Source organism: Acinetobacter calcoaceticus (assembly GCF_016508255.1).
Lineage (GTDB): Bacteria > Pseudomonadota > Gammaproteobacteria > Pseudomonadales > Moraxellaceae > Acinetobacter > Acinetobacter calcoaceticus_E.
In genome coordinates this window covers 692,057-749,727 of sequence record NZ_JADVKT010000001.1, presented here as the reverse complement: position 1 = coordinate 749,727, position 57,671 = coordinate 692,057, and the positions used below count along the sequence as shown (strand labels likewise).

Genomic DNA, 57,671 nt, shown 5'->3' with positions numbered 1-57,671 from the left:
GCTTTCACAAAACGCTTTTCGGCGCCGTCTGGAATGAAAACATAACCCCAGATTTTAGTTTCATTCAGTAATCTGTCTGCCTCAGTGGCACTTGTCGTAATGGTTTTAATATCTACGGTATGGTTTAAAGCAATATACTTTTCAATATTACGGCTCAGTTCGCTTTGGTCCTGATCAATAATTGCAATTGGCAAATGCTCAGCTTTACCTGCATAAAACATACTGCTAAACAGAATAATGATAAAAGCAGGGATGAGTGTCACCATACACAAATCCCATTTATTGCTTTTTAGATAGCTCAGCTCACGTAAAATACTGGCAAACATGCGTTATTTTTCTTCTTTAATTTTAAATAAAACGCTCATACCCACTTTCAAATCTTTGACAGGGCGCTCAGGCTCTAGATGAAGTTTAAAACTGCGAATGTCATAACCGCCGGTCTGACGAGTGGTTTTAATTGTGGCAAATTCACCTTCAGCATCAATATTTTTCACTTTAAACAGCACAGTTTGATTCAGTGCAGGAATAAAACCTTCAAGGGCTTTATTTTTATAAACTGAGGCATATTGATTTTCACCTACATTCAAACTAACCCATAAATCATCATCTTCTAAAATACTGACAACTGGAACACCCATAGCCACTAACTCAGAAGGCTTACCATAAGTTTTTGAAACTGTGCCTGAAATAGGGGAAAGCAAACGGGTTTCTTGCTCAAGTGCTTTTGCTTCACTTACAGCAGCTTTTGCAATTTCAACCTGTGCATCTGCCGTAGATTTCTGTTGACTGGTACTACCACGTTTTGCACGAGCATATTGCTGGTAAGAGGCCTCACTTAATTCTTGGGCAGAGGTTTGTGCTGCTAACATTTCATCTCGTCTTTGACGCGAAATGACACCTTGTTTATATAAATTTTCACCACGTTGATAAGTGGTTTTTGCAAGGTTTGCTTGAGCTTTCGTACTCTGCCAGTTGGCATAAAGAGTATCGATATTTTCTTGTTGAGAACCTCGGTCCACTGTAGATTGGAATGCTAAAGCCGATTGTAATGTTGCTAAAGCTTGTTGCTTTTTAGCTTCTATTTCAGGGCTCACTAAACGAACAAGGGGCTGTCCTTTGGAAACTTTCTGGCCTTCTCGCACATAAATCTCTTCAATACGACTCGGAACTTTAGTGCTGACATGAATGGTTTCCGCTTCAACTCGACCTTGTAGTTCAATAGGCTTGGGTTGATAACTTTTCCATAAACCGAAAATAATTACACCTAACAGAGCAATAATAACCACACCAATAATCAGCTTAATTTTTGAATTTTTAGGTGATTGAGTTTCGCTGTTATTCGATTTTACTTCTTGAGTTTCTTCAGTTTGAGCATTTTTTTGACTTTGATTGGTTTCTTCTGTATCCGTAACAAGTGAATCTTGCTGAGAATGAGATGATTCTTGATTCATGTTATGCCCCCATTAGCGGATATAGTCAGTGTGTGGTTGAGTAACATAAGCTTTAAACTGGTCCATAGAACCATGGCTTTGTAATAATGTTGCAAGTGACATGACATATTTATATGCATTTAAAGCCATTTCTGTTTTTAAAGCACTTAATGCATTTTGTGCATCGATCACTTGCGTCGCTGTTCCCATGCCTTCACGAAAAGAAAGCTCTTGAATACGTAAATTTTCTTGTGCTGCGTTGATATTTCTTTGCAATAAGGTATGACTTTGCTGTGCTGAATTAAGTTCGTTATAAGACTTGTTTAATAAAGATTCGATTTCTTGTTTTGTACGCTCGGTCATGAGTTCAGAAGCATAACGTTTGAGTTCGGCTGCGTGAATGTTTTTATTTTTATCAACTCCAGAAAATAAATTGTACTTTGCCATTACGCCTACAATCCAATTTTCATTTTCATCGAGTGAATATTCTCCAAAAGCAAAAAGACTTGGTTTTTTTGCGGCTTGTTGAGCTTGAATATTTGCATTTGCCAGTTGAGTATCTAAACGCATCTTTTGTACAAGGCTGGATTTTTCAGAATAGCTCGTTAGAAGTGATTCTAAAGATTGGCTACGAACTGTATTTACAAAGAGCGGGGTACTTAAATCAGTATAATTTTGCTGGTGAAGAAGATTGTTTAAACTAAATTGACTAGCATTCAGATTTGCCTGTGCATTTTGTAAAGTTCGTTCGGCATTATTACGAGCAACTTCAAATTGCATACGCTGCCCTTTACTAATGAAGCCTTGTTGCTCTAGCTTTAGTGCATTGCTGTAATGTTTTTGCATTGCATTAAAATTAAATAAGCTGCTTGCGACCAATTGCTGTTGTAATTGCACATTAAAATAGCTTTGTACCACTTCAAACCGCTGTATATCTTGTTGTTGTTGGCTTGAAAGCTGAGAACGTTGAGCTTGAATATTAGCTATTTTTTTTGCAGTACTGGTTAGACCACCTGTATATAGTGGCATAACCACTGAAATAGAAGGGCGGACGACCTGATCTTCTACAGTCAGGTTTGCATAATCGGGAAATCGGTTAATACCGTCATGTATAGTTTGGTTTGCACCTTCTTGGACTTGCCCAAGTACATCCGATGGAATGACATTATTCCACTGCGAAAGTTTATCGTTGAATCCCTGACTTAAATCATTTTCAAGCTTTTGTTTAAAAGAAGCGAGAGGAACGTCTGTCTCACTATGAAAAGCATAGGCTCTAACATTTAAATCGACTCGAGGTAATCCTAGTCCTTTCACTGCTTCAGCTTCTAATTGAGATGCTTGCTGTAAGGCTTGATTGGCTTGAGTACTATATGAACTCTTTAAAGCTTGTTGCTCTGCTTCAGCATAACTTAAGCTTTGAGCATATAAATGATTAGTGAAAAAAAGTCCTAAGGCCAAAGCAAGATGCTTTGGTTTAAAGAAAAAGGGGCAAATAGACTGTCTATACTGATGTTTTGGCATTTTAGATAACAATTTTTGGCATCCCTTATAGTTTAAATTTCTTGTTATTAAATTCAATTATCATCTTGTTTCTTATACATTTGTATAAAAACAATATTTTTAACTCCTTTTAAATTTTTAAATATTATAAAGCCCATATTTTTTGTAATCTCTATCAAAGTATGTGAAATCATAATCGTAAGTCAAGTTGATCTTTAATGAATAAAAAATGTTTTAAAGCGATAAAATCGTAAGTTAAAGCAAAGAAATAAATTCGACAATAATTGAAAAAATAAACCTAAATGTAGTCCAGCATTGAAATATTTACTTGATAAGCTGCTGCAAGCTTAAGCAATCTGTGGTTAAATGCCATTTTTATTGTGTTTGACTTTATACAAGGGAAAAATCATGCGCGCGTACAATTTCTGTGCTGGTCCTGCTGCATTACCTACTGCCGTTTTAGAAAAAGCTCAACAAGAAATGTTGGATTGGCAAGGTAAAGGTCTATCCATCATGGAAATGAGTCATCGTAGTGCTGACTATGTTGCTATGGCTGAAAAAGCTGAAGCAGATTTGCGCAAATTAATGAATATTCCAGAAAACTATAAAGTATTGTTTTTACAAGGTGGGGCGTCATTACAATTTTCAGCGATTCCTTTAAACCTTTTAGGTAAGAACAGCAAAGCTGATTATATTGATACTGGCATTTGGTCTGAAAAAGCGTTAAAAGAAGCCCAACGTTATGGCGACATTAATGTTGTAAAAGCTGGTATTAAAGTAGATGGCAAGTTCGCAATTTCTGAGCAAAGCGAATGGAATTTATCTGACGATGCAGCATATGTACATTATGCAGATAATGAAACGATTGGTGGTTTACAATTCGCAGAAATTCCTGATGTAAAAGCTCCGCTCGTTTGTGACTATTCATCAAGCATTTTATCTGCTCCATTAGATGTGACCAAGTTTGGTTTGATCTACGCTGGCGCACAGAAAAATATTGGTCCTGCTGGTTTAACCATCGTCATTGTTCGTGATGACTTACTCGATCAAGCCAAACCTGAAATTCCAAGCATTTTAAAATATGGTGACCAAGCGAAAAATGGTTCTATGGTTAATACACCATCGACTTATGCATGGTACTTGTCTGGTTTGGTATTTGAGTGGTTGCTAGAGCAGGGTGGGGTAGATGCTATCCATAAAGTGAACCTTGAAAAAGCTCAGTTATTATATGGTTATATTGACTCAAGCGATTTCTATAATAACCCGATTGCGATTCCAAACCGTTCAATCATGAATGTGCCATTTACTTTGGCAGACGAAGCTTTAGACAAGCAATTCTTAAAAGAAGCGGAAGCAAATCATTTGTTGAACTTAGCAGGTCACCGTTCAGTAGGTGGTATGCGTGCAAGTATTTATAACGCTGTGCCGTTAGAAGGCGTACAGGCTTTAATTCGCTTTATGGATGATTTTGCAAAGCGTAATGGTTAAGTAAATCAAATAAATAAAGCCCTCAAATGAGGGCTTTATTTTTGAATATATTAAAATTAAAAAGGAACTAAACCAAACTGGTGCATGAATATAGCAGCTAAGAACATACCCAATACAAAAAAGCAAAACGCACCAGTATCGACCTTTATGCGCAGGCTACTAGATTGAATGAGGCTGGTCGTTTGTTCGGGTATAATCTTCATTCAATAACCTAATTATTAAAATATTAGTGAAATTCAATTAGTTTCACCCTTTTTAGCACAAATAGTCGCCTGAATCCAGATATTACCGCGAATATATTCGCCAATATTAAAGTTTTTATACAAATCGTTTTTGGTTGCAATACGCACTAATATGGCAGGAAGCTCATCTTCTAAAACCAAAGTAACATCATAAAGGGTATATTCTGCCCCCATAAATGTCATAGAAGTCTTGCCAACGATATTACCTTGGAACCATGCTTCATCTTCTTGACCAAGATTTTCACCATATAAATAAGCGACCATTTTAGAAAAATCAACAGTTACAGGTTCTTGATCTTCTGGGGTTTTTGGCTGCCACTCATTAATGAGTTCCTGTAAGTTTTCAGGAGCAATACCATTATGTTCAGTTAAAATTGCATTTAATGCACGGTGATGTTTAATTGAAGCTGGGTCATCAACAACAATTTTCTCACCTGCTGGAACAGCTTCTAATTCATAAGCCCATGCATTAAATTGAACTTGATAGTTTTGAGTTTTGTCATATTGACAAGAATTAATGCTAAATAAATTATCAAATGCATAAACAGTTGTATTTTTATTTAGTCTTAAACTTAACACTGCTTGTGTCGCAGAGTCACAAGTAATGATACGTTCAATTTTCGCATTATATTGATATGGACTTTCAAAACTTGGAAAAGCTGTTTTGAGTGCACGAGGCTTCTGATTTTCAACCGCAATAATCTGGTTGATTGTAACTTTTTGGTCTTGAGGGCCTTGAATCAACCAAAAAGATTGATCCATGTCTTCTTCATGTTCACATAAGCCCATGGGCATGACAGGTGCATCAAGTGCTAGTCCTAACCATTTTGGTACATCTGTTTCGGGATGGGATGTCAATAGATTCCAATGTTCTCCATGACTACCAAAATTTTGGTCTTTTACTTTAATTACTTCTGGACTGTTTTGATTTTTCATAAGCACGATGCTGTTGGGTTCACATTACTTGTTATATTAAATCGAGGGTGTTTGCTATTTTTCAAGTCACCATATGTAAATTCTCTTGTAAAAGCACATATTTAGTCATTTAAAGATACATACTGCTTTTATTTATGAAATAAAGTGCCTTGAGTTCGTAAAAAATTAAACACCAAATTAAAAATAAGTTTAGTGCTTATTACTATTCACCTTAGAAAAGCATCTGTTAGACTTATATTTTTAGTGGAAATAGAGAATAACGTGCTGCCATTTAAGCTATGGGTAGACGCAGACGCCTTACCAAGAATATTACGTGAAGTGATTTTGCGGGCATCAGATCGTTATCAATTAGAAGTCATCTTTGTTGCTAATCAAAATGTTGGGATTACGCCCTCAGTCCGCATCAAGTCAATACAGGTTTTAAGTGGTGCCGATCAGGCAGATAAAGAAATAGTTGATCGTATGATTGAAAATGACATTGTCATTACACAAGATATTCCACTAGCAGCTCAAGTCATTGAAAAGGGTGGCGTTGCTATTCATCCCCGAGGCGAAGTCTATACAACTGCGAATGTTAAAGCACGGTTACATCTGCGTGATTTCATGGATACGCTTCGTGGTGCTGGTGTACAGACAGGCGGCCCACCCCCTATTTCTGAGCGAGATAAACGTGAATTTTCGAGTGCATTAGATCAAACAATTTTGAAGCAAAAACGCAAAATAGCTAAGTGAGCATTGTATGCCATCGCAAACCAATTTGGCTTTAACCTATGCCTTGTTAGTGTTTATCTGGGCCACAACACCATTGGCAATTGTCTGGAGCGTCTCCGATATACATATGATGTGGGCATTATTGCTACGTTTCTTTATTGCCTTGCCTTTGGCTGTAACTGTATTACTGATTTTAAGAACACCTTTTCCAGTTCATAAACAAGCAATTCATAGTTATGTTGCTGGGTCTTTTAGCTTAATTGGTTCTCAAATTTTTACCTATGCCGCAACCCAATATTTAAGTTCAGGCATGATTGCGCTTATGTTTGGTTTAGCACCTATTATGGCTGGGCTTATTGGTCGTTTTGCATTTGGTCAGCAACTTTATAGGCTGCAATGGGTCGGTATGGCGATTGCAGTGTGCGGTTTAGCTATTATTTGTTTGAGTGGCTCAAATCAGCATGTGCATCCGTTCGGCATTGTCCTCATGCTGATGAGTGTGTTTGTCTATTCTTTTTCAATTTTCTGGGTTAAGAGAGTTAATGCCCAAATTCAGCCTATGGCTCAGGCAACCGGTTCTATTTTAGTTTCTTCAATTTTAGCAAGTTGTCTTATTCCATTTATTTGGCAATATGCACCGACACATTTACCAGAAGCTAAATCTTTATTTGCTTTAATTTATACGGTACTGATGGCTTCATTGGTCGCCATGTTTTGTTACTTCAAACTTATACAAAATATTCAGGCAACAACTTTATCTTTAACGACGGTAATTACACCGATGTTAGCCATGATGATCGGAGCTGCTTTAAACCACGAACAACTTTCGATTATGGTTTTTGTAGGTGCTTTAATTATCCTGTTTGGGCTATTTCTGTATTTCTATAAAGACATTCAAGCCAATCGAAATTTTGCTCAACATATTAAGTCTAAATAGGAGAAGATCTGGGTAATTTGTTGAGCTTATTCATTAAATTGTTCTAATTCGTAGCGAAATGCATGATCAAATTGATCTCCCAACTTAAGTAGTAGAAAATAGCGCAGCAATATAATATTAGGATTGTTAAGGGAAGATCAGAACTTACTGATTTTTAAACCTTAATACAGCATCTAACGATATGGCCAAATAGTCGATGTTGACATTAGCATCTGCTATTTCCCATCAATCACCTTGGATTTAGAAGGTATGTTTAAACCAATCTCACTGTATATAGGGTTGAGATATACTCGCGCAAGACGCAGTAATCATTTTATTTCTTTTATTGCATTGGTTTCGATGATCGGTTTGACACTAGGTGTCGCTGTGCTGATTACGGTACTTTCTGTCATGAACGGTTTCGATCGCGAATTAAAAAACCGTGTTTTGGGAATGGTACCGCAAGCGACAGTTTCATCTACACAAATCCTCACGGATTGGCCTGAGCTGGTGAAGCGAGTTGAACATCATCCACATGTAACTGGGGTTGCACCTTTTACGCAATTGCAAGGTATGTTAACTGCGCAAGGGCAAGTCGCTGGTATTATGGTGACGGGTATTGACCCAAAATATGAAAAGAATGTCTCTATTATTCAAAATCATATTGTTGCTGGTAGCTTAGATTCACTTAAAAAGGGTGAATTTGGTATTGTTCTTGGTAAAGATATGGCTGATTCATTAGGTTTGCGCCTAAATGACAGCGTGACATTAGTTTTACCTGAAGCAACGCCGTCTCCAGCAGGTGTAGTGCCTCGTTTCAAGCGTTTTAAAGTGGTTGGTATTTTTAGTGTAGGGGCTGAAGTCGACTCTATGGTGGGTTATATCGCATTATATGATGCATCAACCTTATTACGCTTGCCAGATGGTGCCCAAGGTGTCCGTTTAAAACTAGATGATATTTTTGCTGCGCCAAAAGTTGCAGATGACTTGGTAAAAAGTTTGCCAAGCAATTTCTACGCAACGAACTGGACTTATACGCATGGCAATTTGTTTAACGCCATTCAAATGGAAAAAACACTAGTTGGTTTGTTACTTGTACTCATTATTGTTGTTGCAGCATTTAATATCGTTTCGTCATTGGTTATGGTTGTGACCGATAAAAAATCAGATATTGCCATTTTGCGTACATTAGGCGCTTCGCCATCAATGATTACTAAAATCTTTATGGTGCAAGGTACTGTCATTGGTGTGATTGGAACAGTTGCTGGTACGGTTTTAGGTGTAATTTTGGCTTTAACCATTAGTGATATCATTTCATGGTTTAACAATGTGTTAGGCTTAAATCTATTTGATGCTTACTTTGTGCATTACCTACCTTCTTATTTAAGATGGCAAGATGTGACGATTATTGTGACTGTATCTTTACTTTTAAGCTTCTTGGCAACGATTTATCCGGCACTTCGTGCGGCCAAAGTTCAACCTGCCGAGGCACTGCGTTATGAGTAAAATTGTTTTAGAAGCAAAAGATATCTACAAACATTTTGATGATGGTAAATCTAAGGTTGAAGTCATTAAAGGTTTGTCTTTACAAGTTGAAGCAGGGCAGTTTGTTTCGATTGTTGGTGCGAGCGGTTCAGGTAAAAGTACTTTGCTTCATGCGTTAGGTGGTCTAGAGCAACCAACGCAAGGACAAGTATTTTTAAATGGTCAGCGTTTTGATAATTTAGGTGAAGCCGAGCGTGGTTTTCAACGTAACAAATACCTCGGTTTTGTTTATCAATTTCACCATTTATTACCTGAGTTTACTGCCCTTGAAAATGTGGCAATGCCTCTGATGCTTCGTCCAGATAGCCAATTCAAATCGGTAAAAGCACAAGCTGAATATTTATTAGATCGAGTGGGATTATCTCATCGTATGGATCATCAGCCTGGTGAGCTTTCAGGCGGTGAGCGCCAACGTGTTGCTTTGGCTCGTGCTTTGGTCACTCAACCTGCGGTTGTTCTGGCCGATGAACCTACAGGAAACCTAGACCGTAAAACAGCTCTAGGTATTTTTGAATTACTGACCGATCTTAAGAAAGAACTCAATATGGCAATGCTCATTGTGACTCATGATGAGCAGTTAGCTCAGGCAGCAGATTCGATCTTGCATATGGAAGATGGTCTTTGGGTGAGCGGTTCTTAAAAAATTGTCATTAAATCACATTGTTAAAGCCCAACTAAGTGGGCTTTAATTTTGCCCCTAAAAAGATAACGATATGACTTTAAATGTTAAAACTTATTTTAGTGGGGTGGGTTGTAGGTATTGCATTTATGGGAATAGATATTCCTCTCATAATGCAATATGGTTGGATTGGTAATGTTTTACTCTTTATAAGCTTTATTTTTTATATTTTTAAGCGGTATATAGTTGTAAATGGTTCCATCTTAAAAGCAGTTTATTGTTTAATCTGTGGTCTAAGCCTTTTCGTTATAGGCCATCAATATGCTCAGAATGCCTTAAATGAAAGATTACAACTACGGGAAATGCAACCTGAGTCTTTAGATGTTGTTGTTTATATAGATCGAATAAGTGAAGAAAAAGAGGATAACACACAGCAACTAGCTCAAGTTCTAGGGCGGTCATCCCATGTTGTCAATTGGTTATTATATTTAAAAAATGAAAAAGAGAACGCTCTGATAGAGGGGCCGAAATTACAATTAGGCCACTACTATCGAGTTTCTGGTAAAACTAGGCCAGCTCATAGTTACGCAGTATCAGGTGCTTTTGACCAAGAGCAATGGTTCATTCAACGAAATATAATGTCAGGTTTCAGTGTCCAACATATTGAGCCTTTAAGCTCTAATGAAATTTATCGGTTGGGTTATCAAAATCATTTACATGAGCAACAAAGGTTTTTTACTAGACAACAGTTAAATATAGAAAAACTCCGTCTAAAGTTTAGATTGATGCTAAAAAAATCTCCATTTCAGAATAAAGGATTGTTATTAGCGCTTCTGACAGGAGATGAAAGCCTTTTAAATGAGGATACTAAAAATCAATTTAAACAGTTAGGAATCTCTCATTTGTTGGCCATTTCAGGGCCTCATGTCCTCATTTTTGCAATCTGGTTATCTTGGGGATTACATCAATTAGTACGATGTTATTATCCACAGATTTATTTATGGCAACCCAAACAAATATTGGCAATGATTCCGTTATGTTTTGGAGTTTTGATTTATACAGCTTTTGTCGGCTTTGAAATTCCAGCCTTAAGAACTTTACTTTCAGTATTTTTATTTGCCTTTTTATTGTTGGTCAAACTACCTGTTAAAGCATTTTTGCTTCTGATTTACAGCGCAAGCCTACTTTTACTTTTCGATCCATTTAGTGTTTTATCGGCAGGTTTTTGGCTCTCTTATGGGTCTTGCTTTATTTTATTACGCATTTATCAAACCATAGTACAGGCTCCAAATCTTGCCTCATTGAGTTTGCTATCTAGAATAATTCTTTTAAGTAAAACCCTAATTGAATCTCAGGGCAAAATATTTATTGCCTTATGTCCTTTAATGCTGATTTTCTTTCAACAAATTTCATGGGTTGCACCGCTCACAAATATTATTGCAGTTCCTTTGCTAGGAGGAATTATTGTTCCTTTGAATATTTTTGCTGCTTGCGTATGGCTTATTTTTAATTCAGTGGGAAATATGCTCTTTCAAATCAATGATATTTTGCTCAGTATCGTGCTGACATGTTTTAGTTTTTTAGAGAAATTATCTTTACCGTTGCAAGGTTTTAGCCTAACACCAGTTGCTTTGTTGTGTCTTAGTTGTGCCATTATTATTTTATTTTTACCACGTGGTGTTCTACCTAAATCTTGGGGATTCATATGTTGTTTACCTTTAGTCATTCCGAATAAAACCTCTCAGCAAATCCAATTAAATATTATAGACGTAGGCCAAGGACAAGCGATTTTTCTACAACATCCAGAGCAGACATGGTTAATTGATACAGGGGGTTCTTATGATGAGAAAGCTTTTAGTATTGGTCAAAATGTAGTGATCCCATATTTACGCCAGAAAGGTATTAAACAATTAGATCATGTGGTGTTATCTCATCTTGACCAAGATCATAGTGGTGCATTTCCTGCCATAAGTCAGGCTTTTCCTATCAAACAAGTCATATCAAATGAGCTATGGGCAGAGCAGGTGAAAGAACCATTTACCTATTGTCATCAAGGGCAAAAATGGCAATATCCTCAGTTAGATATTGAGATACTTTGGCCTAAAGAAAATGATTTAAATTTAGTTTCTTCAAATCAAAATCAATATTCTTGTGTCGTTTATATTCATTTAAAACAGATAAAAGGTTATCAAAATTATTTAATTATGGGGGACGCGGGATGGGAAGCAGAATATCAACTGATAAAAGAATATCCTGATTTAAAAGTAGATGTTTTGGTATTAGGTCATCATGGTAGTAAGCATAGTTCAGCCTATGACTTCTTAGCGACGTTAAATCCCAAGCTTGTTATTGCCTCTGCTGGCTTTAATAACCGATATGGTCATCCAAGCAAAGAGGTTTTAGCAAGAATACAAGAACTTAAGATTCCATTTAAAAGCACAGTTGAGCAAGGAACATTAAGTTTTGTATCTCGCAATCATCAAATGATTTTATACACTCGACGTTTCGAGCGTACTTGGCTTCACAGAATTTTGTGAAGCTTCTGCTTTAAGTTTGGCGACAATTTGAAGAGCTTCAGTTGGATCAATATTATAAATATTATCTAAAGCAGGATTTGCTTTAAAACGTTTATAGCTCCAGTGGTAATGTTCTGGGTAACGCTTGATGAGTTGTTCAATAGCCTGATGAATAATATAAGTTCCATCATCTGCACTACCTTCGTAGATCTGCTCATCCATAGGTTCAATGTGCATCGTAAAGCCGTCATTTTCGTTACGAATTGCGTAAAGGAATAACGCTTTTGCTTTAGTTTTTTGAATGAGCTTGGCACTTAAATTACTTGAGGCAAGCGGAACACCAAAATAATTGATCATGCTGCCGCCGTTGTTGGGCGTATGGTCAGGTAAAATTACGGTAGTTTGACCTTGTTTTAAAGCTTTAAAAATTTGTCTTACGCCACTTTCGTCAGTAGGAACCAAGTTGGCTTGCTCACGACTACGTGCTTCTCGAACAAAACGGTCTGCATCTTCATTTTTTACTGGTTTGTATAAAATAGTCATTGAAGTGAGCTGTGAACACCAAGCATTCATGATTTCCCATGTACCAAAATGTGGAATAATCATAACAAGCCCTTTTTTTGCTGCAAGCGCTTCGTGATAGTAATGTTCACCTTCTATTCGATGGATGCGAGCAATGTTTTCTTGATTAGATGACCCCCAAATATTTAAAAACTCAAAATATGAGGTTAATTCATTTCGTATAGCCTTTTCTGTAATCGCTATACGTTGCTGCGGTGTTAAATGGGGCAGCGCAATTCTTAAATTAAGTTCTATAGTTTTGGATGTTTTAGTAATTTTTAAAGTGTTGACGATTCCTGCCAATAGACGAGCAAGGGAACGCCCAAATTGAATGGGTACGCGGCTAAATTTTTTGAGTAATTGATAGTTCATGCTTTTTGAATCTGATTTAGGCATCTGTAGCGGTAAGGAGGGAACAACAAGTAAAAAAAGACAAAAATATTATAAATGAAATCATATTATTTAGACAGTTTTTATCAAATCAACGTATATAATGAGATCATTTTAGATTAATTTGGATTGGAATTTTATGTCCGATTGGCCACCAAAACCACAAAATGAACCTATAACCTCTAAACAGAACGGACCAGAATGGCAAATCCTTGAGAAAGCTGTGCTGGCTTCTGTAGAAGAACAACGCCGTAGTCGTCGCTGGGGTATATTCTTTAAAACATTAACTTTTATTTATTTGTTGTTCATTATTGTACTCATGGGTAAAGGTTGTTCAACCAGTAAAGAAGGCTCTGCTGTAAGCAGTAGCAGTGCTCATCTGGCAGTTGTAGATATTGTGGGCACTATTGATGCTTCAAGTAATCAAGCTGTAAATAGTGAAGATACGAATAAAGCCCTTAAACGTGCTTTTGAAGCATCAAATAGTAAAGCTATTGCACTTAATATTAACTCACCAGGCGGTTCTCCTGTTCAGTCAGATGAAATTTGGCAAGAAATTCGCTATTTGAAAAAAGAACACCCTGACAAAAAAGTCTATGCAGTGATTGGTGATATGGGTGCTTCAGGTGCGTATTATATTGCGTCTGCTGCTGATGAAATTATTGTGAATCCATCGAGTTTAGTCGGTTCAATTGGTGTCATTATGCCAAACTACGGCATTACTGGTTTAGCTCAAAAACTCGGAATTGAAGACCGTACTTTAACAGCGGGTACCAATAAAGATATTTTAAGTATGACAAAACCGATTAATCCTGTACAAAGACAGCATATTCAATCTGTACTCGATAATGTCCATACTCACTTTATTGATGCGGTTAAAGAAGGGCGTGGTAAACGCTTAAAATCGAGTGACCCTGCTATTTTCTCTGGTCTTTTCTGGACTGGTGAACAAGCAATCCAGTTAGGTGTTGCTGACCGTTCAGGTAACATTACGAGCTTGATGCGTGAATTGAAGCTTGATAATAAAGTGGACTACACAATTGAGCGTAACCCATTACAATCAATTTTAGGTCGTATGGGTGCACAAATTGGGCAAGGGGTAAGTGAATCAATTGCTCAAGAAGTGCAGACTCGTCAAAGCGCAAAATTACAATAAAATCTGTTTTAGGATAGCGGTATGTCAATGAAACCAGTTATACACTTTGCCCATGCGAATGGCGTGCCATCAAAAGTGTATCAAAAACTGTTTGACCAGTTGAAAGGGGAATATGACATTATTTATGTTCCCCTAATTGGTCCTGATAAACGTTATCCTGTGACTAACCATTGGCCTTCTTTGGTTGATCAGGTGATTGATAGTATTGTGCGACAGGCGAAAGGGCGTAAAGTCATTGGACTTGGGCATTCTCTGGGTTCAGTTTTAACGTTGATGGCATCTTTTCAGCGTCCTGAACTCTTTTCTCAAGTGATTATGTTAGATCCCCCTCTTATTTTAGGCAGATATTCATTTGCTTTTCATATGGCAAAATTATTTCGCCCTAAATTGGTTGATGCGATGACACCAGCAGGCTTATCTGCACGTCGTCGTGAACATTGGGAATCGAGAGAGCAAGCTGCTGAATTACTGCGTCCTAAAGGTTTCTATAAAGATTTTGATGAAGATTGTTTTCAAGCTTACATTGACTATGCTTTAAAAGAAGACTCTGTTCGTGGTGGAGTCACTTTAACTATTTCTCGTGAAGATGAAGTTGCAATTTTTCGGAAAAATCCATCTTGGTGGTGGCTGCCTATGCCAAAACCTAAGATGCCTGTACATTTTGTTGTGGGGAAAGAAAGTGCTTTCTTAAAAAGAGGCTTTCCTCAAATGGCAAAGCGAAAAATGGGAATTCCGTTTACTGTGGTTGAGGGAGGGCATATGTTCCCTCTAGAGCATCCTATTGATACAGTGAACTCTATAAAGAAATTGATTCATCATCAGCAAAATTAATTTTTAAAGTTATAAAAAAGGACATGCTAGCATGTCCTTTTTTATTTTTGCTATTAAGTAAAATGTTTTACCAATTTGCAAAACGAATAGGGTGTTCAAGAACTTGATCACGGAAATAAGCTTGGCCATTTTTCCATGTAAGTTGACCGTTACATAACCACTCTGCTACTTGTGGGTAGATAAAGTGCTCAAGTGTATGTACTCGATGTGCTAATGAAGCGGCAGTATCATGTTCTTTAACTGAAATAGCGGATTGGGCAACCGATTGACCAGAATCCAGTTCAGCAGTTACAAAGTGTACGGTACAACCATGTAAACGATCACCTGTGTTTAAAACACGTTGATGAGTGTTCACACCTTTGTAAGCTGGAAGAAGTGAGGGATGTATGTTCAGCATTTTCCCTTGCCATTTGTTGACAAAGGTGGGAGTTAAAATGCGCATGAAACCGGCTAAAATAACCACATCCACTTGCCAAGCCAAGAGTTGTTGATGCATTGCTTCATCAAAAACTTCACGAGTTGGAAAGTCTTTATGGGAAATAACGGCCGTAGCAATATTAGCTTTTTGAGCACGCTCTAGAGCATAAGCATCTGCTTTATTAGACAGTACACCTACAATTTGCCCTGATAGATTTGCATCTATCAAGGCTTGTAAATTACTGCCGTTCCCAGAGACTAGAACAGCAATTTTTATCATGCAAAGATCACACGAATTTTTTCGTCTGCACCTTCCACTGATTCAGCATTTTCTTGGATGTGTCCAATTTTCCAAGCTTTTTCACCTTGAGCATTAAGCACTTCAATTGCTTTTTCTGCATCACTTGCATCAACAGCAATGACCATACCTACGCCACAGTTAAACGTACGGTACATTTCAAAGCGCTCTACATTGCCTTCGCGTTGTAGAAGTTGGAATAACTCAGACCATTCCCAAGAAGCTTCATCAATGACCGCTTGCGCACCATTTGGCAATACACGAGGTAAGTTACCTGGTAAACCGCCACCAGTGATGTGTGCCATAGCATGTACATCAACTTGTTTGCAGAGTTCTAGAACTGGTTTTACATAAATACGAGTTGGCTCCATTGCAACATCTGCAAGAGGACGGCCATCAATAATTTGAGTTAAATCAACATTTTTAACATCTAAAATTTTACGTAATAATGAATAACCATTTGAGTGAGCGCCACTTGATGCCACACCAATAAGCACATCACCAGACTTTACTTTAGAGCCATCAATAATTTTGCTTTGCTCAACCACACCAACAGCAAAACCAGCAAGATCGTAATCTTCGCCTTCATACATGCCTGGCATTTCTGCGGTTTCACCACCTACAAGCGCGCAACCTGCAAGCTCACAACCTTTACCAATACCAGTAACAACATTTGCAGCAACGTCAACATTTAAGTGACCAGTCGCGTAATAATCAAGGAAGAATAATGGTTCTGCACCACAAACTAAAAGGTCATTTACACACATAGCCACAAGATCTTGGCCGATTGTGTCATGACGATTAAGATTAAGTGCTAAACGTAATTTAGTTCCTACACCATCGGTTCCAGAAACTAAAACAGGTTCTTCATAACCTTTAGGAATTTTGCATAGCGCACCAAAGCCACCAAGACCGCCCATTACTTCAGGACGACTTGTACGTTTAGCGACTGACTTGATACGATCGACCAGTGCGTCGCCCGCTTCAATGTCGACACCCGCATCTTTGTAGCTTAAACCGGTATTTGGGGTAGAAGTTGAGTTGCTCATAAATGAAGTCTCCGCATTGGCGGCAGATTATAACCTGAATATACGAAACTCTTATGTTATTTATGCTCGAAAATGCTATCTTTAATAAAAATATTTTTTCATTTATAAAGATTAAATCAAAAAAGGCTAGATTTTATGCAAGATCGTATACTGCGCCGTATTCTTTTACTCGCAGGTATTGTATTGCTGGTATGGGTATTGTACTTACTCAAGCCTGTAGTCATTCCTTTTATCGGTGCTTTTTTCCTCGCTTATTTATTCAGTCCACTTGTCGAAGTTTTGGTAAAAATGAGACTGCCGCGTTGGTTGGCAATTGGTATTGTTTTTATCGGTATAGGTGTGACTTTAACCGTAGCATTATGGTATTTGGTTCCGCTTATCTGGAAACAACTTGTTTACGCTCGAGATAGTATTCCGGCTGGAATTCATTGGATTAATGGCGAATTATTACCATGGGTTTCTTCGACATTTCATGTCCAGCAGATGGAAATTGATACTGATCAAATATCCAAAGCGGTTATGGATTATGTTCAGACAAATTATAGTGCCGACAGTATTCAAGCTGTCTTATTAAAGCTTGCGCAGTCAGGTCTCAATTTTATTCAGATCGGTGGAACAATTGTTTTAATACCAATTATTGCTTTTTATTTCTTATTAGACTGGGAGCGTATGTTAGAAAACTTACGTCGTCTCATTCCACGACCATATGAAGCAAATACATTACAAATCGTTCGTGAATGCCATAGTGTTTTAGGTGCATTCGTTAAAGGTCAATTTCTTGTTATGCTTTTACTCGGTGTGGTTTATGCCGTAGGGCTGCAATTAATTGGACTAGAGGTCGGATTGATTATTGGTATGGTGGCAGGCCTTGCCAGTATTATTCCTTATTTAGGATTTGCAGTAGGTATTATTGCAGCTGTTATTGCAAGCTTATTTCAGTTCGGATTGGACTGGATGCATTTATTACTCGTTGGTGTAGTTTTCATGATTGGCCAAGCTGTAGAAGGGTATATTCTACAGCCATTCCTATTGGGTGATAAAATTGGTTTATCTCCTGTAGCAGTTGTCTTTGCAGTATTAGCAGGCGCACAGCTTGCCGGTTTCTTAGGAATGTTAATTGCATTGCCTGTTGCAGCTGTTATTGTAGTATTGCTGAAACATTTAAGAGATAACTATGAGCGCAGTTCATTATATGCTCCACCTTCTAGTTTATTGATACAAGAAAACGGCAATATTGAGCAAATTCATGTAGAAACCGAAAGTACTAAGCTTGATCTTGAGGTTAAAACACAGCAAGATACAGATAAACTGAAACCATCTGACCAGAAATAATTTCAAGGTTAATTCAATATATGCGTCAACTCCAACTGGATATAGAACCTCAACTTGATGCCCGAATCAGTGATTTTTCGGGACCAAGTTGGGGGAATGTAGTCGATGCCGTGCGTCAACTACATGCTGGTCTAGTCAGTAGGTTTTACATCTATGGTGGGGCAGGAACAGGTAAGAGTCATCTACTTTCGGCAATTTGTGACTCTTATTTAGAAATAGGCAAATCTGCAATTAAAGTTTCTTTACTTGAGCTTCTGGATGCTCCTATCGAAGCAATTACTTCTTTAGAGCATTACGATCTTGTTGCTTTGGATGATATTGAATCGATTAGTGGTGTGCCTCATTGGCAAAAAGCTGTCTTTCATTTAATGAATAATCACGAAGGACAGCTGGTATTTTCTTCACGTGTAGCGCCTATCGAATTAAAGTTAGAATTACCAGATTTACAGTCCCGACTTACACAAGCTGTTAGCGTTAAAGTGCCAAGTGGAAGTTTATATGCGGACCGCTATGCCTTGGTCACATCTGTAATGTCTAGACGTGGAATTCATTTTGATCAGCAAATTGTTGACTATTTATTGTTACATGGTCCTCATCAAGCTTCTCTCTTGTTACAGACGGTTGCCCAATTAGAAAAATTACTCAAAGGCGAAAAAACCAAACTTTCGAATGCAACTTTAAGACAAATTTATGCCTTGATTGATGAATATCAACAATAGATATTCTTTCATCTTAGCTTATTACTTTACCTAAATTTATAACAACTCATTATTAAAAATAGAGTTTCTGGCATCAGCATCTCTAATTTCCTCGTACTTATCCTATATCTTTTAAATCTGCTTCTAACTTTTAAATGAGTCACATTTTTGTATTTAAAAAAAGTTTTTTTAAATGTATCAAGCTTTTTGTAATCTGGCTAAAAAATGACTCTATAGACCGATCAAAATGTCTTGAGAAATTCTACTTGCTGTGACAAAGTACGCACAAAGGATGCGATTGCAAAAGCGGATATTTTGCAATATTGACAAAAAAAATGAGAAAAGGTTTAAGGAGATGGGTATGCTCAAACGGAGCATTGCTTTTGTTTTATTGGCTGTTGCTGGGCACGCTTATTCTGCCGATATTCAAGTCACAAGCTTAGCTGATGAAGATAAAGATGATACGGTATGTACGCTTAGGGAAGCAGTACAGTTTCTGAATTATCGTAGTTCTTCTAATGCTGCTGATGTTGAAAAATATGCGGCGGGTTATCATGGATGTGGAAATAAAGACGCCTCTTCAAATATTATTTTGCAGCGCGATAAAGAATATGCACTAAATCAAAGTATAACGATTTCTGCGCCTATGACTATTAGTACAGCAAAGAATGATTCTACATTGATTGAAGAAGGGCAGCCCAATTCTCATAACGCAACAATTAAAATGGCAGGCACGGATCAACTTTTTCGTATTGATGATGGCAGTGTTGAAAAAGCATCTTTCATTGTTTCATTTATTGATGTCAATCTAAAGGGCGCCGGATTAAAGACTACTGCACCAAATGGTGATGGTGGTTTGATCTATAACCACGAACAATTAAATATTCAAAACTCACGTTTAATGGATGGATATGCAACACGTGGTGGTGCAATTTATAATGCTGGTATTCTATCTGATACTATAAAAACAGCAGGTTCGGTAACAATTACTAATAGTCTCATACAGAATAATAAAGCAAGTCAGGGTGGGGTTTTATATAGTGATATGCCACTTTATTATATTAACCGCTCTGTAGTGCGTGATAATGAAGTGACTGCAACAGGTGGCGCATTGTTTCATGCTGAAACAAAATTTACTGATGAAAGTACAGGTGGTTATTTAACTTCACGTATCATTGGTTTGATTAATATTACAATTTTTCATAATAAAGGTAGTTTTATTGCCAATGTCCGTGATGGAATGGTCCTTAATAATATTACCATGATCAAAAATGAGGGGGGCTTGTATTTTGATTCTCCACTGGGGAAAGCTTCTATTTCTAATAGTATTCTAGTTGGTAATACAACGAATTGTCAGGCTAGTGCAACGGATAAAACGATTGTGCAAAGCAATTTAGTGACAACAGAATGTAATCTTAATGCTTCTGTAGCGTTACCAAATATTATATATCCAGCTAGTGAAAAATTAATTGCAGGGAATGCAGATGAAGGAACTTGTGATGTGCCACCTTCAGATGGATTGCTTTGTCCTTATTCAACTCCAAGTGATAGTTTCTTAGGTTTCTTTAAACCTCGAATTCTCGATAAATATACTGCTCTTTCCCAGTCATTGTTAATTAACAAAGGTCGTTTATATAGCGATGGAACTTCGGTCGGTTTAGCAAGTTGTGAAAAACAAGATCAACGTGGAAAAAATCGTAGTGGTTATGATGAGCTATGCGATTTAGGTGCAATTGAATTAATAATTAACCGCAATGATATTAGTACACATGGTCAAGATATTAAATATGGAGAAATTGCCAAATTTAATATTGCTGATGTTATAGGAGACGGTGAATTAGTTTCTCCACAAACATGTGAAGCAATGTTTGGAAAAAGAACAGATGGTCAAGCATGGAAACAAGGCTGTATGAAAGTGGTTCAGACAAGCACTCCATCTAAAGGAACTTTGTCGATTGATTCACAAGGAAATTTAACTTACGTTCCAAATGGTAATTGGCATGGCGCAGATATTTTCAATCTCTTGGTTGTGACAACAACAACACGTTTTAATGATGCTGCCGATGTTTATTTAACAGTTCCAGTGCAAATCGTACAAGACCCGCCATCAGGAATAGAGGATAAATCAGTGAGTACTAGTGGTGGAAGTGTTGGTGGTGGTTTAATTTTAGGATTATTTGGCTTAATTGCTTTGCGACGTTTAAAGTCATAATCAAGGATGATAAAGGCTATGAAAAATTATAAAAAAGCTTTTTTAGCATTAGCTGTGATTGCTGCAATGCCCTTATTTGCAGATACTACTAATGGAAGAATTGATGTTACAACCTTTGCGGATGAAGATGGCGATAATACTGATGCTTGTTCATTACGTGAAGCCATAAAGACTGCTGAATTACGTAAGTCTTATGGTGGTTGTACCGTTATTGATACACGTGAAACTACACAAAAATCTATTCAGCTTAAAGCTGGTACTTATACTTTGACTAAGGAATTAGTTCCTAACGCAAATATTGCTATTTTTGGAGCTGATCCAGTGGATTGGCAGAAGAAAAGTGTTCTAACCAATGATTATCCCGCACAGCTTGAATTACAAACACATATTAATGCTCAAGGTAAATCACGTATTTTTAATACAACCACTTATAAGCAGCCTTTAAGCTTAAATAATGTAATTCTTGAAAATGGCGTTACAACGGGTCAGGGCGGGGCGATTTATGCGGGTGCTGATATTGCTTTACAAAATAGTCAAATTTTATCATCTCAAGCAGTCAGCGGCGGAGCAATCTATTTAGGTTCACCTAATATTACCCTGTCTTTAAATCATTCATTACTGCAATATAATAATGCAACACAAGGCAGTGTTTTATCAATGGGGTGTTTTAGTGATACCGTTTATGCACCACGAACGATTACTATTGGTTCCACTAGTGTTATAAGTAATGGCGATACTAATTCAACTAGTACATTTGAGTTTTGTGGTAAACCTCAGGCAGCATTAACAAATAATACTATTGCAAAAAATATAGCGAATAGCGGTAGTGGTAGTATTATTAAGTTTACTGGTGATACTAATAACACAGCTAATACTTCAAGTATTTTAAGTTCAAGCAGTAGTCTTGTGCTTTTAAATAATACAATTGTTGAAAATAATGCGAATAGTACTTTTCTCTATGACAAATTGGGGACAAAAAAGCTTAATTTTAACTTGTTAGCTTATAATAATGGAAACTATGCCTGTAAATATCTTTTAGGTGCAGCAGCAGAAGAAAAGAATGTAGGTTTAATACTTGACTTCAATGCTCTTGATTGGAGTTCTGCAACAGGAAAATGTGATATACCAAAAGAGTCTTTACCTACTAGTCATACTAATATTGATATTAGTACACAATCTTTTAGTAATCTACTAGGTCCTTTAGAAACAGCAACGGCTTATACAGGCTTTTTACCTATTTATTATCCAAAAGATATCTCTTCTGACAACGATTTAATTGATGTTGATAAAGATGGAAAAGGGAGCTGTGCCACAACTGACCAGCGTGGTTTAAATCGTTTAGCAGATGGGGCTTCTTATTACCAGTCTGTAAGTCGTAATAGCTGTGATATTGGTGCTGTTGAGTTAATGAAATTAACTTCAGGTGATTTAAAGGATGTCAGTAATATTTCATTAACGACATTAATTAGTACCTATCAACAAAACTATGATTTGTTTGATAAATATATTAAAGATCCTAAAACACCAACTAATTTTATTACATATTATAAAGTACGTTTAGCTGAGTTTAAAAACTTATTAGATAATTTTACTAATAATACGGATAATACAAAATATCGTGCAATTTATATTGATTTGAAAAACTATAATTTACCATTACCTAATGAAGATGCTAACCATGTTTTGAAATTTTTTAATACAACTGATTATAATATTGCAACAGAAGCATTAGGTATTGGTTCGCTTGATGATACATATAATAAACAACAAGTTGATGGTTTAACTGATAAAGAGAATTTATTTTGTGAATGGAAACCTGCTATTCAGCAAATAGTTTTTTATCGCAAGGATGATGTGATTACTCAAGCAGGTAGCTATGCTTATTGTAAATACACGATTACAACAGCTGATAATAAATCAAGCTCAAGTGGTTTGATCAAGGCACGTTTTAATAACATTGAACCAGTTTCTGGTGATGGAACAGTTACCTTTAAGTATCTTGCAAATGAGATTATTCCATTAGATTTACTTAAATATGCGAATGATGATGGAGATGGACCTGTAAGTACGCTTTCAAAACCTAAATCACAATTTTGGGTAGATGAAAAAGGCGTAGAGTTACCCATTTATTTACCAAGTAAAACTTCAAAAGATGGGATATTTAAGGTTGTTAAAGCAGACCGAGAAGGGCCTTGTCCTAAGGATGACAAAGATAAGACTTGTTATGGTGGGAATATTTATATTCAGGCAAATAACGTCTTTAACGTTTTCAATGATTCTCTAAGCTATAATGTTTATGATGCAGATGGTAAAATCTCATCTAAAGCTGGCACCATTAATTTAGTAAGTACAGCAACTACCACTGATGATTCTCGAAGTGGGGGTGGTAGCTTAGGAATTCTATCTATAGCATCTTTACTTGGTTTAATAGCATATAGACGCTACCGTAAATAAACTATATAAAATAAAAGGCCTCCAATTGGAGGCTTTTTTATAGAAAGTTATGTAAGACATCAAATTCATTGCAAACGAATTTTGCAGTGTTATTTAATGTTCTAAATACTTATTCATATATTCTTCACGAATAGCTGTTCTTTCTTCACCATTCGCTTTAAGCATACGCTGGCGCAAGTCATTACGCTCTTGTGTGCTCATTTTTTGCCATGCTTCACGCATTTTTTCTTTTTCAGCTTCAGGAAGCTGAGTAAACCAGTCCATACGTTGCTGTAGATTTGTACTTTGGTTAGCTGGTAGATCTTTTAAGCTCTGGTAACGTTTAATAACTGCACGTTGTTCTTCTTCAGAAAGAGCATTCCATGTGTCATCAACTTGTGTATTGGCATCCTTAGAAAAAACCCAAAATCGTTCAAAACCTGCAAAACTGGTTTGCAAGAAACTTAATGAACAAAGGATAAGTGCTAATTTTTTAGCTGCCATGTTGTACTTTATCCTCACCCAACACCATTAGCATTTCTAAATCCTCCACCATTTGTGGCGATAATTTAGGATTTACAATCACTTGATTTTGTGGCTTATCAACAATATCTACTGAGTTAGGTAAAATTACAAAACCAGTGATCGCAGCTGCAAGTGCAAAACCAGACATTTTCCAGACACTATAATAAGAGGCTGGTTTTTGTTGAATATGGTCAAGCACATGATTCATGACCACTGTTTTATTTTTATGGTGATGTGCCAAACTATCCAGTTTAGACGTCACCTTTTTAGTGAGATCATCATGATTCATCAGAACCTCCCGAGGGATTTAAATGGGCCAAGTACTCTCTAAGTCCCTGAATTGCTCGGTGATAATGGGTTTTTACACTACCTTCGGTACAGTTCATGATCTGAGCTGTTGTGTGTGTGTCAAAACCTTCCCAAGCACGTAACATAAATGCCTGTTGTTGACGAACGGGTAGCTTCGAAATCGCTTCTCGAATTTCTTCGATAGTCACTGCTTGATCGAGAAAATCCGCAGGATTAATGGCTTTTTCATCAACTACATCAATAATTTCATCGTCGTCATTGTCTAGACTAACTTTTTTGAAGAATGAAAATGGGTTTGCTCTACGAGATTCTTTGCGGCGCCAATCCTGAAGTTTGTTATTTAAAATCGTATAAAATAGGGGATACCATTCTTCAGTACTTTTCTCGGCATAAGATTTGTGTAAAGCAATAAATGCTTCTTGAACCAAATCCATTGCAATACCTTGTTGACCTTGGGTAGCACTCTCCATCATCACCAAAGCACGACCAGTTACATCTTGCATGAAAACTTTCAGGCGTTGCTCAGCCGTGCTTGCATGAACACTAGATGTTTCCGATCCAGACTTTTTCGGTGCTAAATCCATGGAGATGGAAAATCCTGTCATTGGACATACCCACCTTATCTTCAATATATCTCTTATATAACGTTGAAAAGAGGTGGGAGGTTGACAACAATCGGCTATTTTTTACTAGTGTAATTGATTTTTTTCACAAAGATGTGCGATGTAAAATAAATTAACGTTTTATTGGCGTTGACGAACCATCTCAAAGAAACAAATAGATCCAGCGATTGCTACGTTTAATGACTCTTGGCCGCCTGGCTGAGGAATAGTTACTGATTGTGCATTCTGTAAGGCGTAATCACTTGCACCTTGGCCTTCATTTCCTAAAATCCACACACAGGGTTGAGAAAGATCTTGTGAATAGAGGCTTGTTGAGTGATGTGAGCTTGTAACAAAAACTGGGATTTTAAATTTTGGAAGAATATCTGTGAGTTGGAAATTTTCAAAACAAGATAGACTAAAGTGAGCACCCATACCTGCTCTTAAAACCCGTGGAGACCATAGTGCAGCAGAGCCTTGGGTACAAATGATTTGTTTAATATTTGCTGCTGCCGCAGATCGTAGTAATGTACCTACATTACCCGGATCTTGGATATTTTCTAAAATTAAAGTATCTACGTTATAGTCAATTGTAGATGCAGTCTTAGGCAAGTCAATAATTGCTAAACAAGGTAGGCTCGTACCTAAAGTACTTAAATCTCTATATAAAACTTCGCTAATAACAAAGATATGGCCTTGATGAAGTTCAATTACTTTTTTTAAATCTTCGTTTTCTAATGCTTGTTCTGTAGTAAATAAAGAAAACAGTTTTTTCTGCTGTTGTAACCACGCTAAACAAAGGTGAGTACCTTCAAGAACTGTTTGTTGATGCTTTTTTCGAGCACTATTGAGTTCAATTAACCCACGCAAATGTTTAATTTTTGCATTGTCTTTTGATTCTAAAAAAATAACAGCCATGAGGACATATCCAACAAAAGGGCATCATCATACTATGATGCCCTAAGTAATTAAAATTATTAGTGATAGCTTGTTACGCGTTCAACTTCATTTTTAGAGCCAATAATCACAGGAACACGTTGGTGAAGTTCTGTTGGTTCAATATCTAAAATACGAACACGTCCTGTAGTTGAAGCACCGCCAGCTTGTTCAATGAGCATACTCATTGGATTAGCTTCATACATTAAACGTAAGCGTCCCGCTTTTTTCGGATCTTTTAAGTCATATGGATAAAGGAAAATACCACTGCGACATAAAATACGGTGAATATCACCCACCATACATGCTACCCAGCGCATATTGAAATCTTTTTCACGAACAGAGGTTTTACCTGCAAGTAATTCATCAATATATTGTTTTACAGGATTTTCCCAATGACGTTGGTTAGATGCATTAATTGCAAACTCTTGAGTATCTGCTGCAACTTGAACCTTGTCAGTAGTGAGCAAGAATGTTTGAGTTTCTGGGTCTAGAGTAAAGAATGCTACGCCATTTCCAACTGTTAAAGCCATCATGGTTGATGGACCATAAAGCACATAACCAGCAGCAACTTGCTGTGTACCAGCTTGCATGAAATCGTCGGCTTGCGTTACTGCATTTTTCGCAGGAAGAATAGAGAAAATTGTCCCTACACACATATTGATATCGATGTTACTTGAGCCATCTAATGGGTCAAATAAAACCAGATATTTACCATTTTCTTGTGCAGGTGTGAACTCATCAAGTTCTTCAGAAGCAAGACCACCCACTTGTGGATGAACTTTTAAAGCATCAATTAAATAGTCATTAGAAATCACATCAAGTTTTTTCTGTGTTTCACCTTGAACATTTTCATTACCAGCACTACCTAAAATACCAGCGAGTGCACCTTTTTGTAAGGCTTGATCGATAGTTTTACAAGTCGTGGCAATGGTGTCGATGACTTGAGCCAACTCAGGTGTAAGATTCCCTTTTTCTTGTTGTAAAAATTGGGACAATGTGAGGTGGGACATAAAAAAAAGCTCCTGTGCGCAAGCATCAAAATGAGTCAGATAAATACGTGGCATATTCTAGATGAGAATGCCGGAAAATAAAAATTATCTTACTTTATTTGTGTTGCATTTCTGCTTACAAGCCTCATTTTACATGGTATGTTGTTTGCATAGCAAAGGAATGTATATTTAGGAGAATCGAAATGACAACTAAGAAGTTTGATGCGACCCCCACGGCAGGTGAACCAATCAATTTAGAAAAAATTTCGAAAGAAAATATTCAGGAAGCTTGGAAAAATTATGAGGCAAAACCTGAATATAAAGCTTTTAATAAGCATGATTTGATTGAGTCGATGCAACATTCAGAAGAAGATGAAAACAAATCTTCTTAAATGAAGAGTAATTTAAAATAAACGCCCAACTGTGTGGGCGTTTATTTTTTTAAGCCTATTTTATTTTAATAGAGGAGGAACTGCCTCATAGTTAATTTCAACGCGGCGGTTTTCTTTCCAAGCCGATTCGTCATGACCTGGATTAACTGGAGATTCTTTACCGTAGCTTACAGCTTCAAGTTGCTGTGGATTTACGCCATTTGTAATAAGGTAGCTTTGAACAGCTTTTGCACGACGCTCACCTAAAGCCATATTGTACTCACGTGTACCACGTTCATCTGTATGACCAGTTAATGCAACTTTTGAGTTTGCATTTGCCATGAGGAACTGAGCATGAGCTTGAAGTGTTTGATAGTCTTCAGTAGATAAGTCACTGCTGTCATAATTAAAATGAACAACTCGTTTAGCTAAAGCTGCTTTATTTGCTTGTGTTACACCTTTTGATGAAGCACCTGCCAAATTTTGGGCATTTAATGCAGCATCTTCACTTAAACCTGTCGTATTTACTGTGCTCGGATTTGTAGTTCCAGCACCAGCAGTCGCGGTGGTTGCTGGCTTACGGCTTGCACAGCCTGTCATAATAACCGCTACACTCAGTAGAGGAAAAGCCAAATATTTGATTGATTTCATCATCATCTCCATCAATGGAATAAAAAGTTATTTAGGCGCCCAAGCTGGTTCACGTACTTCACCTTGTTCACTTGGTAAATTCATACGGAAACGGCCATCAGTGGACATGATTGACAGTAAACCACGGTTCCCTTCACGAGTTGCATAAACCACCATTTGTCCATTTGGGGAGAAACTTGGTGATTCATCTAAACTGGTTGGGGTAAGAATATTGATAATGCCTGTACTGAAATCTTGAATAGCAACTTTATAGTCACTACCACTTGGTCGATGCACAAGCGCGATTTTTTTACCGTCGGCACTTAGGGTGCCACGAGCATTAAATGACCCTTTAAATGTTAAGCGTTTTACCGAACCATCCCCAAAGTCATAGCGATAAATTTGAGGAGAACCTCCACGATCAGAAGTAAAAATAAAAGATTTTCCATCTGGCGTGTAACGTGCTTCAGTATCAATTGCCGAGTCATTTGTCATACGTTTGAGTTGGCGGGTTGATAAATCCATTTGGTAAATTTCAGGGTTACCATTCATCGATGCTGTAAATAGCATTGATTTCCCATCTGGTGAAAAGCTTGGTGCACCATTTAGGCCTTTAAAGCTAGTGAGTACTTCACGTGTTCCGGTAGAAAGATCCTGTAAATAAATTGCTGGTCGTTTGGTTTCAAAAGAAACATAAGCAATTTTTTTAGCATCAGGAGTCCATGCTGGAGAAAGAATCGGGTCTCGTGAAGATAGAACGGTTTTTGGTTGTTCACCATCCGTATCTGCAATTTGTAAAGTATAACGTTCTGCAGGTGTTGCCGGATTTCTGAGTACATACGCAATACGGCCACTAAAATCGCCTGGGATACCAGTGAGTGCTTGATAAATAGCATCACTTACCATATGGCCAGCTTGACGTATGCGTGAAGCTGGCACATTTAAAAGTTCATTTAAAATGTATTGCTGCTTTTGTACATCATAAAGTTGGTAATGAATTTCAAAACCTGTAGCTGTTTGTTTAATTTGTCCAGTCACTACATAAGGAATACCAGCAGCTTGCCAATCAGATGCTTGAATCTGGTTAATAGCAGCATTTGCAGGTAGGTTTTTGGATGAACTTGTGAAACGTCCTGAACGATTTAAGTCATTTTCGACAATAGGATAAAGTCCATTGTCGTTATTAAAAGGAACAATAGCGATTTTAGGCGCTTGATCAGGTGCTTTTGCAATTTCTAAATGTAATTGAGCAAAGGCAGTTGTAGGCACAAGGGGACTTAATGCTGTAAGTAGCGCTAAGGATAGAAGGTGTTTGCGGCTCGTTTTCATAGGTTTAAAGTCATTGAAGGCATTTTGTGACTGTGGATTTTGTAACATAGTTACATGCCTTAAACTATTTAAAGCATGTAACAATATAATTATTTAGCAGTAAACGTTGAACTGAAAGATCTGGCCTCACGACGCGCATCTGGATCTGATGGCATTGGATAAGGTGCAGCAGAGCGAATAGCTGCTTCAACACTGGCTTTAACATCTGGATTACTAGAGCTAACAACAACTGATAATACAGCTCCACTATCACTGAGGGTGACACGGGCAGTTGCTTTTTGACCCGATGTTCCTGCTGGTATATCCCAAGAGTTTTTAATTTTCTGCTCAAAATCACGTTTTGCAGAAGAGGCAATTTTTTTAGCTTCACCCTTTTTCTGAGCAGCTTCTTCTTGGGCTTTTTTGGCAGATGCAGCTTTTTCTTCGGCCTCAGCATCAGCTTTACGTCTAGCATCTTCTGCGGCTTTTTGCTGTTTAGCCTTCGCATCAGCTTCAGCTTTATGCTTAGCATCTTCAGCCGCTTTTTGCTTTTTGGCTTTAGCCTCAGCCTCAGCTTTACGTTTAGCATCCTCAGTTGCTTTTTGATGCTTGGCTTTTGCATCGGCTTCAGCTTTATGCTTAGCATCTTCAGCCGCTTTTTGATGCTTAGCTTTTGAATCAGCGTCAGCTTTACGCTTAGCATCTTCTGCGGCTTTTTGCTGCTTAGCCTTCGCATCAGCCTCAGCTTTGCGTTTAGCCTCTTCAGCAGCTTTACGAGCTTCATTTTTTTCATGTTTAGCTTTTGAGTCGGCTTCAGCTTTACGCTTAGCCTCTTCAGCTACTTTATGGGCTTCATTTCGTTCATGTCTAGCTTTTGCATCGGCTTCAGCTTTGCGTTTAGCATCTTGCTGTGCTTGAAGTTTAGCATTTTCGGCTTTTTGAGCCTCATGTTTCAGCTTTGCGTCTGTTTCAGCTTTGCGTTTAGCCTCTTCAGCAGTTTTACGTTGTTCAGCAGCTTGTTTAGCTTTGGCAGCTTCATCTACTTTTGCATTTTGCTCGGCTTTACGTTTTTGTTCGGCTTCAGATTTCGCTTTAGATTCAGCCTCAGCACGTTGCTTTTGTGCTTGAGCTTCTTCAGCTTTACGCTGTTCAGCAGCTTGTTTAGCTTTAGCTGCTTCATCAGCTTTACGTTTTTCTTCAGCTAATTTTGCTTGTTGCGCCTGCTCAGCTTTTTGCTTTTGAGCAACAAGTTGTTGTGCTGAAGGAAGAGGGGGAGGTACTACAGGAAGAGGAGGAGGCACTGCAGGAAGATTTTGAGGAAGAGTTTTATCTACAATTGGGCTTAGAACTTCTTCAGCCTGATTTTCTGATGTAGTTGGTTGCTCAACCTCTTTTGCTAAAGGTGGTGGCAAATCTTCTGGCTTAACTAAAATAGTAGTCAGCTTTTTGGGCTGTTCAGGTGGTTTACTTAAGCCTAAAAAAAGCAAGCCAACAATGGCAATTGCATGAACTCCAAGTGTGAAGCTCAATGCAATTGCATTTTGTTTAAAAGGAGGCTTTTGATCGTTGTTCATAGCTTATTTTAAAGGCTCTGTCAGAAGGCCAACTTGGGTTAAACCTGCTTCTTGTAAACTTGCCATCAATGACACGACTTCTCCGTAAGGACGAGACTTATCACCATTCACTAAAACTGTGAGTTGTTTATTTTCTTGTTCAGCTTGTTTTTGAGCATCGCTTAAAACTGCTTCAAGTTTTTCACGAGATAATGGCTCACTATCTTTGTAATCTTGATACTGCAGATAAATATTGCCATCTTTACCAATTGTTACCATGGCTGGCATATCTTTTGATTCAATTGGGCGATTATTTGCCTGAGGTAAATCGACTTTAATCCCGCTAGTAATCATGGGAGCAGTCACCATGAAAATAACCAAAAGTACGAGCATAACGTCAATATAGGGTACGACGTTCATATCACTTTTTAGTGGTTTTTTTATACGCGCAAAGCGCCCTGAACGCTGAATTGCCATTATGCATCTTCCTGTGATGAACCCACAGACTGACGTTGCAATAAGGCAATCATCTCTTCAGCAAATAAAGCACGATCAGAGTAAACACTTTCGCTTTTAGAAGTGAAATGGTTAAAAGCCAATACAGCAGGAATTGCAGCAAATAAACCAATTGCGGTTGCAATAAGTGCTTCGGCAATACCTGGTGCAACAGTTGCTAGAGTAACTTGATCAACAGCGGCTAAACCGATAAAGGCATTCATAATACCCCAAACGGTACCGAATAGACCGATGTAAGGAGCTACAGAGCCAATACTTGCTAAACTACCTAAGCCATATTCCAAATGGCTTTGATCACGACTCAAACCTACACGTAAAATACGTTCAGTTCCTTCGATAGTTTGTGAAACAGGGGCCTGGCGTTTTTTAAGTTTAAAAAATTCACTCAATCCTTGATAAAAAATATCTTCAAGGCCTGAGCGTTTTGAGTTGAGTTGAGCATTGTTGTAAAGCGTATTGAGTTCAGCACCTGACCAGAACATTTTCTGGAAATGTTCATCTTCTTGATGTGCTTTTTTATAACTCATATGTAACTTGGCAATCAGATACCAACTAAAGATTGATGCTAACAATAAAATTAGCATGACCAACTGAACGACTGGACTAGCCTGTAAAATAAGGTCAGAAATATGCAGGGTTGATTCAATGTTTGTTGCCATAGTTACATATGCCGGTTGTTTTTTTAGTCTTGTTCCAATTCTTTACGAATAAGATCACGTATTTCTTCTGGAAGACGACGAGCTACAAGTTCTTTGCTTAAACATGCCAACTCAACCTCGCCAGAAGCAAGCAAGATTTCACCACGATAAATATTTTGTTGCAACACAAATGACGCAGCTTTACATGAAACTACACGTGCTGTAACAGTAATTAAATCATCCATTAAAATAGGACGCATGTATTTTACGTCAATTTTGTGTACGACAAAGTTGTAGTCTTTTTGATGCCAGTAATGATCAACGCCAGAAGCACGGAGCCATTCAGTACGGGTACGTTCCATATAGCGAATGTGGTTGGCATGGTAAACAATACCGCCTGCGTCCGTATCTTCAATATAAACACGAATGTTGAATTCAAAATGATTCGCCATGAGAGGATTCCGTTTTAGTTCACTATAGAGCTTTGTATCTAAAATATGACTGCTGAATAAAACATCAGTTTATTCGAAGTCACGTATATGCTTTAAATACGGGGCAGTTTAGCAGATTGCATACTAAGTCCTATGGCACAACCTTTCAATTGCGATTGCTGTATTTCTGGTCTAAAAACATTACATATTATGGGTAGCGTGCTTTTAAATTATGATGGTTTCCATGTTGTTTGAACTTGTTTTGATATATTCGGATAATCTAATACGAATCTTACATGTAACTCAGTCCCAGTTTTTAAGGCCTTGTCATCGACAATAAAATAAGGATTATGATTCGGTGCAGCCCGACTTAAGTCCTGACTTTCTGGTGTTGCACCTAAGAAAACAAAGAATGAAGGCATTAATTTGCCATAATAAGCAAAATCTTCACTTGCGCTCGCATTATGGTCTAAAACATGAAGTTTTAACTCTCCAGCAACTTTAGCTAATGTTGGCTGAATAAGTTGCGTAAGGGTTTTATCGTTCATGGTCACGGGTGCATAAGGCGCAATTTCAACTTTCGCAGTTACGTCATTGGCTTGAGCGTTATGCTCAATCATGACCGGTAAACTTTTTAAGATGTTATTTCTTATTTGTTCGTTATTAGAGCGAATAGTACCGATCATATTGACCTGTTCGGGAATCACATTTCCTGCTGTACCACCTTGAATATTACCAATACTGACCACGCCCATACCTTGGGTCAGATCTGTTCTTCGGCTAATAAGGCTTTGCAAATTATTAATCATGAGTGCAGATGCATAAATTGGATCTTTGCCTAACCAAGGTGTAGAACCATGCACTTGTTTACCATTAACTTGAATACGTAAGTGATCTGCACTATTTAAAATGGCACCGTCTTTATAGTAAAGGTGACCACTTTTCATGCCCGCCATAACATGCATTCCAAAAATAGCTTCTGGTTTATAGTCTTTAAAAGCACCATCTGCGATCATTTTTCGCGAACCGATTTGATCACCCTGAGTGAAGTTATCTATATCTGCGCCGCCTTCTTCCGCAGGTTGAAAAACAAAAACAACTGTGCCCGATATTTTATCTTTATTGGCAGCTAAAATTTTTGCCGCGCCTAATAACATTGCAGTGTGCGCATCATGTCCACAGGCATGCATTACATAAGTTTCTTTACCTTGATAAATTGCTTTTTGTTTACTGGCAAAGGGAACACCGCTTTTTTCTTCCACGGGTAAAGCATCCATATCGGCTCGAAGTGCGATAATAGGCCCCGGTTTGTTGCCTTTTAAAATTCCAATTACACCTGTTTTCGCATAGCCTGTTTTGACCTGAATGCCATAAGATTTCAATTCTTTTTGAACAAGGGCAGAGGTTTTAAATTCCATATTGCCCAGTTCAGGGTGTTGGTGAATGTTTTGTCTTAGCTGAATAACCTGATTTTCATTTTGTTGAGTAGCATCGTTGACCCAGTCTGCTAGGCTTAGCTGAGCCATGAAGGCGAGTGGAAAAAATAAAGCGGCTTTCTTATGCATGTCCTTATCCTAAAAATATTATTGTTCATAAGATTTAATATGTAGATTTCTTATAATTCAGTTTTGAAAAATATTAAAAAATCAATAAGGTATAAAGAAAGACTTAAAAGGTATAGAGGGTTTAATTAATTGATAAGGCAATTATTATTTTATTTAAAAAAAGAATACTAAGATTAAAAAGGAAGAGAAATTTCTCTTCCTTTGGTTAGTTTTTAGGCTCTGGTGGTGTCAGTCCAAACTGTAAATAAGATTGATTGGTAGCAATACGACCTCGAGCAGTACGCATTACATAACCTTGTTGAATCAAATAAGGTTCAATTACATCTTCAAGCGTACCGCTATCTTCAGCCATTGCTGCTGCTAGCGCTTCAACTCCAGCAGGACCACCATCAAAGCGCTCTAATAGCATGCTCAAATAACGTCGGTCTAGGGTGTCTAAGCCTGCCTTATCAACATTGAGCATATCAAGAGCACGTTGCGCCATGTCATGGGTCACTTCACCTGTACCTTTTACTTGTGCATAGTCACGCACACGACGTAATAGACGATTGGCAATACGAGGTGTTCCACGTGCACGACGTGCAACTTCTTCTGCACCCTCAACTGTAATTGGCACATTCATTAAGTTTGCAGAGCGTGACACAATATGAGTGAGGTCTTCTACAGAGTAAAACTCAAGACGTTGTACAATACCGAAACGGTCACGTAGTGGCGAGGTAAGCAAGCCCGCACGTGTAGTCGCAGCGACGAGTGTAAAAGGTGGTAAATCCAGTTTGATTGAGCGAGCAGCAGGACCTTCACCAATCATGATATCCAGTTGGTAATCTTCCATCGCTGGATAGAGAATTTCTTCAATAACTGGAGAAAGACGGTGAATTTCGTCAATGAACAAGACATCGCCTTCTTCAAGGTTTGTAAGCATTGCAGCTAAGTCGCCCGCACGCTCCAAAACTGGCCCCGAAGTAGATTTAAGATTACCGCCCATTTCACGCGCAATAATGTTGGCAAGTGTGGTTTTACCCAAGCCGGGTGGACCAAAAATCAGCGTGTGATCGAGTGCTTCACCACGACCGCGAGCAGCGCCAATGAAAATTTCCATTTGTTCGCGTACTACAGGTTGCCCAATATAGTCGGCAAGTGAAGTTGGTCGAATCGCCCGATCAAAATGATCTTCTGGTTTTTCTGCTCCACTGATTAAACGGTCTTGCATAAGTGTTTTACTTCATCATTGATTTTAGAGCAGCGCGAATAATATCGGCTGATTCGGTGTAATCGGCTTTAACAGCAGCAACAGCTTTTTGTGCCTCAAGGGGCTTGTAACCTAAAGATTGCAAAGCTGCTTCTGCTTCTGCCACAGGTGAGTTTGCAGCAAACTGAATTTGAGGCAGGGTAGCCGAAGAAGAAGTTCCTTGAGCCAACGTTTTGAAACGATCACGAAGTTCAATCATTAAACGTTCAGCAGTTTTTTTACCAACACCTGGAACTTTGACCAACGTGTTGATATCGTCATGTTCAATCGTGTGCACTAGTAGCTCAACGCTTAACGTCGATAGAATCCCTAATGCCATTTTCGGGCCGACACCATTTACTTTTAATAAGGTGCGGAAAATTATTTTTTCTTGAGCATCACTGAAACCGTAGAGCTGTTGAGCATCTTCACGGACAACCAAATGCGTCCATAACGTAACTTTTTGGCCTTTTTGTAATTGGCAAAATGTTGAAAGTGGCGTATCAATTTCATAACCCACACCATTTACATTCAGTAAGACAGTAGGGGCTTCTAGGGCAAACACTTCGCCAATTAAACATCCGATCATAGAGTATTTCACTTATTCATAACTGTAAATCTGGTCGTTCTAACATTCATTGAAAACGACACAGGTTTTATTTCTTTCTATATCAAGCCAGCTTAAAACAAGCCAATTTTATTACCTTGTAACTCTTGAGCCAAGCTATAAGCCTGATGATCTGAGAACTTACTGATAATATCGAGTACTTGCATGATATTACTGTAGTGATTATTGCTAAAGTTAGCACCATACAGATTAAGGATAGACATTAAACGTTGTTCTTTAAAGCTCAAAGATTTATGTGGCGTGGTCAAAGGTACAAAGGCATCCAAAATTGTTTGCAAACTTTGATGCGCAATAATTTCTAAACCAGACTTTTGTGGGTGTTCAAAAATTTTATCACGCGCCAGATTTTTAGCTGTTTCGATACCAATTGCAATATCGGGTGAGCAATATTGTAAAAGGTTGCCTTTAAGCTGACCGGTAATAATTTCATAATGATGTTTAGCAAAAGCTGTGGTGACTTCATCCACAAGCCGTTTCATTACACGGCCACGCAATGCTGAAATTTTTTGTTGCCACGTACTGTCTGGGTGTGACAATTCTTCAGGCTGACCATAATCGGCAATGAGGTTTAAGAAAATTGGCTCAACTTCTTGGTAACTCAGCATATTTAAGATAATGCCATCTTCTAAGTCAATTAAGGCATAGCAAATGTCGTCAGCGGCTTCTAACAAGTAGGTCAATGGGTGACGACAATAATGATATTCACCTAACTGAATAAGCCCGAGTTGTTCAGCAATCTGTTTTAAAATTTCTTTTTCAGACTGATAACAACCAAACTTTGCTCGCTGATGGGAAGGGCGATCACCTTGTGAAGCAATGGTTTTTGAAAGCCATGGATACTTTAAATAAGCCCCTAAGGTTGCATAGGTTAAACGCATACCTCCATCATTTGGATGATAATCAATACGGCTCAATAAACGTAAACCTTGGGCATTACCCTCAAACTGACGAACATCGGCTTCTTCTTCGGGACTTAGTTTTTTCAAGAAATCATCATGTGAGGCATCGTCAAACCATTCACGAATCGCATATTCACCCGCATGTCCGAAAGGTGGGTTGCCAATGTCGTGGGCCAGACAGGCTGCCTGAATAATTGCACCGACATCGGCAGGAGAAATCCAGACGGGTAATTCATTTTTTATTTTTTCTGCTGCGAGCATACCCATTGAGCGTCCAATACAGGAAACTTCAAGCGAGTGGGTGAGGCGAGTATGAATGCCATCATGCTGTGCGAGTGGGTGAACTTGTGTCTTACGGTTTAGCTGACGAAAACTTTGAGAAAATATAATGCGGTCATAATCTTTATGGAATGGGCTACGAGCCAGTTCTGTACTGCTTTTTTTACTACCTAAACGAACTGCAGAAAGCAGCTCTAACCAACGCATTTGTTCCATTTATCATTATTCAAAACTGTAAAACCTGATCATGCCAAAAAAAAGTTAAAAGCACTAGCATGGTGCGACATAGTTTGTCTTAGTTCAGGTTTTATTATGTTATTGAATAAACATGAAACAATTTATTTTTAGCTAGAATGCCTAAAAAAATGATTTTGAACAAAAAACTAATCACTTCTTGCAGAATTAGGTTACAGAATACTGATTCTACATCTAGCTGATTTTAGCAAGAAGCAGTAGAATATGCGCTCTCTCTAAAGTCACATTGCGGTAAGGTTCACAAGACCTGCCCGTGGAGCCAAAATCAACATGTTTATCGTGGCCGGTGCAGCAGCACATTCTTCTTTTAAGAAAGCTCAACTATTAACACGTTTATCGTCAATTAGTTCTGTTCAATCTTTTGACAGCCAATGGGTCTATTTGTTTGATCAAGCGCTCAACGAGCAGCAACATCAATCTGCTTTGCAATTATTGAATGACGGCGAGTCTTTTGAACTTCGTCAATCTGCAAGTGATGAGATTCAGATTTTAGTGACACCACGTGTGGGTACTATTTCACCTTGGTCTTCTAAAGCAACTGATATTTTCAAAAACTGTAATACACCAGTACATCGTTTAGAACGTGGTCTTTTATTCACGTTAAAAGGTGTTACTGAAATTTCTAATGAAGTTAAACAAGTACTTCATGACCGTATGACAGAAACAGTTTTTGCTCAAATTGATGATGCAAAAGCATTATTTTCAGAAACTGCTCCAAAACCATTAAATTCAATTGATATCTTAGGTCAAGGCAAAGAAGCTTTGGTTAAAGCGAATAATGAGTTCGGTTTTGCATTATCTGAACAAGAAATTGATTATTTAACAGAAGCGTTCACTCGACTTGGTCGTAATCCAAATGACATCGAGTTGATGATGTTTGCACAAGCAAACTCTGAGCACTGTCGTCATAAAATCTTTGGTTCTGAATGGACAATTGATGGTGAAAAACAACCATTGTCATTGTTCCAAATGATTAAAAACACTTATAAAGAATCTCCAACTGATGTGTTATCGGCATATAAAGATAATGCTTCAGTGATTGTGGGTTATGACACGATGCGTTTTTATCCGAAAGCGGATGAAAATGGTCACTTTATTTATAAATATAAGAGCCAAGCTGCTCATATTTTAATGAAGGTTGAAACCCATAACCACCCAACAGCAATTTCTCCATTTGCTGGTGCTGCAACTGGTTCAGGCGGTGAAATCCGTGATGAAGGCGCAACTGGTCGTGGTGGTAAACCAAAAGCTGGTTTAACAGGTTTTACAGTTTCAAACTTAAACATTCCTGGTTTTGAACAACCTTGGGAAGAAAATTACGGTAAACCTTCACGTATGGCATCGCCATTACAAATCATGATTGAAGGTCCATTAGGCGGCGCGGCATTTAACAATGAATTCGGTCGTCCTGCATTAAATGGTTATTTCCGTACTTTCGAACAGAATGTAAATGGTGAAGTGAAAGGTTTCCATAAGCCAATCATGATTGCTGGTGGTTACGGCAACATCCGTCCTGACCATGTAGAAAAAGATGCGATTCAACCAGGTGACTTACTCATTGTATTGGGTGGCCCTGCAATGTTAATCGGTCTTGGTGGCGGTGCAGCATCTTCTGTAGATAGCGGTACAATGGGTGAAAGCCTTGATTTTGCTTCTGTACAACGTGAAAACCCAGAAATGGAACGCCGTTGTCAAGAAGTGATCGATACTTGCTGGCGTTTAGAAGACTTCAACCCAATCGTTTCTGTACACGACGTTGGTGCAGGTGGTTTATCAAACGCTATGCCTGAACTTGTGAATGACCATGAGTTAGGTGCAGTTCTTAACCTTCGTAAGATTCCTTCATTAGAACCGGGCATGAGCCCAATGGAAATCTGGTCAAATGAAGCACAAGAGCGTTACGTTCTTGCTATTCGTCCAGAATCTTTGGAACAGTTCGAAGCAATCTGTGCACGTGAACGTTGTCCGTTTGCTGTGTTGGGTGAAGCAACTGAAGCGCGTCACTTAACAGTTGAAGATCCATTGTTCCAAAATGATGCAGTTGATATCCCAATGCAGGTAATGCTTGGTGGTACGCCACGCATGCAACGTTCTTATGAAACTATTGAACGTAGTGGCGATGAGTTCGACGCTTCAAAAGTTGATTTGAACGATGCGATTTTCCGTGTATTGAAAAACCCTACAGTTGCGTCTAAGTCATTCTTGATCACAATTGGTGACCGTTCAATTACAGGTATGGTTGCGCGTGATCAAATGGTTGGTCGTTGGCAGGTTCCTGTTGCAGATGCAGCAGTAACAACAACAAGTTTGCAAGGTTTCACTGGTGAAGCAATGGCAATGGGCGAACGTCCACCAGTTGCATTGTTAAATCCAGCTGCATCTGCACGTTTGGCAGTTGCTGAAGCAATTACCAATATTGCATGTGCAAACATTGAACAAATTAGCGATATCAAACTTTCTGCAAACTGGATGGCTGCTGCTGGTCAAAAAGGCGAAGATCAAGCATTGTTTGAAGGCGTGAAAGCAATTGGTATGGAAATGTGTCCTGCACTAGGAATTGCGATTCCTGTAGGTAAAGACTCACTTTCAATGCGTACGACTTGGAATGACGGTAGTGAAGATAAAGCCGTAACCTCTCCAATGACTGGCGTAATCACAGCATTTGCACCAGTGACTGATGTTCGTAAAACATTAACACCTGAACTTAAAAATTTAGAAGATTCTGTACTTGTACGTATTGATTTATCTAAAGGTCAGTTCCGTCTAGGTGGTTCGATTCTTGCTCAAGTTTACAAAGCAATTGGTTCGATCACTCCAGACGTTGATAGTTTTGATGATTTCAAAGCGTTCTTTGCTTTAATCCAAGACTGGAACAACCGCGGTTTGATTCAGGCTTACCATGACATCGGTGATGGTGGTTTACTTGCTTCTGTAGCTGAAATGATGTTCGCTGCACGCTTAGGTGTTGCTTTAGAAAATCAGTCAACTGCAAGCTTATTTGCAGAAGAAATCGGTGCAGTACTTCAAATCAAAGCAACTGACTGGGAAGCTTTACAAGCAGAAATCGCTTCTTCTAGCTTAAAAGATGCAATTGCTGTAGTTGGTCGTGTAAATAACTCAGATCAATTATCTGTAAATGGTTTAACTTTAGCTCGTGCTGAATTACAAAAAGCTTGGTCTGAGGTATCTCATCAAATCCAACGTCTACGTGATAACGTAGAAACTGCTGATCAAGAATTTTCGTTAATTACTGATAATGCACACCAAGGTTTGATTGCTAAACCAACATTCGACTTGAATGAACCTATTGAAGCGCCGTTCATTAATACACGTCGTCCTAATATGGCGATCTTGCGTGAACAAGGTGTAAATGGTCATATTGAAATGGCAGCAGCCTTTGATAAGGTTGGTTTCAATACTGTTGATGTGCACATGAGTGATTTACTTGCTGGTCGCGTTAGCCTAAGTGATTTTGAAGGTTTGGTGACTTGTGGTGGTTTCTCTTACGGAGACGTAATGGGCGCTGGTGGTGGCTGGGCAAAATCAGTATTGTTCAACGCTAAATTACGTGATCAGTTTGAACAGTTCTTCCATCGTGAAGATACCTTCAGCTTAGGTATCTGTAATGGTTGCCAAATGTTGTCTCAATTGGCGCCGCTTATTCCGGGTGCTGAACACTGGCCGCGTTTCCACCGCAATATGTCAGAAGTTTTTGAAGCTCGTAGCGTAAACGTCCGTGTTGAAAAATCTGTTTCTGTATTGCTTGATGGTATGGAAGGTTCAATCTTACCGATTGCTGTTGCACATGGTGAAGGCCGTGCTGTCGCAAGTGAAGCTAACATTGCAAGCTTGAACGCAGCTAACCAAGTTGTATTACGCTATGTTGATAGCCTTGGTAACCCGACTCAACATTATCCATTGAACCCGAATGGCTCGCCTGAAGCGATTACTGGTGTAACATCTAAAGATGGTCGTGCAACAATTATGATGCCACACCCAGAGCGTACTTTCCGTGCGATTCAGCATTCTTGGAGTCCAGAAGAGTGGACTGAAGACGGTGCATGGTTACGTATGTTCCGTAATGCTCGTAAATTTATTGGTTAATATAAAGATTGAAATAAGCCACCGTAAGGTGGCTTATTTATGTGTAGTACAATATTAATAATATAGTGGAGAAGAAAAATGAAATCAAAAATCCATTTTCGTGAGTTTGCATTGCTCATGGCATTGCTCATGTCGATTGTTTCTTTTTCTATCGATGCAGTCTTGCCTGCTTTAGGTGAGATTGGACGTATTTTTGAATTAAAAAATAACAATCAGTCGCAGTGGGTCATCATTGGTATCTTTTCAGGAATGACAATTGGACAGCTCATTGCGGGGCCTCTATCCGATGCGATCGGGCGTAAACGTATTTTATTTGCTGGGATCATCATTTACTTTTTGGGAAGTTTATTGTGTTTTTCCACACAAAGTTTTGAGTGGTTTTTAGTTGGACGCTTTATTCAAGGTATTGGTGTTTCAGGGCCTTACGTTGCTTCTATTTCAATTGTTAGAGATAAATACAGCGGAGCTCAAATGGCTCGCATCATGTCTTTAATTATGATGGTGTTTATGGTTGCTCCAGCAATTGCACCAAGTTTGGGGCAGCTTATTATTCATTTCTTTGGCTGGCGTGAAATTTTTGTTTTATATATGGTCTATGCCACAGTTGTAGGAGCATGGGTCGCTTTACGATTAGAAGAGACGCTACTTCCAGAAAATCGTTTACCTATGCGTATAAAAGCATTTCAGGAAGGTTTTAAAGAAGTTGTTAGTAATAAAACCACCATGAGTTATCTCTTATGTGCTGGTTTTTGCTTTGGCGGATTTATTGGTTATTTGGGAACTTCTCAACAAATTTTTATGCAGCAGTTTGGTAAAACAGGGCAAGAGTTTAGTGCTTATTTTGCTGTACTTGCTGGTGTAATGGGGATTGCTTCTTTTACTAACTCTAAAATTGTGATGAAGTTTGGCATGCGTCCAATCTGTATTTATGGTTTTCTAGGCCTGTGCGTAATTTCTTTAATTTTTTTAGGAATTCAACTCTTGGGTGTTGCTATAAGCTTCTGGATGTTTATGCTTTATGCCTGCGTTTTGTTTTTGTTATTTGGAACTTTATTTGGCAATTTAAACGCGATTGCCATGGAACCCATGGGGCATGTTGCTGGAATGGCATCGGCTATTATTGGTGCAGCTTCGTCTGTATTGTCACTTATTTTAGCCTCTATTATTGGGCAGTTATATAACGGTACATTAATTCCAATGACCTGTGGCTTCGTCATTTTGTGTGGTTTGGCATTTGCTATGACGATATATGAGAATAGATATTTAAAAAGATCAGTAGGCACGGAGAGTTAGGCGATTAGAGCTTATTCAATGGCTTGAAGCAATAAAATAAGATGATGATTGAAGTAATCTAGTGATTCAATTTTGATAATTTTTTAGTAAAAAATAATCCAATGCTATATACGAGCTGTAAATAAAAAGTAACGGAATAGTGTATTGTAGAAAACTAAAAATTAAGATTAGGATATATTTAAATTTATAAAGGCTAAGCTAACAGGTTTGGTCCAATTTTTGCTTTCTCTGTAACAACGATAAAAATCGGAGATCAAAATGATGAAAAACAAAAATGACATAAGAACGATGTATACAAAAGATAAAGGTTGGCGCTGGTTTGGTTTGGCACTCGCTATTCAAATACTCTTTATTGGAGCAAATTATTTAGTAATGATGAGCTGACTTTGATTCAGAGTGTTTTTTAAAGGTATGATTTAAAGTAAGTTCACTAGTCTTGAGTCATTCTACTCATGTTAAAGCTGATTTATTACGTACCCGAATCACATCTTGAATCGACTAAACAAGCCATTTTTTCTGCTGGTGCAGGCGGTATTGGTAATTATGAACACTGTGCATGGCAGGTAAAGGGAGTAGGGCAGTTCAAACCAGTTAAAGGGGCTGATCCCTATATTGGGCAGTTAGATGAACTTGAGCAAGTTGAGGAGTGGCGGGTTGAAACCATTGTGCTCGAAGAAAAGGCAAGTGTAGTCGCTAAAGCATTAAAGGCAAGCCATCCTTATGAAGAGCCTGCCTTTGAGTTTATTCAAATTATAGAAATTGATTTTAGTTAAATTGAGAAAAATCTGGTTTACGTTTTTGCATAAATGCTTGAACGGCCTCTAACATTTCTGGTGAGCGAACTCGCTGCATGAAGATTTCAGCTTCATGATCAATACATTCAATGATTTTATCTAAATCATGCTTCATGAGTGCTTTGGTTTGCTTTAAAGACGCAAGCGGTAAAGCTGTTAATTGTTGAGCTGTTGCTTGAGCTGTTGCATAAGAATCTTCAACAACTTCATTGACCAAACCAGCCTGTACAGCAGTTTCGGCATTAAATTTCTTTGCAGTTAACAAGAGTTCAGCAGCTTTATGATAACCCGCTTGTTTAACTAATAGTTGGCTTGCACCACCTTCGGGTGAGAGACCGAGGCTAACAAATGGAATTTGGAAAAGTGCAGTATTGTCAGCAAAAACGAGGTCCGCCTGCAATAAAAGAGTAACCCCAATACCAATTGCGACACCTTTTACTGCAATAATAAGCGGCTTTGATAATTTTGCAGCAGCTTTAAGTAAGACGAATGGTGGAACTTCTCCTGCTGGGCCTGTGTTAGGATTTTTTACAAAGCCCATGAAATCTTTCATGTCATTACCAGCAGTGAAATCTTGTTCTACACCACGTAGAACAACTACTCGAACATCTTTATTGAGATCGGCTTCATTAAGTGCTTGAGCAATCCATAAATAAAGTTCGCCATATAACGCATTTTTTGCTTCTGCGCGATTTATGGCTAAGGTGAGTACGCCACCTTCTAAATTTGCTTGTAAATGTTGATGAGGTTGTTGAATACAGCTAAGTGTCATCGTACTATCCTTGCTTTAAACCACGTTGTTGATTTTTAGGTTCTCATTATGGCGCATATTTTTTGTAAGAAGCGTAACTGATGAGTTCATAAAAAGTGAAAATCTGATTATGTATAAATTTGACTATCTCGTTTTTATAGGTCGTTTTCAGCCATTTCATTTGGCACATATGCAAACGATAGAAATCGCACTACAGCAAAGTCACTATGTGATTTTGGCGCTAGGCTCTGCTCAAATGGAACGTAATATAAAAAATCCGTTCCTTGCGATTGAACGAGAGCAAATGATTTTATCTAATTTTTCATTAGAAGAGCAAAAACGCATTCGGTTTGTACATGTGGTTGATGTCTATAATGATGAAAAATGGGTTAAACAGGTCAAATCTTTAGTCAATGCTGTGATTGAACCAGACTCAACTGTAGGCTTGATTGGACATTTTAAAGATGAATCTTCTTATTATTTAAAACTATTCCCTGAATGGATTATGGTTGAGCTTGATAGTCTAAAAGATTCACTGTCGGCAACGCCAATGCGTGAAGCTTATTATCGTGGTGAAATTCAAACAGAATTTTTCCCTGTAGGTACAATTCAATTTTTGGATGAGTTCAAAAAAACACGTACTTATCAGCAATTACAACAACGGTTTGAAGAAGATGACCGCTCTAATCTAGATGAGTTTGAATAAACTCATCTAGATTAAGCATCTGCCCAAAAGATAATTCGGTTGGAAAAAGGATCGGTGATACTGAGTTCAAGTGTTTCCCAATCTGTTTTTTCAATCTGGGGCTTAGCAAACTTGTAATCTTTTTTACTTAATTCTAGATGCAGCTCATAAATATGTTCCCAATAAATACGGATTGCACTATGGGGGCTTGCATCTCCAAAATGCTCTGATAAATGAATGATGCAATCATCTTTGGAAATCTGTAAATATAAGGGAAAGTTATCTTCAAACTGATGCTGCCAATCAAGCTGAAAACCTAAAAATTCAAGATAAAATGATTGAGCTAAATCAACATCAAAAATTCTTAAAATAGGGGTGATTGAACCTGATTGCATCATTTTTCCTTTTAACGTGTACCAAATTGTTGAGTCCAATAACTCTTTTGCTTTACAGATTGATCAGAAGTGCAAGCAATTGCGTAAGTCGTGAATTTTGGGTTCATTAGATTACTACAATGCAGGGGACTCGACAGCCATTTAGACATCACTTCACCCAAAGTTTTCTGCCCGCTAGCAACATTTTCACCGTTGGCTTTACCAAGTGTATTATAAAGTTTCAAACGTGACTTTAAGTCTAGGCCAGTGGAACCAACATGTCCAAGAAAGTTGTGTGTTGCCATATCTTCACTGTGAGAAAGTGCACCTTTATATAAATTATTACTCCAACTCAACGGTTTGGTTGCGGGGAAAGACTGCTGACCACATTGGCGTGATTGCTGCCGGATCTGATTAATTGTGTTAAGTAACGCTTGTTGATAGGCAGGGTTTTGTAAATCTTGGCAGCTTATTTCATTGGAAGTTTTTTGAATTTGAGTAAGTGATGTGGAAGTATCAGTTGGTATGGCTAATATATTTGCACTACATGCACCGATAAAGAGAGTAGCAGGCAGTAAAGAGCATATTTTGAGTGGTCTCATATCAATGCCTTAAAATAATTATTCTAATATTTTTATGATACGCCAAACTCAAATTGTTGGGTAATGCTTTGCAATAAAAAAGCGAGCATGAAACTCGCTTTTTGTTTATTAAGCTGTTTGTAGGGATTTTAAGTCTTCTAGAACTTGTTCTGCGTGTCCCGCTGCCTTAACTTTACGGTAGCTTTTAACCAATTCTTTGTTATGGAAAATAAAAGTAGAGCGTTCAATGCCCATTACTTTTTTGCCATACATATTTTTTTCTTTAATCACATCAAAGTGCTTACAAAGCACTTCTTCTTTATCGCTAATTAAATCGATCGTTAGTGCTTGTTTTTCAGTAAAGTTCTGGTGAGCTTTTACTGAGTCACGTGATATACCAAAAATACGCGCACCTAAGGCATCAAACTGATCTTTTAAACAAGAAAACCCAACTGCTTGTGTGGTACATCCTGGGGTTGAATCTTTTGGGTAGAAGTAAATGATCAACCATTCATTTTCGACTTCAGCTAAGTTTACTTCGCCTTGTGTCGTTGGAAAAAGTTGATTTGGTAGTTGAATATTCTCAGACATTTTTCATCCTTCAAAATTTAAATTTGGTCTAATTCAAGTGGTAAAAAAGCACATTCTTCATGATAAACAATATCGAGTTTTCTTACAGGAATTGCTTTGTTAAAAATTGGGCCGTCAATCACAGTCGTATGAAATTCTCCGCCTTCGCCACATGGATCAATGCTACTGTTCTTGCATGATTTATTTCAAATAGAGGGGTTTAGGTCAGTACTATTTTATCAGAGCTACAAAAAAGCCTGCATAAATGCAGGCTTAATTTGGAATAACAAAGCTTATTTTTTAGGAGCTTGTTGTTGAGCTGCTTTCATTGCATCTTCAGTTAATTTTTCAAGCTTAGTTGTTAACTGAGGGCCGAAACATGCTTTAAGATCACGGTTTTGTTGTTGTACAAATCCTAGAGAGCTTGGGCTTTTCTTCGCATTGATTGCACTTTGGATTTCCCATTTTTGTGCTTCAGTAACTTTCCCTTGTGCTTCAACTTGGCAGCTACAGAATTTGCTAACTTCAGCTGAGCTTAGCTTGCCGCCTTTAGCTGTTTGTTCTTTACAAACGTTAACTAATGCGCCTTTAACGTTAGTACTTTTATATGCTGCTTGAACTGGGTTTTCTGCAGCATGTGCTGCTCCAGCCATAAGAGCAACTGTTGAGAACAAAGATGAAAGAATAAGATTTGATTTTAACAACTTCATAAATTTTACCTACTTATTACGGTATATAGCGTGTTGGGTCGGCAACACCAGCCTCGATAAAGCCTTCTTTACGCAAACGGCAACTGTCACATTTGCCACACGCACGTCCTTGAGCATCTGCTTGGTAGCAAGATACCGTTTGACTATAGTCTACGCCATGTTCAATCCCTAAACGTATAATATTCGCTTTGGATAAATGTAACAGGGGTGTTTCAAATTTAAGTGGTTTACCTTCCACACCAGCTTTAGTTGCTAAACGTGCCATATTGGCAAAAGCATCAATAAATTCAGGACGACAATCAGGATATCCTGAATAATCAACAGCATTGATACCAATAACGATAGCTTCAGCATTAAATACTTCGGCAGCAGCTAGAGCATAAGAGAGGAAAATAGTGTTACGTGCTGGTACATAAGTTACAGGAATACCTTCTTGTAACTGTTCAGGTACGGCAATGTTGTGGTCTGTAAGTGCAGACCCACCTAAATTAGCTAAATCAATATTAATTATACGATGTTCAACACCTGAACGTTGAGCCAATGCTTTTGCTGCATCAAGTTCCGTGGTTGAGCGTTGACCATACATAAAACTAATAGCAATACATTCATAGCGTGCTTGTGCCCAAGCTAGGCAAGTGGTTGAGTCTAAGCCGCCTGAAAGTAAAACAATGGCACGAGGGCGCATATTTTTCTCCATATTCGGAATGATTTATTTTATTGAGTGATTAACGACCTGATTCATCGTTCCAAAGCAGTTTATGTAACTGTAGTTGGAAGCGAACAAGGAGTTTATCATCAAGTATCCACTGTGCCAGATCACGTGCTAGACGTGGCAGGCCAACAGCACCTTTTTCAACTGCAAAGGCAGGGGAGAACCAAACGGTACTGACTTTTTTATGCAGTTGATATTTTTCAACTTGTTGCTTTGACCATTCATAATCTTCACGGTTACAAATGACGAATTTAATTTGGTCATGTGCAGTTAAATGGTCAAGGTTGCTGATGAGGTTGCGATGTTCCTCACCAGAAGTTGGAGTTTTTAAATCGAGAACTTTAGAAACACGCGAATCTACTTTTGAGACATCAAGTGCGCCACTGGTTTCTAAAGAAACATCAAAGCCTGCTTCACATAGGCGTTGTAATAGAATCAAACAGTTTGGTTGTGCTAATGGTTCGCCACCAGTGACACAAATATAAGGTGTTTGATACTGTTTAGCTGTTTCAATGATATGTTCAAGCGAAAAACGTTCTCCGCCTTCAAAAGAATAAGTCGTATCACAGTAACTACAACGTAGTGGGCAGCCTGTTAAGCGAATGAATACAGTCGGTAAACCAGAAGCATTCGCTTCACCCTGCAACGAGTAAAAAATCTCGGTAATGCGTAAACCAGACGCAGGGTCAGAGACAGGAATTGCAGAGGAACGTAAGGAAGCCATTCTAGAAATACCACACTATATAAAAAATAAAATCTCTACGATCAGTTGGACCGTAGAGATGAGGAGCGATTAAAGCTCCGCAAGAGAGTTATAGCAAATTAGTCAGCGCGTAACAAATCGTTCAAACTTGTTTTCGCACGTGTTTTTGCATCAACTTTTTTCACAATAATTGCAGCGTATAAGCTGTAAGTACCGCATTTAGATGGCAAGCTGCCTGAAACTACAACTGAACCTGCTGGTACACGACCATAATGGATTTCGCCAGTTTCGCGGTCATAAATTTTAGTTGATTGACCAATGAAAACGCCCATTGAAATGACTGAGCCTTCTTCAACAATAACGCCTTCAACGATTTCTGAACGCGCACCGATAAAGCAGTTGTCTTCAATAATAGTTGGGTTTGCTTGTAATGGCTCTAAAACACCACCAATACCAACACCACCAGATAAGTGAACATTTTTACCGATTTGAGCACATGAACCTACAGTTGCCCATGTATCTACCATTGTGCCTTCATCTACATAAGCGCCAATGTTGACATAAGAAGGCATTAACACTACGTTTTTAGCTTGGAAGCTACCACGACGCGCTACAGCAGGGGGAACAACACGAACACCTGCTGCTTTAAATTGGTCTTCAGTCCAACCAGAGAATTTAGTTTCAACTTTATCGTAGAAACGAAGATCACATGACTCGATTGGTTTATTGTCATTTAGTTTAAATGATAATAAAACAGCTTTTTTTAACCATTGATGAACAACCCATTCACCATTGATTTTTTCAGCAACTCGAAGAGTACCGTTATCTAAACCAGCAATTGCTTCTTCAACAGCTTGGCGGATTTCGCTTGAGCAATCTGCTGCAGTAAAATTTGCGCGGTCTTCAAATGCTTGCTCAATGATCGTAGAAAGCTGAGACATGATCTTCCTTCCATAAAAAATTTTAAAGATTTTACACTAATTTGTGACAAGAATCTTTGAAAAAACGTGTTACGTTTAATCGAGGATATAAATAAGTTAAATGAAAATAAGCTTATTAGATAATCAAGTATTTTTTACAAAAAAATGATTTGAAAATAAAAATTTAACTCAATTTGTATCAAAAAATAACAGAAATCCAGCAGTTTTTGTATAAAAAAGACTCTATGCTCTTGAATATAATTTTTGTCACAAGCTGAAAAATTAGAAACAAAGCCTTTTGAGGAGAAAACTATGAAAGTATTACGTGTTTTAGTGACAACTACAGCTTTATTTGCTGCTGGTGCTGCAATGGCAGATGAAGCTGTTGTTCATGACAGCTATGCATTCGATAAAAACCAATTAATTCCAGTAGGTGTTCGTGCTGAGGCTGGTACTACAGGTTACGGTGGTGCTTTATTATGGCAAGCAAACCCATACGTTGGCTTAGCATTGGGTTATAACGGTGGTAACGTGTCTTGGCGTGATGATGTGTCAGTAAATGGCACTAAGTACGACTTAGATATGGATAATAGTAACGTTTATTTAAATGCTGAGATTCGTCCATGGGGTGCAAGTACTAACCGTTGGGCTCAGGCTTTATATGTAGCTGCGGGTGCTGCTTACTTAGACAATGACTATGATTTAACTAAACGTTCACAAGACGGTACTATTAAAGTAAATGGTAATAATTATAACTTTAATGGTTCAGTGGATGGTAAATTAAGTTATAAAAATGATATTGCCCCTTATGTAGGTTTAGGTTTTGCACCTAAGATCAATAAGAACTGGGGCGTATTTGGTGAGGTGGGTGCATATTACACAGGTAACCCAACTGTAAATCTTAAATCAAATGGTACATTTGTTAATGTTAACGGTGCTGACTTTGATAAAGATTTGCGCGCTGAAGAAAATAAAATCCGTAACGATGACAAATACCAATGGTTACCAGTTGGTAAAGTTGGTGTGAACTTCTTCTGGTAATAAATACTAAAAAAACGAGCTTCGGCTCGTTTTTTTATAGGTAAAAATAAAAGAGCGATCTCGCTCTTTTATTTTTTCTTAATTTTTATTCATCTGGATAAGCAATTTTTTTCAGTGCTTTAATATCAGCGTCAGGTGAGCATAGAGAAATAAATTCGTAGCCGTAACCACGTAGTAAGTGTCCTTTACGAACCGCAATCCATGTTGTATTGACACCAAAAATATCAGTTTTAGTTTGTTTTAAACGATGATCACGTTCTGTGTCATAGGCCACATCATTGACAATTCCGACTCCCATACCCAATTCGACATAAGTCTTGATAACGTCCGCATCAAGAGCTGACATTACGATATCTGCATCGAGGTGAGCTTCTTCGAAAGCTTTGTCAATTTTAGATCGGCCTGTAAAACCACCATGATAAGTAATAAGTGGATAGTCCGCTAAAAGTTCAAGCGTAATCTTGTCTGCCTTCACTAAAGGGTGATTTTGCGGTGTGATAATACTGTGTTGCCATTGATAGTACGGAATACTAGCAAGATTTTCTTCGGTCGTTAAAGACTCAGTTGCAATTCCAATATCTGCCTCACCTTGTAAGAGCATTTCTGAAATTTCAACAGGGCTGGCTTGTTGTAAAATCAAATGAACTTTAGGGAATAACTTCTTAAATTGATTGACGATCGGAGGCAGTACATAACGTGCCTGAGTATGGGTAGTTGCGATCGTTAATGTCCCTTCATCAACTTTATTAAAGTCTTCTGCAAGACGTTTAATATTTTCAGCATCAACTAACATGCGTTCAACGATGCCAAGAAGAGATTGACCTGGTTCGGTTAAACCTAAAAGACGTTTACCTTTTCGTATAAAAAGTTGTACACCTAGCTCATCTTCTAAATCTTTAATATGTTTACTTACACCCGATTGAGACGTGTAGAGTGCAGCCGATGCTTCGGTTAGGTTAAAGTTTTGGCGTACAGTTTCTCGGATAATTCTTAATTGTTGAAAGTTCATTTACACTTTTCCTTACCAAATATATTTCTTAAGCAACTTGATCTGCAAATAAGTGCAGTTGAGATGCACTTACCCAAACGGTTTGATTGGGTTTAAATGCATGTAGTTTTGCAGTTTCATTGCTCAGAGCAATCTCAATTAAACGTCCATTACGATCTTGTAATTCCGCCACAACTTTTCCAGCAATCCAGATTTCACGTACAAAAGTCGCTTCAATGGTATTCGCTTGCGGTTGCGAATGAATATGTAACTCATCTGGACGGGCAAAAGCAATCACTTTTCCTTGAGGTGCCTCAACTGCCGTTGGTAATTGAATACGGTCATTGCCAATACGGATAATACCGCCTGTGTTCTCACCTTCAAAACGATTTGCCTGACCCAAGAAATCAAATACAAATGGTGTTGACGGTTTTTCATAAACTTCACGAGGTGAGCCAATCTGCTCGACATTACCTTTATTCATTACAATAATCTGATCCGCCACCTCAAGTGCTTCTTCCTGATCATGTGTCACAAAAATTGAAGTAATATGCAATTCATCATGTAAGTTGCGTAACCAGCGGCGTAACTCCTTACGGACTTTGGCATCTAGTGCACCAAATGGTTCATCAAGTAATAAGACTCGCGGCTCTACTGCCAAGGCACGGGCTAAAGCAATACGCTGACGTTGTCCGCCAGAAAGCTGGGCAGGGTAACGGTCTGCTAAAAATCCAAGTTGAACCAAATCAAGTAAACGAGTGACACGTTTTTTAATTTCAGCTTCTGAAGGACGCGTTGCACGAGGACGAACACGCAAACCAAAGGCAATATTGTCAAATACTGTCATGTGACGAAATAAAGCATAGTGCTGAAATACAAAGCCAACCTGACGCTCACGCACATGTACATTGGTCGCATCTTCACCTTCAAGTAGTACTTGACCACCATCGGCTGACTCTAGGCCAGCAATAATACGAAGTAGAGTTGTTTTACCGCAACCAGATGGGCCGAGTAGGGCAACTAGTTCACCTTCTGGAAAATCTAGGGAAATATTTTTAAGCGCATGGAATGCACCAAAGTGTTTTTCAATATTTTTAACTTGAATACTCATGATTTCATTCCTTACGAATCAGTTGAATGTGGTTGTGGTTTATCTTGATGTAGTTCTAACCACGTTTTTAATACCAGTGTTAACAGAGCTAAGAAAGCAAGTAATGAGGACACGGCAAACGCTGCGCTAAAGGTGTACTCGTTATATAAAATTTCGACATGAAGTGGCAGGGTATTGGTTTCACCACGAATGTGACCAGAAACCACTGATACTGCGCCAAACTCACCCATTGCACGGGCATTACATAGAATCACGCCGTAAATCAAACCCCATTTAATGTTGGGAAGTGTCACTTTCCAAAAGGTTTGCCATCCCGATGCACCCAGTACAATCGCTGCTTCTTCTTCTTCAGTTCCTTGAGCTTCCATGAGTGGAATTAACTCACGCGCGACAAAGGGAACGGTAATAAAAATGGTTGCTAAGACAATTCCAGGTACGGCATACAAAATTTTGATGTCATGATCCATTAACCAGCCACCTAACCAACCTTGTGCACCAAAAATCAATACAATCATTAAACCTGCAATAACGGGTGAAACCGAAAAAGGCATATCAATGATGGTGGTTAAAATTGCCTTACCTTTAAACTGGAACTTAGAGACAGCCCAGGCGGCACCCACACCAAATATCACGTTAATCGGAACAGCAATTGCTGCTGTTAATAAGGTTAATTTCACCGCCGATAGGGTGTCTGGATCAATCAAAGCTTGAACATAGACTTCAAGTCCTTGTTTAAATGCTTCTACAAAAACCAGAATAAGGGGCAACATCAGGCAGCCTAGGAAAAAAATCAGAGCCACGGTAATAAGCGTGTAACGTACCCAAGTTGGTTCGCGTGTTGCATCCCGTGATTGCAACTTAAACGCGAGTGCATTGCTGTCAGTATGTAGGTTCATGTGATATTTCTCCCTGTACGACGGTTTGCCCATGCTTGAAGTAAATTAATGGCAAATAAAATGATGAAAGAGAGAACTAACATGACCGCAGCAATCGTTGTTGCACCTGCATAATCATATTCTTCAAGACGTGAAATGATCATGAGTGGAGCAATTTCTGTTTTAAACGGTTGGTTACCCGCAATAAAAATAACTGAACCATATTCACCCACGCCTCGGGCAAATGCTAAAGCAAATCCTGTGAACAGAGCTGGTAGTAATATTGGTAAAATAATTTTAGTAATGGTCTGCCAGCGATTTGCGCCAAGGGCTGAAGCAGCTTCTTCAAGCTCAGTTTCGATATCACTCAGTACAGGCTGAACTGTCCGTACAATGAATGGAATACCAATGAAGACTAATGCCAGAGTAATACCAATTGGCGTATAAGCAACCTCAATACCTAGAGGTTGTAGATATTGACCAATCCAGCCTGTAGGGGCATAGAGTGAAGTTAATGCAATACCTGCAACTGCTGTCGGTAGAGCAAAGGGTAGATCTACTAAAGCATCTACAAGACGTTTTCCGGGAAAGTTATAACGTACAAGACACCAAGCGAGCAGTAAGCCAAACACGACGTTAATAAAAGCTGCAATTAATGCTGAACTAAAGCTAAGTTGAAGCGACTTTAAAATACGTTCAGACGTTAAAATTTCCCATAATCCATCCCATCCAATTCCAAATGATTTGATAAAGACTGCGGCTAATGGAATAAGCACAATAAAAGACACATAGGCGAGGGTGAAGCCCAAAGATAGACCAAACCCAGGCAGCACTCGGGATCGCTGCGACATGATATTTCCTCAAAGAGAAAAGCCTGCTGAAACCAGTAAGCGAATAAATAAAGATAAACGGTGAGATATAAAGTTGGGTATTAAGCAAATTTCAAAGAGAAATGAGTTTTTACCGGGTCGATAGATGAGTGGCTACACATCGAATCTTCTGGAATCAAATAATTCAGCAAATCTGGAAATGGGCCAAAACCTGAGGCAACATTAATATGACCAACTTCACCAAGATTAACTGGATTTAATTTCCATGATTTCGCAAGTTGCAAAGCATCAAAAAAGCCGAGCCACGGATCATTTTCACTAATGAGTAAGGATGTTGGCACATCAATCTTTAATTGATGAAAATACGCTTTGAAGTCGGTCAAACTATGACGAGCAAACCCTGCTTCCCCAAAGCGTGCTGGATTTGCTGGAGCGACCAAAATAAGTTTCTTAACTCGGGTTTTTAACTCTGGATGTTCAGCTAGAGCAGCTACACTTGTTAAACAACCAAAGCTATGCGCAACAATTTGTACAGCAGCTGGGGCTACTTGAACTGTTTTAACGAATTGCTCAACCCATTCACTTAATACAGGTCTATCCCAGTTTTTTTGCTCAACGCGAGAACTAGACACGAGTTTACGCTGCAACCAAGATTGCCAATGCTGATGTTCACTTCCACCTACACCTGGAACAATTACAGTGTGAATCATGTCTGTTCTCCTTATCTTTAGTACAAAGAATTACTTCTCTGCACTATTGATTTTCACGATTTGATCAAAAACACCACCATTGTCGAAATGTTGTTTTTGAACCTTGGTCCAACCGCCAAACTCTTTGTCGATCGTAACGAGTTTCAATGGTTTAAATACGTTGCTATATTTCTTAAGAACGGCTGCATTACGCGGGCGGTAGAAGTTACGTGCTGCAATTTCTTGGCCAGCTGGTGAATACAAGTAGTTGAGGTAACCTTTAGCAATCGTTAAGTTGCCTTTTTTAGTGGCATTTTTCTCAACAACTGCAACTGGTGGTTCAGCTAAAATGGAAAGGGATGGTGTAATAATTTCAAACTTGCCTGGTTGTTCGCGGGTAGCTAAATGTGCTTCGTTTTCCCAAGCTAGCAATACATCACCAATGCCACGTTCAGCAAAAGTCGTGGTTGCACCACGCGCACCTGAGTCTAAAACTTTAGTGTGTTTATAAATTTGGCGGACAAATTCTTGAGCTTTTGCATCGTTACCACCTGCTTGATGTTTTGCCCAAGCCCAAGCAGCCAGATAGTTCCAGCGAGCGCCACCAGAAGTTTTCGGGTTTGGGGTAATAATTTCTACGCCTGGTTTGATTAAATCACCCCAGTCCTTAATTTGTTTAGGGTTACCCTTACGAACTAAAAACACGATTGTTGAGGTGTATGGTGTAGAGTTTTGCGGTAACTTTTTCTGCCAGTCAGTTGGCAGTAATTTTGCTTTTACAGCAATTTCATCGATATCCGCTGCAAGTGCCAATGTCACTACATCTGCATTTAAGCCATCAATAACAGCACGGGCCTGTTTTCCAGATCCACCGTGTGATTGTTTAAACTCAATATCTTGTCCAGTACGCTGTTTCCAGTAAGCACCAAACTGTTTATTGAAATCTGTATATAACTCTCGAGTTGGATCGTAAGAAACGTTTAAGAATTCTTGAGCTGCAAAGGATGAAACTGAAAGTAATGCAGCAATAACCCCGACTTTTAATTGAGAAAAACGCATGAGATAAGTCCTCAAAAAATATGAAATGTTCAAAACATGAACGCAGAATAGCGCTAGTCTTTATTCTAAAAAAATAATAAAAAACGAATTTAATATGAAAAATATAGAAATAGTAAAAATAGATAAGTTATTCTTAAATCTTGATATACAACAAGTTTCAAAAGTAGATACCAAATCGGTATAATTTTTTAAAATCAGTCATTTATTATTTAAATGAAAGGTGTTGTATTGTTGGATAGTTTTAAGCAAAGGGGGGGATTGAACATGTGGTGTTTTAAAAATGGGCAACCTGTTGAGACTATTCCTTTACTGGATCGAGCATTTCATTATGGAGATGGATGCTTTACGACAATTCGTGTTTTTGAAAATCAAATTGAACTTAAAGTAAGACACTGGGAACGCCTAAAACTGGCATGTCAAAAATTGTTTTTAACAATAGATTTTGAATTAATAGAACAGAGTTTACAGCAATTAAAAAAGCAGCATCTTGTACTCAACGGCACTTTAAAAATTGTTATTAGCCGTGGGGAAGGAGATAGAGGTTATAGCTTACCAAAGCATCAGGCTGATATTTATATCTGGTTTTATCCGAAAGCTTTAGCGCCATTTCAGCCGGACTTTATCCAGTGTGGTGTTTTAAATCAGGCCTTAGGTTTAACCATGCCGAGTTTGGTCGGGCTCAAATCTTTAAACCGTCTTGAGCAAGTGTTGCTAAAAAAAGAAGCAGATCAATTAGGATGGGCTGAAGCATTAGTTACTGATGTACAAGGTTATATTGTTGAAGGGGTCAGTAGTAATTGTTTTATTCGTTTAAATGATAGATGGATTACACCTGAACTTCGCTATAATGGCGTCCACGGTGTAATGCGGGCAGAAATTTTGGCGCGCATGCAGCACCATGATATTGCCTGTGAATTACGTGTAATTGAGCTAGATGAAGTATCTGAAATACAAAGTCTGTTCTTTTGTAATGCTTTAAATCCTATGCGAGTGGTCACTCATTTAGGAGAGAAAACGCTAGACACACAGGCATGCATAGATTTATTTCATATCCTTAACTTAAATCAGATTCATTAATATGCCGAAGCCACCTGTAAATGCGAAAGCAAAAAATGCCAAGAAAAATAACAAAAAACAAGCTCCTAAAAAATCTAAGCGCTTGGTTTTGATTGGTCTTTTTATTGTTTTAGTTTCTATTTTTGCCATTTTATGGTCAAGCTTATTTAAAGCTTATTCAATAGAAGGGAAAAAGCAGATGCTATCAATTACATCTGGTGAAACCTATTCTGGTTTTATTGATCGCTTAGCCAAAGAAAACAAAATCCATTTCCCCATTGTACTTAAACTTTATCAACGATTTATGATTCATGACAGCATGAAAGCTGGTGTATATGAAGTTGAGCAGGGAATGAGCGTAAGACAAGTATTAGAGATGTTATCTAATGCGGATAATGCTCAGATGAATCGTGTTTTGGTCATTGAAGGTACGACTTTTAAACAGCTCATCACTGCTTTAAAGCACGATAAGAATGTAAAAAATACAATATTAGATTTACCCGATGATCAGCTTATGAAGGCTTTAGGAATTTCCTATCATCACCCTGAAGGTTTATTTGCGCCTAATACTTATTTCTTTGCCAAGGGTGAGACTGATAAAAAAATCCTTACCGATTTATATCACCATCAAATGAAAGCTTTAGATACGGCTTGGGCAAATCGTGCACCAAACCTACCTTATAAAGATAAGTATGAAGCTTTAATCATGGCTTCAATTGTTGAAAAAGAAACAAGTTTAGATAGTGAGCTTGAGCAAGTATCTGGTGTATTTGTACGACGTCTAAAAATTGGCATGCGTCTACAAACAGACCCAACCGTGATTTATGGTATGGGTGAGAACTATAAGGGTAACATTACTCGCGAAGACTTACGTACTCCA

The 57,671-nt window shown here is 38.3% G+C and carries 58 protein-coding genes and 2 pseudogenes (2 of these 60 running past the window's edge); 21 read left to right on the top strand and 39 right to left on the bottom strand.

All coding sequences use genetic code 11. The annotated features are described in order from the left end of the window. The 3 genes in view from I5515_RS03530 to I5515_RS03520 are tightly spaced (at most 12 nt apart) and all read right to left on the bottom strand, a layout consistent with a single transcriptional unit that may run on beyond the window. Nucleotides 1-326, bottom strand: the beginning of a protein-coding gene (locus tag I5515_RS03530; RefSeq protein ID WP_199964770.1) for an ABC transporter permease. The gene continues 802 nt to the left of window position 1, outside the view; 326 of the gene's 1,128 nt are visible here — the first part of the coding sequence; its start codon is at nt 324-326; its stop codon lies beyond the left edge, outside the window. Between the two features lie 3 nt (nt 327-329). After that, nucleotides 330-1,451, bottom strand: coding sequence for an HlyD family secretion protein (locus I5515_RS03525; protein ID WP_199964769.1), 1,122 nt, complete (start codon nt 1,449-1,451; stop codon nt 330-332). A 12-nt stretch (nt 1,452-1,463) separates the two neighbouring features. Further along, a complete protein-coding gene (locus tag I5515_RS03520) occupies nt 1,464-2,951 on the bottom strand; it encodes a TolC family protein (RefSeq protein WP_199964768.1) in 1,488 nt (495 codons plus the stop codon). A 387-nt stretch (nt 2,952-3,338) separates the two neighbouring features. On the opposite strand from I5515_RS03520, the gene serC reads away from it, so the two are divergent. Then, nucleotides 3,339-4,418 carry a 3-phosphoserine/phosphohydroxythreonine transaminase gene (gene serC, locus I5515_RS03515; protein WP_199964767.1) on the top strand — a complete coding sequence of 360 codons (1,080 nt, stop codon included), beginning with the start codon at nt 3,339-3,341 and terminating at the stop codon, nt 4,416-4,418. Between the two features lie 56 nt (nt 4,419-4,474). Here serC and I5515_RS03510 read toward each other — a convergent pair whose 3' ends face one another. Both I5515_RS03510 and I5515_RS03505 read right to left on the bottom strand, forming a co-directional pair. Further along, on the bottom strand, nt 4,475-4,621 hold the full coding sequence (locus I5515_RS03510; RefSeq protein ID WP_171061988.1) for a hypothetical protein: 147 nt from the start codon (nt 4,619-4,621) through the stop codon (nt 4,475-4,477). Nucleotides 4,622-4,654: 33 nt separating this feature from the next. Further along, nucleotides 4,655-5,596: a hypothetical protein gene (locus tag I5515_RS03505; protein WP_199964766.1), complete on the bottom strand. Its 942-nt coding sequence runs from the start codon at nt 5,594-5,596 to the stop codon at nt 4,655-4,657. Nucleotides 5,597-5,839: 243 nt separating this feature from the next. Here I5515_RS03505 and I5515_RS03500 point away from each other — a divergent pair, with 243 nt between their 5' ends. Together I5515_RS03500 and I5515_RS03495 are read left to right on the top strand one after the other, a co-directional pair. Next, nucleotides 5,840-6,328, top strand: a complete 489-nt coding sequence (locus tag I5515_RS03500) for a YaiI/YqxD family protein (protein ID WP_199964765.1) — start codon at nt 5,840-5,842, stop codon at nt 6,326-6,328. 7 nt (nt 6,329-6,335) lie between these two features. Continuing rightward, complete coding sequence (locus I5515_RS03495; protein WP_199964764.1) at nt 6,336-7,244, top strand: DMT family transporter; 909 nt, start codon at nt 6,336-6,338, stop codon at nt 7,242-7,244. 29 nt (nt 7,245-7,273) lie between these two features. On the opposite strand, the pseudogene I5515_RS17480 reads toward I5515_RS03495, so the two are convergent. Next, a pseudogene (locus I5515_RS17480) lies at nt 7,274-7,354 on the bottom strand (PilZ domain-containing protein); the annotation flags it as partial. A 139-nt stretch (nt 7,355-7,493) separates the two neighbouring features. On the opposite strand from I5515_RS17480, the gene I5515_RS03490 reads away from it, so the two are divergent. The 3 genes from I5515_RS03490 to I5515_RS03480 all read left to right on the top strand — a co-directional run bounded on the left by I5515_RS03490 (nt 7,494) and on the right by I5515_RS03480 (nt 11,924). After that, nucleotides 7,494-8,729 (top strand): lipoprotein-releasing ABC transporter permease subunit, encoded by a 1,236-nt coding sequence (locus I5515_RS03490; RefSeq protein ID WP_199964763.1) that lies wholly within the window; start codon nt 7,494-7,496, stop codon nt 8,727-8,729. Further along, entirely contained in the window at nt 8,722-9,408 is a 687-nt protein-coding gene (locus I5515_RS03485) for an ABC transporter ATP-binding protein (RefSeq protein ID WP_199964762.1), read from the top strand. The genes I5515_RS03490 and I5515_RS03485 overlap by 8 nt, the downstream gene beginning before the upstream one ends. A gap of 83 nt (nt 9,409-9,491) precedes the next feature. After that, complete coding sequence (locus I5515_RS03480; protein ID WP_199964761.1) at nt 9,492-11,924, top strand: DNA internalization-related competence protein ComEC/Rec2; 2,433 nt, start codon at nt 9,492-9,494, stop codon at nt 11,922-11,924. On the opposite strand, the gene I5515_RS03475 is transcribed toward I5515_RS03480, so the two are convergent. Beyond that, nucleotides 11,877-12,860: a lysophospholipid acyltransferase family protein gene (locus I5515_RS03475; protein ID WP_199964760.1), complete on the bottom strand. Its 984-nt coding sequence runs from the start codon at nt 12,858-12,860 to the stop codon at nt 11,877-11,879. The genes I5515_RS03480 and I5515_RS03475 overlap by 48 nt on opposite strands. Nucleotides 12,861-12,993: 133 nt before the next feature. Between I5515_RS03475 and sppA the strand changes: the two genes are divergently transcribed. Both sppA and I5515_RS03465 read left to right on the top strand, forming a co-directional pair. Further along, nucleotides 12,994-14,010: a signal peptide peptidase SppA gene (sppA, locus tag I5515_RS03470; RefSeq protein ID WP_199964759.1), complete on the top strand. Its 1,017-nt coding sequence runs from the start codon at nt 12,994-12,996 to the stop codon at nt 14,008-14,010. A 21-nt stretch (nt 14,011-14,031) separates the two neighbouring features. Continuing rightward, nucleotides 14,032-14,841 (top strand): alpha/beta fold hydrolase, encoded by an 810-nt coding sequence (locus I5515_RS03465; RefSeq protein WP_199964758.1) that lies wholly within the window; start codon nt 14,032-14,034, stop codon nt 14,839-14,841. Nucleotides 14,842-14,908: 67 nt separating this feature from the next. Here the strand turns inward: I5515_RS03465 and purN are convergent, their stop codons facing one another. Beyond that, nucleotides 14,909-15,538, bottom strand: coding sequence for a phosphoribosylglycinamide formyltransferase (purN, locus tag I5515_RS03460; RefSeq protein ID WP_199964757.1), 630 nt, complete (start codon nt 15,536-15,538; stop codon nt 14,909-14,911). Continuing rightward, a complete protein-coding gene (purM, locus tag I5515_RS03455) occupies nt 15,535-16,605 on the bottom strand; it encodes a phosphoribosylformylglycinamidine cyclo-ligase (RefSeq protein ID WP_199964756.1) in 1,071 nt (356 codons plus the stop codon). The genes purN and purM overlap by 4 nt, the downstream gene beginning before the upstream one ends. Nucleotides 16,606-16,740: 135 nt before the next feature. Here purM and cxpE point away from each other — a divergent pair, with 135 nt between their 5' ends. The 4 genes from cxpE (at nt 16,741) to I5515_RS03435 (ending at nt 23,301) form a co-directional block, all read left to right on the top strand. Then, complete coding sequence (gene cxpE / locus I5515_RS03450) at nt 16,741-17,937, top strand: chloramphenicol efflux transporter CxpE (RefSeq protein WP_199964755.1); 1,197 nt, start codon at nt 16,741-16,743, stop codon at nt 17,935-17,937. A 20-nt stretch (nt 17,938-17,957) separates the two neighbouring features. Continuing rightward, nucleotides 17,958-18,656: a DnaA regulatory inactivator Hda gene (gene hda / locus I5515_RS03445; protein ID WP_003650214.1), complete on the top strand. Its 699-nt coding sequence runs from the start codon at nt 17,958-17,960 to the stop codon at nt 18,654-18,656. A 334-nt stretch (nt 18,657-18,990) separates the two neighbouring features. Further along, nucleotides 18,991-20,847 carry a rhombotarget A gene (gene rbtA / locus I5515_RS03440; RefSeq protein ID WP_199964754.1) on the top strand — a complete coding sequence of 619 codons (1,857 nt, stop codon included), beginning with the start codon at nt 18,991-18,993 and terminating at the stop codon, nt 20,845-20,847. An 18-nt stretch (nt 20,848-20,865) separates the two neighbouring features. Further along, entirely contained in the window at nt 20,866-23,301 is a 2,436-nt protein-coding gene (locus I5515_RS03435) for a CSLREA domain-containing protein (RefSeq protein ID WP_199964753.1), read from the top strand. 93 nt (nt 23,302-23,394) lie between these two features. On the opposite strand, the gene I5515_RS03430 is transcribed toward I5515_RS03435, so the two are convergent. The 5 genes from I5515_RS03430 to I5515_RS03410 form a co-directional block, all read right to left on the bottom strand. After that, nucleotides 23,395-23,784, bottom strand: coding sequence for a DUF3106 domain-containing protein (locus I5515_RS03430; protein ID WP_199964752.1), 390 nt, complete (start codon nt 23,782-23,784; stop codon nt 23,395-23,397). Continuing rightward, nucleotides 23,774-24,094, bottom strand: a complete 321-nt coding sequence (locus tag I5515_RS03425; RefSeq protein WP_199964751.1) for a hypothetical protein — start codon at nt 24,092-24,094, stop codon at nt 23,774-23,776. Before I5515_RS03425 ends, I5515_RS03430 begins: the two co-directional genes overlap by 11 nt. After that, entirely contained in the window at nt 24,084-24,698 is a 615-nt protein-coding gene (locus I5515_RS03420) for an RNA polymerase sigma factor (RefSeq protein ID WP_199964750.1), read from the bottom strand. Before I5515_RS03420 ends, I5515_RS03425 begins: the two co-directional genes overlap by 11 nt. 159 nt (nt 24,699-24,857) lie before the next feature. Continuing rightward, the gene (locus tag I5515_RS03415; RefSeq protein ID WP_199964749.1) at nt 24,858-25,634 is read right to left on the bottom strand and encodes a TrmH family RNA methyltransferase; all 777 of its coding nucleotides are present in this window, start codon (nt 25,632-25,634) and stop codon (nt 24,858-24,860) included. Between the two features lie 59 nt (nt 25,635-25,693). Next, nucleotides 25,694-26,665: a class 1 fructose-bisphosphatase gene (locus I5515_RS03410; RefSeq protein ID WP_199964748.1), complete on the bottom strand. Its 972-nt coding sequence runs from the start codon at nt 26,663-26,665 to the stop codon at nt 25,694-25,696. Nucleotides 26,666-26,847: 182 nt separating this feature from the next. On the opposite strand from I5515_RS03410, the gene I5515_RS03405 reads away from it, so the two are divergent. After that, on the top strand, nt 26,848-27,036 hold the full coding sequence (locus I5515_RS03405) for an NF038105 family protein (protein WP_199964747.1): 189 nt from the start codon (nt 26,848-26,850) through the stop codon (nt 27,034-27,036). Between the two features lie 60 nt (nt 27,037-27,096). Here I5515_RS03405 and pal read toward each other — a convergent pair whose 3' ends face one another. The 10 genes from pal to I5515_RS03355 form a co-directional block, all read right to left on the bottom strand. Continuing rightward, the gene (gene pal / locus I5515_RS03400; protein WP_199964746.1) at nt 27,097-27,666 is read right to left on the bottom strand and encodes a peptidoglycan-associated lipoprotein Pal; all 570 of its coding nucleotides are present in this window, start codon (nt 27,664-27,666) and stop codon (nt 27,097-27,099) included. 27 nt (nt 27,667-27,693) lie between these two features. Next, on the bottom strand, nt 27,694-28,974 hold the full coding sequence (gene tolB / locus I5515_RS03395) for a Tol-Pal system beta propeller repeat protein TolB (RefSeq protein WP_199964861.1): 1,281 nt from the start codon (nt 28,972-28,974) through the stop codon (nt 27,694-27,696). Nucleotides 28,975-29,063: 89 nt separating this feature from the next. Further along, nucleotides 29,064-30,527, bottom strand: coding sequence for a cell envelope integrity protein TolA (gene tolA / locus I5515_RS03390; protein WP_199964745.1), 1,464 nt, complete (start codon nt 30,525-30,527; stop codon nt 29,064-29,066). Nucleotides 30,528-30,530: 3 nt separating this feature from the next. Then, nucleotides 30,531-30,983, bottom strand: coding sequence for a protein TolR (gene tolR, locus I5515_RS03385; protein ID WP_199964744.1), 453 nt, complete (start codon nt 30,981-30,983; stop codon nt 30,531-30,533). Further along, complete coding sequence (gene tolQ / locus I5515_RS03380; protein WP_003650232.1) at nt 30,983-31,681, bottom strand: protein TolQ; 699 nt, start codon at nt 31,679-31,681, stop codon at nt 30,983-30,985. The genes tolR and tolQ overlap by 1 nt, the downstream gene beginning before the upstream one ends. Before the next feature lie 23 nt (nt 31,682-31,704). Next, nucleotides 31,705-32,112 carry a tol-pal system-associated acyl-CoA thioesterase gene (ybgC, locus tag I5515_RS03375; RefSeq protein WP_004699892.1) on the bottom strand — a complete coding sequence of 136 codons (408 nt, stop codon included), beginning with the start codon at nt 32,110-32,112 and terminating at the stop codon, nt 31,705-31,707. Nucleotides 32,113-32,321: 209 nt separating this feature from the next. Further along, nucleotides 32,322-33,656, bottom strand: coding sequence for a M20 family metallopeptidase (locus I5515_RS03370; protein ID WP_199964743.1), 1,335 nt, complete (start codon nt 33,654-33,656; stop codon nt 32,322-32,324). A 205-nt stretch (nt 33,657-33,861) separates the two neighbouring features. Beyond that, nucleotides 33,862-34,866, bottom strand: a complete 1,005-nt coding sequence (ruvB, locus tag I5515_RS03365) for a Holliday junction branch migration DNA helicase RuvB (RefSeq protein ID WP_005038860.1) — start codon at nt 34,864-34,866, stop codon at nt 33,862-33,864. Between the two features lie 7 nt (nt 34,867-34,873). Continuing rightward, nucleotides 34,874-35,473 (bottom strand): Holliday junction branch migration protein RuvA, encoded by a 600-nt coding sequence (gene ruvA / locus I5515_RS03360; protein ID WP_092706557.1) that lies wholly within the window; start codon nt 35,471-35,473, stop codon nt 34,874-34,876. Nucleotides 35,474-35,565: 92 nt separating this feature from the next. Next, nucleotides 35,566-36,906, bottom strand: coding sequence for a deoxyguanosinetriphosphate triphosphohydrolase (locus I5515_RS03355; protein WP_003650236.1), 1,341 nt, complete (start codon nt 36,904-36,906; stop codon nt 35,566-35,568). 309 nt (nt 36,907-37,215) lie between these two features. On the opposite strand from I5515_RS03355, the gene purL reads away from it, so the two are divergent. From purL to I5515_RS03340, 4 genes are all read left to right on the top strand, one after another. Beyond that, on the top strand, nt 37,216-41,049 hold the full coding sequence (purL, locus tag I5515_RS03350; RefSeq protein ID WP_199964742.1) for a phosphoribosylformylglycinamidine synthase: 3,834 nt from the start codon (nt 37,216-37,218) through the stop codon (nt 41,047-41,049). A 78-nt stretch (nt 41,050-41,127) separates the two neighbouring features. Next, on the top strand, nt 41,128-42,342 hold the full coding sequence (locus tag I5515_RS03345; RefSeq protein WP_199964741.1) for a multidrug effflux MFS transporter: 1,215 nt from the start codon (nt 41,128-41,130) through the stop codon (nt 42,340-42,342). Between the two features lie 258 nt (nt 42,343-42,600). Continuing rightward, the gene (locus I5515_RS17580) at nt 42,601-42,726 is read left to right on the top strand and encodes a KGW motif small protein (protein WP_265092289.1); all 126 of its coding nucleotides are present in this window, start codon (nt 42,601-42,603) and stop codon (nt 42,724-42,726) included. 68 nt (nt 42,727-42,794) lie between these two features. Continuing rightward, on the top strand, nt 42,795-43,115 hold the full coding sequence (locus tag I5515_RS03340; RefSeq protein WP_199964740.1) for an NGG1p interacting factor NIF3: 321 nt from the start codon (nt 42,795-42,797) through the stop codon (nt 43,113-43,115). On the opposite strand, the gene I5515_RS03335 is transcribed toward I5515_RS03340, so the two are convergent. Next, the gene (locus I5515_RS03335; protein WP_199964739.1) at nt 43,108-43,908 is read right to left on the bottom strand and encodes an enoyl-CoA hydratase-related protein; all 801 of its coding nucleotides are present in this window, start codon (nt 43,906-43,908) and stop codon (nt 43,108-43,110) included. The two genes, I5515_RS03340 and I5515_RS03335, sit on opposite strands and share 8 nt — an antisense overlap. A 109-nt stretch (nt 43,909-44,017) precedes the next feature. On the opposite strand from I5515_RS03335, the gene I5515_RS03330 reads away from it, so the two are divergent. Beyond that, a complete protein-coding gene (locus I5515_RS03330) occupies nt 44,018-44,593 on the top strand; it encodes a nicotinate-nicotinamide nucleotide adenylyltransferase (protein ID WP_199964738.1) in 576 nt (191 codons plus the stop codon). 11 nt (nt 44,594-44,604) lie between these two features. Here I5515_RS03330 and I5515_RS03325 read toward each other — a convergent pair whose 3' ends face one another. From I5515_RS03325 to dapD, 8 genes and pseudogenes are all read right to left on the bottom strand, one after another. Beyond that, nucleotides 44,605-44,967, bottom strand: coding sequence for a glyoxalase superfamily protein (locus I5515_RS03325; RefSeq protein ID WP_199964737.1), 363 nt, complete (start codon nt 44,965-44,967; stop codon nt 44,605-44,607). Between the two features lie 11 nt (nt 44,968-44,978). Further along, a complete protein-coding gene (locus I5515_RS03320; protein WP_199964736.1) occupies nt 44,979-45,548 on the bottom strand; it encodes a CAP domain-containing protein in 570 nt (189 codons plus the stop codon). A 108-nt stretch (nt 45,549-45,656) separates the two neighbouring features. Then, nucleotides 45,657-46,118: a peroxiredoxin gene (locus I5515_RS03315; protein WP_199964735.1), complete on the bottom strand. Its 462-nt coding sequence runs from the start codon at nt 46,116-46,118 to the stop codon at nt 45,657-45,659. Nucleotides 46,119-46,135: 17 nt separating this feature from the next. Next, nucleotides 46,136-46,291, bottom strand: a pseudogene (locus I5515_RS03310) (ATPase); the annotation flags it as partial. A 99-nt stretch (nt 46,292-46,390) separates the two neighbouring features. Next, the gene (locus tag I5515_RS03305; protein WP_199964734.1) at nt 46,391-46,807 is read right to left on the bottom strand and encodes a hypothetical protein; all 417 of its coding nucleotides are present in this window, start codon (nt 46,805-46,807) and stop codon (nt 46,391-46,393) included. A 16-nt stretch (nt 46,808-46,823) separates the two neighbouring features. Beyond that, nucleotides 46,824-47,492 carry a 7-cyano-7-deazaguanine synthase QueC gene (queC, locus tag I5515_RS03300; protein ID WP_199964733.1) on the bottom strand — a complete coding sequence of 223 codons (669 nt, stop codon included), beginning with the start codon at nt 47,490-47,492 and terminating at the stop codon, nt 46,824-46,826. A 40-nt stretch (nt 47,493-47,532) separates the two neighbouring features. Next, the gene (gene queE / locus I5515_RS03295; RefSeq protein WP_004790704.1) at nt 47,533-48,243 is read right to left on the bottom strand and encodes a 7-carboxy-7-deazaguanine synthase QueE; all 711 of its coding nucleotides are present in this window, start codon (nt 48,241-48,243) and stop codon (nt 47,533-47,535) included. Between the two features lie 98 nt (nt 48,244-48,341). After that, nucleotides 48,342-49,163, bottom strand: coding sequence for a 2,3,4,5-tetrahydropyridine-2,6-dicarboxylate N-succinyltransferase (gene dapD / locus I5515_RS03290; protein ID WP_199964732.1), 822 nt, complete (start codon nt 49,161-49,163; stop codon nt 48,342-48,344). Nucleotides 49,164-49,454: 291 nt separating this feature from the next. Here dapD and carO point away from each other — a divergent pair, with 291 nt between their 5' ends. Next, nucleotides 49,455-50,183 carry an ornithine uptake porin CarO type 4 gene (carO, locus tag I5515_RS03285; protein ID WP_199964731.1) on the top strand — a complete coding sequence of 243 codons (729 nt, stop codon included), beginning with the start codon at nt 49,455-49,457 and terminating at the stop codon, nt 50,181-50,183. An 85-nt stretch (nt 50,184-50,268) separates the two neighbouring features. On the opposite strand, the gene I5515_RS03280 is transcribed toward carO, so the two are convergent. The 6 genes from I5515_RS03280 to I5515_RS03255 form a co-directional block, all read right to left on the bottom strand. Next, nucleotides 50,269-51,192 carry a CysB family HTH-type transcriptional regulator gene (locus I5515_RS03280; RefSeq protein ID WP_004790709.1) on the bottom strand — a complete coding sequence of 308 codons (924 nt, stop codon included), beginning with the start codon at nt 51,190-51,192 and terminating at the stop codon, nt 50,269-50,271. Between the two features lie 28 nt (nt 51,193-51,220). Beyond that, nucleotides 51,221-52,282, bottom strand: coding sequence for a sulfate/molybdate ABC transporter ATP-binding protein (locus I5515_RS03275; RefSeq protein ID WP_199964730.1), 1,062 nt, complete (start codon nt 52,280-52,282; stop codon nt 51,221-51,223). 11 nt (nt 52,283-52,293) lie between these two features. Beyond that, a complete protein-coding gene (gene cysW, locus I5515_RS03270; protein WP_199964729.1) occupies nt 52,294-53,178 on the bottom strand; it encodes a sulfate ABC transporter permease subunit CysW in 885 nt (294 codons plus the stop codon). Continuing rightward, entirely contained in the window at nt 53,175-54,008 is an 834-nt protein-coding gene (gene cysT, locus I5515_RS03265) for a sulfate ABC transporter permease subunit CysT (RefSeq protein ID WP_199964728.1), read from the bottom strand. Before cysT ends, cysW begins: the two co-directional genes overlap by 4 nt. A gap of 80 nt (nt 54,009-54,088) precedes the next feature. Continuing rightward, entirely contained in the window at nt 54,089-54,697 is a 609-nt protein-coding gene (locus I5515_RS03260) for an alpha/beta hydrolase (protein WP_199964727.1), read from the bottom strand. A 30-nt stretch (nt 54,698-54,727) separates the two neighbouring features. Continuing rightward, nucleotides 54,728-55,735, bottom strand: a complete 1,008-nt coding sequence (locus I5515_RS03255; RefSeq protein WP_199964726.1) for a sulfate ABC transporter substrate-binding protein — start codon at nt 55,733-55,735, stop codon at nt 54,728-54,730. Between the two features lie 264 nt (nt 55,736-55,999). On the opposite strand from I5515_RS03255, the gene pabC reads away from it, so the two are divergent. After that, nucleotides 56,000-56,812 (top strand): aminodeoxychorismate lyase, encoded by an 813-nt coding sequence (gene pabC / locus I5515_RS03250; protein ID WP_199964725.1) that lies wholly within the window; start codon nt 56,000-56,002, stop codon nt 56,810-56,812. A 1-nt stretch (nt 56,813) separates the two neighbouring features. After that, nucleotides 56,814-57,671, top strand: the 5' portion of a protein-coding gene (gene mltG, locus I5515_RS03245; RefSeq protein ID WP_199964724.1) for an endolytic transglycosylase MltG. The gene runs 213 nt beyond the window's last position; only the first 858 of its 1,071 coding nucleotides appear in the window; its start codon is at nt 56,814-56,816; the stop codon falls past the right edge of the window.

Coding starts and splice junctions, on each gene's coding strand:
- I5515_RS03405 (WP_199964747.1), top strand. CDS start 26,848: ATGACAACTAAGAAGTTTGATGCGACCCCCACGGCAGGTGAACCAATC.
- tolB (WP_199964861.1), bottom strand. CDS start 28,974: ATGAAAACGAGCCGCAAACACCTTCTATCCTTAGCGCTACTTACAGCA.
- I5515_RS03425 (WP_199964751.1), bottom strand. CDS start 24,094: ATGAATCATGATGATCTCACTAAAAAGGTGACGTCTAAACTGGATAGT.
- I5515_RS03430 (WP_199964752.1), bottom strand. CDS start 23,784: ATGGCAGCTAAAAAATTAGCACTTATCCTTTGTTCATTAAGTTTCTTG.
- queE (WP_004790704.1), bottom strand. CDS start 48,243: ATGGCTTCCTTACGTTCCTCTGCAATTCCTGTCTCTGACCCTGCGTCT.
- I5515_RS17580 (WP_265092289.1), top strand. CDS start 42,601: ATGATGAAAAACAAAAATGACATAAGAACGATGTATACAAAAGATAAA.
- I5515_RS03260 (WP_199964727.1), bottom strand. CDS start 54,697: ATGATTCACACTGTAATTGTTCCAGGTGTAGGTGGAAGTGAACATCAG.
- I5515_RS03525 (WP_199964769.1), bottom strand. CDS start 1,451: ATGAATCAAGAATCATCTCATTCTCAGCAAGATTCACTTGTTACGGAT.
- cxpE (WP_199964755.1), top strand. CDS start 16,741: ATGCAAGATCGTATACTGCGCCGTATTCTTTTACTCGCAGGTATTGTA.
- I5515_RS03255 (WP_199964726.1), bottom strand. CDS start 55,735: ATGCGTTTTTCTCAATTAAAAGTCGGGGTTATTGCTGCATTACTTTCA.
- dapD (WP_199964732.1), bottom strand. CDS start 49,163: ATGTCTCAGCTTTCTACGATCATTGAGCAAGCATTTGAAGACCGCGCA.
- I5515_RS03490 (WP_199964763.1), top strand. CDS start 7,494: ATGTTTAAACCAATCTCACTGTATATAGGGTTGAGATATACTCGCGCA.
- I5515_RS03275 (WP_199964730.1), bottom strand. CDS start 52,282: ATGAGTATTCAAGTTAAAAATATTGAAAAACACTTTGGTGCATTCCAT.
- I5515_RS03475 (WP_199964760.1), bottom strand. CDS start 12,860: ATGCCTAAATCAGATTCAAAAAGCATGAACTATCAATTACTCAAAAAA.
- I5515_RS03320 (WP_199964736.1), bottom strand. CDS start 45,548: ATGAGACCACTCAAAATATGCTCTTTACTGCCTGCTACTCTCTTTATC.
- pal (WP_199964746.1), bottom strand. CDS start 27,666: ATGAAATCAATCAAATATTTGGCTTTTCCTCTACTGAGTGTAGCGGTT.
- ruvA (WP_092706557.1), bottom strand. CDS start 35,473: ATGATCGGATGTTTAATTGGCGAAGTGTTTGCCCTAGAAGCCCCTACT.
- I5515_RS03330 (WP_199964738.1), top strand. CDS start 44,018: ATGTATAAATTTGACTATCTCGTTTTTATAGGTCGTTTTCAGCCATTT.
- I5515_RS03325 (WP_199964737.1), bottom strand. CDS start 44,967: ATGCAATCAGGTTCAATCACCCCTATTTTAAGAATTTTTGATGTTGAT.
- purM (WP_199964756.1), bottom strand. CDS start 16,605: ATGAGCAACTCAACTTCTACCCCAAATACCGGTTTAAGCTACAAAGAT.
- tolR (WP_199964744.1), bottom strand. CDS start 30,983: ATGGCAATTCAGCGTTCAGGGCGCTTTGCGCGTATAAAAAAACCACTA.
- ybgC (WP_004699892.1), bottom strand. CDS start 32,112: ATGGCGAATCATTTTGAATTCAACATTCGTGTTTATATTGAAGATACG.
- sppA (WP_199964759.1), top strand. CDS start 12,994: ATGTCCGATTGGCCACCAAAACCACAAAATGAACCTATAACCTCTAAA.
- hda (WP_003650214.1), top strand. CDS start 17,958: ATGCGTCAACTCCAACTGGATATAGAACCTCAACTTGATGCCCGAATC.
- cysT (WP_199964728.1), bottom strand. CDS start 54,008: ATGTCGCAGCGATCCCGAGTGCTGCCTGGGTTTGGTCTATCTTTGGGC.
- I5515_RS03340 (WP_199964740.1), top strand. CDS start 42,795: ATGTTAAAGCTGATTTATTACGTACCCGAATCACATCTTGAATCGACT.
- I5515_RS03495 (WP_199964764.1), top strand. CDS start 6,336: ATGCCATCGCAAACCAATTTGGCTTTAACCTATGCCTTGTTAGTGTTT.
- I5515_RS03505 (WP_199964766.1), bottom strand. CDS start 5,596: ATGAAAAATCAAAACAGTCCAGAAGTAATTAAAGTAAAAGACCAAAAT.
- I5515_RS03485 (WP_199964762.1), top strand. CDS start 8,722: ATGAGTAAAATTGTTTTAGAAGCAAAAGATATCTACAAACATTTTGAT.
- I5515_RS03280 (WP_004790709.1), bottom strand. CDS start 51,192: ATGAACTTTCAACAATTAAGAATTATCCGAGAAACTGTACGCCAAAAC.
- tolA (WP_199964745.1), bottom strand. CDS start 30,527: ATGAACAACGATCAAAAGCCTCCTTTTAAACAAAATGCAATTGCATTG.
- I5515_RS03315 (WP_199964735.1), bottom strand. CDS start 46,118: ATGTCTGAGAATATTCAACTACCAAATCAACTTTTTCCAACGACACAA.
- pabC (WP_199964725.1), top strand. CDS start 56,000: ATGTGGTGTTTTAAAAATGGGCAACCTGTTGAGACTATTCCTTTACTG.
- purN (WP_199964757.1), bottom strand. CDS start 15,538: ATGATAAAAATTGCTGTTCTAGTCTCTGGGAACGGCAGTAATTTACAA.
- purL (WP_199964742.1), top strand. CDS start 37,216: ATGTTTATCGTGGCCGGTGCAGCAGCACATTCTTCTTTTAAGAAAGCT.
- I5515_RS03335 (WP_199964739.1), bottom strand. CDS start 43,908: ATGACACTTAGCTGTATTCAACAACCTCATCAACATTTACAAGCAAAT.
- I5515_RS03520 (WP_199964768.1), bottom strand. CDS start 2,951: ATGCCAAAACATCAGTATAGACAGTCTATTTGCCCCTTTTTCTTTAAA.
- I5515_RS03415 (WP_199964749.1), bottom strand. CDS start 25,634: ATGGCTGTTATTTTTTTAGAATCAAAAGACAATGCAAAAATTAAACAT.
- I5515_RS03435 (WP_199964753.1), top strand. CDS start 20,866: ATGAAAAATTATAAAAAAGCTTTTTTAGCATTAGCTGTGATTGCTGCA.
- queC (WP_199964733.1), bottom strand. CDS start 47,492: ATGCGCCCTCGTGCCATTGTTTTACTTTCAGGCGGCTTAGACTCAACC.
- I5515_RS03345 (WP_199964741.1), top strand. CDS start 41,128: ATGAAATCAAAAATCCATTTTCGTGAGTTTGCATTGCTCATGGCATTG.
- cysW (WP_199964729.1), bottom strand. CDS start 53,178: ATGAACCTACATACTGACAGCAATGCACTCGCGTTTAAGTTGCAATCA.
- I5515_RS03370 (WP_199964743.1), bottom strand. CDS start 33,656: ATGCATAAGAAAGCCGCTTTATTTTTTCCACTCGCCTTCATGGCTCAG.
- ruvB (WP_005038860.1), bottom strand. CDS start 34,866: ATGCAAGACCGTTTAATCAGTGGAGCAGAAAAACCAGAAGATCATTTT.
- rbtA (WP_199964754.1), top strand. CDS start 18,991: ATGGGTATGCTCAAACGGAGCATTGCTTTTGTTTTATTGGCTGTTGCT.
- tolQ (WP_003650232.1), bottom strand. CDS start 31,681: ATGGCAACAAACATTGAATCAACCCTGCATATTTCTGACCTTATTTTA.
- I5515_RS03305 (WP_199964734.1), bottom strand. CDS start 46,807: ATGAAGTTGTTAAAATCAAATCTTATTCTTTCATCTTTGTTCTCAACA.
- I5515_RS03480 (WP_199964761.1), top strand. CDS start 9,492: ATGTTAAAACTTATTTTAGTGGGGTGGGTTGTAGGTATTGCATTTATG.
- I5515_RS03420 (WP_199964750.1), bottom strand. CDS start 24,698: ATGGATTTAGCACCGAAAAAGTCTGGATCGGAAACATCTAGTGTTCAT.
- I5515_RS03465 (WP_199964758.1), top strand. CDS start 14,032: ATGTCAATGAAACCAGTTATACACTTTGCCCATGCGAATGGCGTGCCA.
- I5515_RS03355 (WP_003650236.1), bottom strand. CDS start 36,906: ATGGAACAAATGCGTTGGTTAGAGCTGCTTTCTGCAGTTCGTTTAGGT.
- carO (WP_199964731.1), top strand. CDS start 49,455: ATGAAAGTATTACGTGTTTTAGTGACAACTACAGCTTTATTTGCTGCT.
- serC (WP_199964767.1), top strand. CDS start 3,339: ATGCGCGCGTACAATTTCTGTGCTGGTCCTGCTGCATTACCTACTGCC.
- I5515_RS03410 (WP_199964748.1), bottom strand. CDS start 26,665: ATGTCCCACCTCACATTGTCCCAATTTTTACAACAAGAAAAAGGGAAT.
- I5515_RS03510 (WP_171061988.1), bottom strand. CDS start 4,621: ATGAAGATTATACCCGAACAAACGACCAGCCTCATTCAATCTAGTAGC.